The 57671-nt window shown below is 55.4% G+C and carries 40 protein-coding genes (2 of these 40 cut by a window edge); 30 read left to right on the top strand and 10 right to left on the bottom strand.

Annotated elements, in window-relative coordinates:
* From spoVAD to BN348_RS09245, 3 genes are all read left to right on the top strand, one after another.
* Positions 1-342 carry the final stretch of a stage V sporulation protein AD gene (gene spoVAD, locus BN348_RS09265; RefSeq protein WP_040197625.1) on the top strand. Its footprint begins 675 nt before the window's first position, so 342 of the gene's 1017 nt are visible here — the last part of the coding sequence; the start codon falls outside the window, past its left edge; its stop codon occupies positions 340-342.
* Between the two features lie 186 nt (positions 343-528).
* Complete coding sequence (spoVAE, locus tag BN348_RS09260) at positions 529-885, top strand: stage V sporulation protein AE (protein ID WP_040197665.1); 357 nt, start codon at positions 529-531, stop codon at positions 883-885.
* A gap of 1787 nt (positions 886-2672) precedes the next feature.
* On the top strand, positions 2673-2942 hold the full coding sequence (locus BN348_RS09245) for a helix-turn-helix domain-containing protein (protein WP_040197621.1): 270 nt from the start codon (positions 2673-2675) through the stop codon (positions 2940-2942).
* Positions 2943-4060: 1118 nt separating this feature from the next.
* On the opposite strand, the gene BN348_RS09240 is transcribed toward BN348_RS09245, so the two are convergent.
* From BN348_RS09240 to BN348_RS09230, 4 genes are read right to left on the bottom strand one after another with little or no spacing between them, the layout of a single operon-like run.
* Positions 4061-4507, bottom strand: coding sequence for a GNAT family N-acetyltransferase (locus tag BN348_RS09240; protein ID WP_052446854.1), 447 nt, complete (start codon positions 4505-4507; stop codon positions 4061-4063).
* Positions 4507-4671: a hypothetical protein gene (locus tag BN348_RS13935; RefSeq protein WP_156136479.1), complete on the bottom strand. Its 165-nt coding sequence runs from the start codon at positions 4669-4671 to the stop codon at positions 4507-4509. The genes BN348_RS09240 and BN348_RS13935 overlap by 1 nt, the downstream gene beginning before the upstream one ends.
* Positions 4672-4700: 29 nt before the next feature.
* Positions 4701-6095, bottom strand: a complete 1395-nt coding sequence (gltA, locus tag BN348_RS09235; protein ID WP_040197619.1) for an NADPH-dependent glutamate synthase — start codon at positions 6093-6095, stop codon at positions 4701-4703.
* On the bottom strand, positions 6088-6930 hold the full coding sequence (locus BN348_RS09230; protein WP_040197618.1) for a sulfide/dihydroorotate dehydrogenase-like FAD/NAD-binding protein: 843 nt from the start codon (positions 6928-6930) through the stop codon (positions 6088-6090). Before BN348_RS09230 ends, gltA begins: the two co-directional genes overlap by 8 nt.
* A gap of 605 nt (positions 6931-7535) precedes the next feature.
* Between BN348_RS09230 and BN348_RS09225 the strand changes: the two genes are divergently transcribed.
* Positions 7536-11546 (top strand): discoidin domain-containing protein, encoded by a 4011-nt coding sequence (locus BN348_RS09225; protein ID WP_052446853.1) that lies wholly within the window; start codon positions 7536-7538, stop codon positions 11544-11546.
* 538 nt (positions 11547-12084) lie between these two features.
* On the opposite strand, the gene BN348_RS09220 is transcribed toward BN348_RS09225, so the two are convergent.
* Together BN348_RS09220 and BN348_RS09215 are read right to left on the bottom strand one after the other, a co-directional pair.
* A complete protein-coding gene (locus tag BN348_RS09220; protein WP_082020901.1) occupies positions 12085-13404 on the bottom strand; it encodes a 2-hydroxyacyl-CoA dehydratase in 1320 nt (439 codons plus the stop codon).
* Positions 13405-13527: 123 nt separating this feature from the next.
* Positions 13528-16488: an acyl-CoA dehydratase activase gene (locus tag BN348_RS09215; protein ID WP_052446852.1), complete on the bottom strand. Its 2961-nt coding sequence runs from the start codon at positions 16486-16488 to the stop codon at positions 13528-13530.
* 553 nt (positions 16489-17041) lie between these two features.
* Here BN348_RS09215 and BN348_RS09210 point away from each other — a divergent pair.
* On the top strand, positions 17042-22207 hold the full coding sequence (locus tag BN348_RS09210; RefSeq protein WP_197068327.1) for a glycoside hydrolase family 2 TIM barrel-domain containing protein: 5166 nt from the start codon (positions 17042-17044) through the stop codon (positions 22205-22207).
* 358 nt (positions 22208-22565) lie between these two features.
* Here the strand turns inward: BN348_RS09210 and rpmB are convergent, their stop codons facing one another.
* Positions 22566-22754: a 50S ribosomal protein L28 gene (gene rpmB / locus BN348_RS13630; RefSeq protein ID WP_082020899.1), complete on the bottom strand. Its 189-nt coding sequence runs from the start codon at positions 22752-22754 to the stop codon at positions 22566-22568.
* A 298-nt stretch (positions 22755-23052) separates the two neighbouring features.
* On the opposite strand from rpmB, the gene BN348_RS09205 reads away from it, so the two are divergent.
* From BN348_RS09205 to BN348_RS09110, 19 genes are all read left to right on the top strand, one after another.
* Complete coding sequence (locus BN348_RS09205; protein ID WP_040197614.1) at positions 23053-23724, top strand: site-2 protease family protein; 672 nt, start codon at positions 23053-23055, stop codon at positions 23722-23724.
* A gap of 6 nt (positions 23725-23730) precedes the next feature.
* Entirely contained in the window at positions 23731-24477 is a 747-nt protein-coding gene (locus BN348_RS09200; RefSeq protein WP_040197613.1) for a segregation and condensation protein A, read from the top strand.
* Between the two features lie 16 nt (positions 24478-24493).
* A complete protein-coding gene (gene scpB, locus BN348_RS09195; protein WP_242844335.1) occupies positions 24494-25138 on the top strand; it encodes an SMC-Scp complex subunit ScpB in 645 nt (214 codons plus the stop codon).
* 264 nt (positions 25139-25402) lie between these two features.
* A complete protein-coding gene (locus tag BN348_RS09190; protein ID WP_040197611.1) occupies positions 25403-26032 on the top strand; it encodes a DUF2953 domain-containing protein in 630 nt (209 codons plus the stop codon).
* Positions 26029-26487 (top strand): GerW family sporulation protein, encoded by a 459-nt coding sequence (ytfJ, locus tag BN348_RS09185; RefSeq protein ID WP_040197609.1) that lies wholly within the window; start codon positions 26029-26031, stop codon positions 26485-26487. The genes BN348_RS09190 and ytfJ overlap by 4 nt, the downstream gene beginning before the upstream one ends.
* A 173-nt stretch (positions 26488-26660) precedes the next feature.
* Entirely contained in the window at positions 26661-27818 is a 1158-nt protein-coding gene (locus BN348_RS09180) for a D-alanyl-D-alanine carboxypeptidase family protein (protein ID WP_040197607.1), read from the top strand.
* Positions 27819-27943: 125 nt separating this feature from the next.
* A complete protein-coding gene (locus tag BN348_RS09175; protein ID WP_082020898.1) occupies positions 27944-28894 on the top strand; it encodes a pseudouridine synthase in 951 nt (316 codons plus the stop codon).
* A 3-nt stretch (positions 28895-28897) separates the two neighbouring features.
* Positions 28898-29278, top strand: coding sequence for a hypothetical protein (locus BN348_RS09170; RefSeq protein WP_040197605.1), 381 nt, complete (start codon positions 28898-28900; stop codon positions 29276-29278).
* A gap of 124 nt (positions 29279-29402) precedes the next feature.
* Positions 29403-30809: a carboxyl transferase domain-containing protein gene (locus BN348_RS09165; protein ID WP_082020897.1), complete on the top strand. Its 1407-nt coding sequence runs from the start codon at positions 29403-29405 to the stop codon at positions 30807-30809.
* A gap of 56 nt (positions 30810-30865) precedes the next feature.
* The gene (locus BN348_RS09160; RefSeq protein WP_040197603.1) at positions 30866-31228 is read left to right on the top strand and encodes a biotin/lipoyl-containing protein; all 363 of its coding nucleotides are present in this window, start codon (positions 30866-30868) and stop codon (positions 31226-31228) included.
* Positions 31229-31253: 25 nt separating this feature from the next.
* Positions 31254-32654 carry an oxaloacetate decarboxylase subunit alpha gene (locus tag BN348_RS09155; protein WP_040197601.1) on the top strand — a complete coding sequence of 467 codons (1401 nt, stop codon included), beginning with the start codon at positions 31254-31256 and terminating at the stop codon, positions 32652-32654.
* Positions 32655-33064: 410 nt separating this feature from the next.
* Entirely contained in the window at positions 33065-36397 is a 3333-nt protein-coding gene (locus BN348_RS09150) for a PD-(D/E)XK nuclease family protein (protein WP_040197599.1), read from the top strand.
* Positions 36397-39921 carry a helicase-exonuclease AddAB subunit AddA gene (gene addA, locus BN348_RS09145; protein ID WP_040197597.1) on the top strand — a complete coding sequence of 1175 codons (3525 nt, stop codon included), beginning with the start codon at positions 36397-36399 and terminating at the stop codon, positions 39919-39921. Before BN348_RS09150 ends, addA begins: the two co-directional genes overlap by 1 nt.
* Positions 39922-40330: 409 nt before the next feature.
* Positions 40331-41524, top strand: coding sequence for an amidohydrolase (locus BN348_RS09135; RefSeq protein WP_040197595.1), 1194 nt, complete (start codon positions 40331-40333; stop codon positions 41522-41524).
* Positions 41511-42353, top strand: a complete 843-nt coding sequence (locus BN348_RS09130; RefSeq protein ID WP_040197593.1) for a fumarate hydratase — start codon at positions 41511-41513, stop codon at positions 42351-42353. The genes BN348_RS09135 and BN348_RS09130 overlap by 14 nt, the downstream gene beginning before the upstream one ends.
* Positions 42354-42533: 180 nt before the next feature.
* On the top strand, positions 42534-42710 hold the full coding sequence (locus BN348_RS09125; protein WP_197068326.1) for an HTH domain-containing protein: 177 nt from the start codon (positions 42534-42536) through the stop codon (positions 42708-42710).
* Entirely contained in the window at positions 42701-43687 is a 987-nt protein-coding gene (locus tag BN348_RS09120; protein ID WP_040197590.1) for a biotin--[acetyl-CoA-carboxylase] ligase, read from the top strand. The genes BN348_RS09125 and BN348_RS09120 overlap by 10 nt, the downstream gene beginning before the upstream one ends.
* Before the next feature lie 12 nt (positions 43688-43699).
* Positions 43700-43921, top strand: coding sequence for a YdbC family protein (locus BN348_RS09115; RefSeq protein ID WP_040197589.1), 222 nt, complete (start codon positions 43700-43702; stop codon positions 43919-43921).
* 186 nt (positions 43922-44107) lie between these two features.
* Entirely contained in the window at positions 44108-45025 is a 918-nt protein-coding gene (locus BN348_RS09110) for a class I SAM-dependent methyltransferase (protein ID WP_040197588.1), read from the top strand.
* 770 nt (positions 45026-45795) lie between these two features.
* Here BN348_RS09110 and BN348_RS09105 read toward each other — a convergent pair.
* The 3 genes from BN348_RS09105 to BN348_RS09095 are packed head-to-tail and all read right to left on the bottom strand — an operon-like array spanning position 45796 to position 50269.
* Positions 45796-47988 (bottom strand): ABC transporter ATP-binding protein, encoded by a 2193-nt coding sequence (locus BN348_RS09105; protein WP_242844334.1) that lies wholly within the window; start codon positions 47986-47988, stop codon positions 45796-45798.
* On the bottom strand, positions 47985-49715 hold the full coding sequence (locus tag BN348_RS09100) for an ABC transporter ATP-binding protein (RefSeq protein WP_040197585.1): 1731 nt from the start codon (positions 49713-49715) through the stop codon (positions 47985-47987). The genes BN348_RS09105 and BN348_RS09100 overlap by 4 nt, the downstream gene beginning before the upstream one ends.
* Positions 49716-49768: 53 nt before the next feature.
* Positions 49769-50269, bottom strand: coding sequence for a MarR family winged helix-turn-helix transcriptional regulator (locus tag BN348_RS09095; protein WP_156136478.1), 501 nt, complete (start codon positions 50267-50269; stop codon positions 49769-49771).
* A 385-nt stretch (positions 50270-50654) separates the two neighbouring features.
* Here BN348_RS09095 and BN348_RS09090 point away from each other — a divergent pair, with 385 nt between their 5' ends.
* The 6 genes from BN348_RS09090 to BN348_RS09065 all read left to right on the top strand — a co-directional run.
* Positions 50655-52001, top strand: coding sequence for a hypothetical protein (locus BN348_RS09090; protein ID WP_040197582.1), 1347 nt, complete (start codon positions 50655-50657; stop codon positions 51999-52001).
* A 370-nt stretch (positions 52002-52371) separates the two neighbouring features.
* A complete protein-coding gene (locus BN348_RS13930; protein ID WP_156136477.1) occupies positions 52372-52662 on the top strand; it encodes a hypothetical protein in 291 nt (96 codons plus the stop codon).
* Positions 52663-53158: 496 nt separating this feature from the next.
* On the top strand, positions 53159-53743 hold the full coding sequence (locus BN348_RS09085; protein ID WP_040197581.1) for a helix-turn-helix domain-containing protein: 585 nt from the start codon (positions 53159-53161) through the stop codon (positions 53741-53743).
* Between the two features lie 2 nt (positions 53744-53745).
* A complete protein-coding gene (locus BN348_RS09080) occupies positions 53746-55404 on the top strand; it encodes an AMP-binding protein (RefSeq protein ID WP_040197579.1) in 1659 nt (552 codons plus the stop codon).
* A 367-nt stretch (positions 55405-55771) separates the two neighbouring features.
* Positions 55772-56281: a GNAT family N-acetyltransferase gene (locus BN348_RS09070; RefSeq protein ID WP_040197575.1), complete on the top strand. Its 510-nt coding sequence runs from the start codon at positions 55772-55774 to the stop codon at positions 56279-56281.
* Positions 56282-56521: 240 nt separating this feature from the next.
* On the top strand, positions 56522-57671 hold the 5' portion of the coding sequence (locus BN348_RS09065) for a polysaccharide biosynthesis protein (protein WP_040197574.1). It continues 725 nt past the right edge of the window; 1150 of the gene's 1875 nt are visible here — the first part of the coding sequence; it begins with the start codon at positions 56522-56524; its stop codon lies beyond the right edge, outside the window.

The following is a 57671-nucleotide window of genomic DNA, read 5'->3' as shown; positions in this document are numbered from 1 at the left end:
GAGGACTTCGATATGATCCTGACCGGGGATCTCGGCCTGGTCGGCTCGGAGCTTCTGGTCAAGCTGCTTCTGAAGGATGACATCGACATCTCGAAGAAGCATCAGGACTGCGGGCTGCTGATCTATGATCTGGAGAAGCAGGATGTCCACGCGGGCGGATCGGGCTGCGGATGCAGCGGATCGGTGCTGTGTTCCTACATCCTGAACAACATGCAGAACGGCGCAATCAACGATGTGCTGTTCGTCGCAACCGGCGCGCTGATGAGTACAACCAGCGTGCAGCAGGGGGAGAGCATCCCGGGCATTGCGCATCTGGTCTATCTGTCGAACCAGAGCTTATAACGGCGCGGTAACGGACGGCATCCGTCCGGCGGTTCTCCGCGCCGAAATGCAGAACGGCGTGCAACAGTCCGTCTGCCGGGTTGACTGGACTAAGGGCCTGTGCGGCTGATTCCGCCGGACCGGACGCGTCCCGCAGAAGGATAAAAGTAATCGATATATAAGGAGTAACATCAGATGGATATGTTCATGGAATATTTAAAGGCATTTCTGATCGGCGGCGCGCTCTGTGCCATCGGCCAGGTGCTGATTGACTTCACCAAGCTGACGCCGGCCAGAATTCTGGTTACCTTTGTCGTATCCGGCGTCGTCCTGACCGCGGTCGGGTTATATGAACCGCTTGTGGAATTTGCGGGCGCCGGCGCGACCGTGCCGCTGACCGGCTTCGGCTACGCGCTGGCGGAAGGCGTGCGCAAGGCCGTGATGCAGTACGGCCTGCTGGGGGCGATGACCGGCGGCATCACAGCGACATCAGCCGGGATTACGGCGGCGATCTTCTTTGGACTGCTCATTGCGCTGATCTTCAAGCCGAAGTCCAAAAGCTGATCCCATTGCTTCCAAGAGGTAAAACTGATGTCACACAGGTAAAGAGGGTATGCGGATGCATACCCTCTTTACAGTTTCAGAACCCTTGGAGAGAAAATCTAAAACCTTCTTTGCAGTTGTCTGACCGCTTTGCAGATATCCGGCAGTCTCACGCCTTTTAAGCACTCAGATCCATCGCAGCAGACGACAGCCGGGATTGTTCATAACACCGCAGAATTACCGCTTTGCCGTCAACGATGCCGCCACCGGTTCGGTCAGTCCTGGAACAGGGAAAAGCAGCAGTACTGCAGGACAGTGCTCCGTTGAAACGCCTTCTGGCCGCATGATGCCGAAGCGGCGAGAGAATGCGTGAAAAATTTGTCGAATAGGGTTTGAAAAAAAGGATAGTTTTTATGCATCGTCCTTTTCATGACGATGTGTTCGATGCCGATGATAAAGTGAAGGGGTGATTTCACTTTGGACCATCTCCGCAGCTGCGATATTTCTCTGTCCGGTATGCATCAGAAAAACCGCTTTTATACGGTCGGCAGGACACCTGTTCTGCAAGCCTGATACATGGGGACAGCATGCCAAACAGAATATCCAGTTTCATTGGCGTTTGTTTGATAAAAATTGGTACATCGATGTCGGGCACATTTCAGATTGTTTTGCGGCGGTTCTGATGCTGTTCCAGCGGGATAACACATCCGCAGAAGCTACACCGTCTTCAGCAAGGGCGCCGGACGGCAGGTTCTGCGGTGGATTCTGACGGGTTGATGCGGCCGCAACGGCTGTAACATCCTGTGTGGTTTTGGCATAACCCGCCCAAATATCAGCCTGGTTACCGGTACGCATGTCCTGCAGCTTGCGGCGGTTTCTTTGCCCATGGCAAAAAAGTTTCCGCAGTTGGGACAGATGACACCGGGCAGACGCAGAATGTTGCCCAAAAACAGGACGGATGCCATATAAGCTGTTCTCAGCGCTAGTTCCAACGCGTTCTGCTGAAAGACAGAGAGAAAGCTCGCATGATCGGCAAAGAACCACCCTGTCCGAGCCAGGGAAAGCTCGTCAATCAGCTGGACAACGGCGGCGGATGTCCGATACGCAAGCCGTGACAGATGAACGACGGCCGGAATGACTGCAATTCCCATCAGAACAAGCGGGATGCTGAAAAAAAATCTGCGGCAGCTGTTCGAATAAGGGACCCTTTTTTCGTCTGCAAGGGGCTTTGCAGTACGGAATTTTGTGCTGTGGATTTTTCCTTCCTGTTTTCGTCGCAGGCCGTCAGGGCACACGGAACGTTTTGTTACAAACCTGTGCTTTGGCAATTAACGCTGAGTCTGCTGCCAAACATCATACGAAGGCTTGAAGACGAAATTTGTGGCTGCGAATACAGAGCAGGACGCTTTTTATGACGGCGGATGTTGTCAAAGGTACAAATACGCGCAGATACCCAAAAGAAGGATGAGCGCAGCCAGCATCCATCCAAGAATGGTTCGGATAAGATACAGGTACCGTGATTTCGGTGCAATCCATGGGCCTGCACAGGGGTCATCCGGCGGGGCGCGATGAAATTCCTCTGTATGCAGCTGATGAATACATTCTGTCTGATGCGCAGCTCTGCCGTTTTCATGATCTTTTATCGGGATACGCAACGCTCATACCTCCCTTACATCTGACTTGTATTGATCATATGTGCCGATGGGTCCTTGAAACTAGAAATATTATAACACATAAGTGTTCAAGTGTCAACATATGTATTCGTAACTGGGTTGCAAATAACATATGATAAAGTAGAGGTGATGAGCATGTTTCAGGCGCATCTGGATTCTGTCATAGTTGGCGAGGTGATCGCCGGTTTCAGGAAGAGAAAAGGTGTTTCCCAGGAGATACTCAGTGGGTTTGCGGATATCGGAAGAACCCACTTGAGCGCCATTGAGCGCGGCGAACGGAAGCCGACACTGGAGACGCTTTACCGCATCTGTTCTGCATTGGATGTGAAGATGAGCGAAGTGGTCAGGGAGATAGAGGACAGAATTGAAGAGGAACAGCCCCACAAATCCGAATCGGAGGTGTGAGGCTGTTCCTTGAATTTCATCAGCGGAGGTATGCCGCAGAAAGGCATGAAAGCATTGGGGAAATTCTTTTCCCCAATGCTTTCATGCTTTTCAAAAATTCGTTGTACGATCGATTCATGAGGGCTGTTTGGCCTCATTTTTCCTTGTAGTTTTTCTTTGAGGTTATTGCTTCACTGCGGTGCAGCGGCTTTCTTATGTTTACCAAGTAACACTTGGTAATGTGGTCGTTACTTCTTTGTTCGGGCCAAAGAAGTAACCAAGAAAGGCCGCCAAAGGGGGAATGCCGCTTCGGTACAGTTAGTATGGACGTCATTCCCCCTTTGGAAACCCCCTCAGCCCGTCCGAATCTTTTTTGGGGCAAGGAAGCACAGCGTTCGCTGGGTTCGAACGTCCGTTATTCTGGCGGTTATGTCTGTATATCCGTTCGCCCCGTATTCCGAATCCATCAGCATAGTGATCTATTCTATGCTGTATGGTAAAGGTTTTGTTTTGTGCTCTAAATAAACAGGGTGGTTGCCCGACGAGCCTGTCTAAGAGAGTTGAATCCCTGTAGAATTATCTGTAAGATGCTTGATCGAAGAATTGTGATATATCCATGATCGATGCAAATCCACAAGAATCAGTGTCAGTCCACGAACCAGCCAAGGTATTGGGGTACCATGAGAGAAGCCAATAACCGGGAAAGCATCCGCTGCTAGCTATGCCCAACCCCCCTGACAAAAGCAAAACGCCGCCCGCAGGCGGCCGAAGCGGAAAGCGGGATATCAGAGGGGATTTTCAAGGGGGCCATCTGGCCCTAAGCGGCACTCTGTATGGCCCCCTTGAACGGCCTTTCTTGGTTACTTCTTTGGCCGCGCAAAGAAGTAACTACCACATTGCCAAGTGTCACTTGGTAAACATAAGAAGGCCGCTGCGCAACAGCGGAGTAACGACCAGATTGCCAAGGTGCCTTGGCAAACAAAGTGATACCGCTGCGCCGCAGCGAAGCAACGACCACGCGGCCAAGTGGAACTTGGCAAACAGCGAAAGACCGCTGCGTCACAGCGGAACAGTACCAATTCTGCCCAGGTATCCTGGCAAAAGAAGAGCTGTGGGAAATCCTTTTCCCACAGCTCTTCTTATAACGATTTTTCCATCATGATGTGCTCGATCCCCGCATCCAAAAAGATGGTGGGATCGGTGGTGACAAATCCGCATTTGGTATAAAACCCTTCGGCATATTTCTGTGCGCCGATTGTCACATGACGGTAGCGAAGCGCCTTTGCGAGCCGGTCCAGCCCGCAAAGGAGTTCGGCGCCGAGATGTTTGCCGCGGAACTCCTGCAGAATGGCGATGCGCTGATACTTGACATGCTCATCGCCCAGCCGCTTCAGCCGCGCGGTACCGGCAGGCTGTCCGTCATACAGCAGCAGGATGTGCGTATGCGGGAGCAGATGATCCAGCTCATCGAATTCCTCAGCGGGATCGGTGTGCTGTTCCTCCACAAAGACCTTCTGCCGGATGCCAAGACAGCTTTTCAGCTCCGATTCGTTTTCAATAAAGCGCACCTGAATCTGATCACGCATCATTTAAACTTCTTGCTGACCGGGATGTTCTTGTTGTAGAACGCGCCCGACATGGTCTCTTTCTTGTGCTTGCGGTATTTGATGATGCCGGAGATAACGCCGCCGATGACCAGCGCCGCGCCGATGACCAGCATGGAAATTGCCATAATCTGTTCACTTGACATATCTTTCGCTCCTTTATTTTTACACGCAGCTACGCGTTGTGTTTCTGTTTCACATATTCGTCAATTGAATCCGCCGCGGTCTTGCCGGCTCCCATGGCCAGGATAACAGTCGCCGCGCCGGTGACCGCATCGCCGCCGGCATAGACGCCTTCCTTGGTGGTCTGCATGTCGTCCTTTACGACAAGGCAGCCCTTGCGGTTCGCTTCCAGCCCATCGGTGGTGGTTCGAATCAGCGGGTTCGGCGAGGTGCCGATCGCCATGATTACACTGTCCACATCCAGTACAAAGTTAGAACCCTCAACCGGTTCGGGACGCCGCCGGCCGGATTCATCCGGTTCGCCCAGCTGCATCTTGACACATTCCATACCGTTTACCAGTCCGTTTTCGTCGCCAAGGATGCGGACTGGGTTGGTCAGCAGCTTGAAGATGATGCCTTCTTCCTTTGCGTGCTCGATCTCCTCGCCGCGCGCCGGGATCTCCGCTTCGGAGCGGCGGTAGACGATGTAGACCTTCTCGGCGCCCAGACGCTTTGCGCACCGCGCGGCGTCCATCGCAACGTTGCCGCCGCCGATGACCGCGACCGATTTGGAACGGTGGATCGGCGTGTCGTAGCCCTCTTCATAGGCCTTCATCAGGTTGATGCGGGTCAGGAACTCGTTGGCCGAGTAGACGCCGACCAGGCCTTCGCCCTCCATGCCGAGAAAGCTCGGCAGACCTGCGCCGGAGCCGATAAAAACGGCCTCGTATCCCATCTCGAAGATCTCGTCGACCGAAAGGATCTTTCCGATGACCATATCGGTTTTGATCTCGACGCCAAGCTCCTCGAGCGCATGGATTTCTTTCTTGACAATCTCCTTCGGCAGCCGGAACTGCGGGATGCCGTAGACCAGCACGCCGCCCGGCAGATGGAAGGACTCAAAGATGGTGACTTCATATCCCTTGCGCGCAAGGTCTCCCGCACAGGTCAGCCCCGCCGGGCCCGCGCCGATGACCGCGATTTTGTGTCCGTTTGGCGCTGGCTTCTCAGCCTTCTGCGCGCCGTGCTGCATATGCCAGTCCGCGACAAAGCGTTCCAGGCGGCCGATGCCGACCGGCTCGTGCTTGATGCCGCGCACACAGAGCTGCTCACACTGCTTCTCCTGTGGACAGACCCGTCCGCAGACCGCCGGCAGGGAATTGGTGCCGGTGATGATCTCATAGGCCTTTTCGTAATCGCCCGCCACAACCTGCTGGATAAAATCCGGGATGTTCACGTTGACCGGACATCCGTTTACACAGGGCCGGTGCTTGCAGTTGAGACAGCGGGCGGCTTCCTCTTTGGCCATCTCCTCGGTATAGCCGAGCGCCACCTCTTCAAAGTTCGCGTTGCGGATCTGCGCGTCCTGATGCGGCATCTCCACCTTTTTCGGCGACATATTAGGCATTGACATCCCCTCCTAACCGGCATATGTGATTGGTATCGTTGAGTTCTTCGCTTCTGTAAAAATTATTGCGCTTCATCAGCTCGTCGAAATCCACCTGATGTCCGTCGAAATCCGGGCCGTCGACACAGGCAAACTTGATCTCGCCGCCGACCGATACGCGGCAGCCGCCGCACATGCCGGTGCCGTCGATCATAATCGGGTTCAGACTGACGATCGTGCGGATGCCGTAAGGCTCGGTGAGACGGGAGACGAACTTCATCATGATGACCGGGCCGATGGCAATCACGCAGTCGTAGTCGTTGCCGGCTTCGATCAATGCCTTGAGCTTGTCGGTTACAAAGCCCTGTTCCCCGTAGGAGCCGTCGTCGGTGGTGATGTACAGATTGTCGCTGACCGCCCTCATCTCATCCTCAAGAATCACGATATCCTTGCTGCGGAAGCCCGCAATCATATCCACCTTCGCGCCCATCCTGTGCAGCGCCTTTGCGGACGGGTATGCGATCGCGCAGCCCACGCCGCCGCCGATGACAGCGGCCTTTTTGATGCCGTCCAGATGCGTCGGCATGCCGAGCGGTCCGACGACATCCTGAATGGAATCCCCGGCCTCAAGCAGCGCCAGTTTTTTGGTGGAGCGGCCAACCGCCTGGAAGATGATCGTGATGGTGCCTTTCTCAGCGTCGAAATCCGCGATCGTCAGCGGCACGCGTTCGCCGACCTCATCCACCCGGAAGATGATGAACTGTCCGGCCCTTGCCTTGCGGGCAATCAGCGGCGCTTCGACCTCCATCAGTGTAACCACATCATTCAGCTGTCTCTTTGCAACAATTTTAAACAATGGTTTTCCTCCTATCGTAAAAACTCTCTTTGCAACCTATAAAAGAAAAACTTGCAAAATGGTTTTCCAATTCTGTCCGTTTGTAGTTTGTTTAACAATGTCCGATTTTGTGGAAACTGCGGCTGAAAAACCGCGCTTTCCTCATTTCGGAATGATGGGATGCCGCCCGCAATTCCCCGCAGCGCCCCGGTTTGTAACCGCATAGCGCTTGATTTGGACGGACTGTTTCCTGTCAAAAGGGAGTGGAATCGTTGTTTCTACATATTATACACTAAAATGAATTTGTTTTCAAGTTGCATTGCAGAAAAACAGTTGAATAGAGCGTAAATGAATCGAAGTATTCTATAAAGGGAAAATCAGGCGTCTTTTTTAAGGACTGGAAGCTGAAGCGGGAATGAGTCTGTCGACATTTAATTAAATTTGTTAATTAAATATAATTATTAAAAATAGTATGTTTTAAATAAAAATGATATATGGATCCATGTTGTTTTTATATATAAAAATTCGTCATTTTAAAAGATTTTGTTGCTTTTTATATCATATGTGTTATATTGAAGTTGTCCCTTGAAAAACCAACATTATAAAATGAAAAGAGGAATGCACAAATGAAAAGACGACGGCTGAACAGAGTCATATCTGTACTGCTGAGCGCGGCAATCATGCTCGGCGGCGCTGCTTTTGTCCCGAAGGGGCAGATTGCGGCGGCACAGGATTCGGAATCCAGAACGATTCTGAATTTCAACAACAACTGGGGCTATTACATGGGCGACCTTGACGGCGCCGAGGCCGTGGATTTTGACGACAGCGAATTTGCAAACGTCACGGTTCCGCACACCATGCGCCTGGAAAAGAAGCACGCGGGAAACGCAAACAGCGTCTATCAGGGCATTGGATGGTATAGAAGATATTTTGTGGTCGACGCGTCCTATGAGGGCAAACAGATCAACATCGACTTTGAAGGCGTCATGACCGACAGCGACATCTATCTGAACGGGGAGAAGCTTTACACCCGCAACGGCGGCTATATCGGATTTTCGGTCGACATCACCGACAGGGTCAAATTCGGTGAGACCAATGTGCTGGCGGTGCGGGTTTCGAGCCTTGACAACCGCGACACCCCGCCGGGAAAACCGCTTTCCGGGCTGGATTTCCACTACTATGGCGGCATCTATCGGGATGTGGAGCTGCGCATCACCGACAACCTGCACATCACCGACGCGCTGCAGGCTGATGAGACGGCAAGCGGCGGCGTCTTTGTAACCTATCCCGAGGTTGGAAAGGAACAGGCGGTCGTCAACGTCAAGACCCATGTCGCCAATGAGAACGAAGCGGCGGCGGAAGCTGTGGTCAGGACGAGCCTGGTCGACGCCGAAGGCAACACCGTGGCGGCGGCTGAGGACGCTTCGCGCAGCATCGAGGCGGGCGGCGCGCATCAGTTCGAGCAGCAGCTCACGGTGCTGAATCCGAAGCTGTGGCATCCGGATACGCCGAACCTGTATACGGTCGTATCCGAAGTCTACAACGGCGCAAACAAGGTCGATGAGGCCGAGACCCGCATGGGCATCCGCCGCATCGAGATGAAGCCGGACGGCTGTTACCTGAACGGCGAAAAGATCTACATCCGCGGCGCGAACCGTCACCAGTCCTATGCCTATGTCGGAGACGCGGCCTCCGATTCGATGCAGGTGCGCGACGCCATCCAGATGAAGGAGAACGGCTTCAACGGCGTGCGCGCGACCCATTACCCGCAGTCCCCGGCGTTTTTGGACGCCTGCGACGAGATCGGGCTGCTGGTCGTGGAATGCCAGCCGGGCTGGCAGAACTTCACGAATACCGATACCTTCTACAATTTGACCCTGCGCGACACCCGCGAGATGATCCGGCGAGACCGCAACCATGCGAGCGTCTTGATGTGGGAGACGTCGCTCAACGAGACCGGCTACAGCGCGCAGTGGGCAGAAGATGCGACGAGAATTGCGCACGAGGAATTTCCGGGCGACCAGATGTTCACGGCGGCCGACTATGGACTCAAGGGCGAGTACTACGACGTCAACTACAAGATCGTGGACGGCGGCGTGGATCACAATCCAAACAAGACGATCTTCACCAGGGAATGGGGAGACTGGGCCGGCATGGACCAGGTCATGCGCAAGGATGGGGAAGCCGCGATGCTCAAGCAGGTCAATACGCATGAGCGGTTCTTAAACGGCGACGGCTATCCCGACTGGGGCGGCCTGGACGCCTGCGACCGCATGGCAGGCTATTTCATGTGGAGCTGGAACGACTATGCACGCGGTTCCCAGAAGAACACGCTGCCCAGCGGCAACGTCGAGGTGGACCGCAGCGAGAAATATCTGACCTATTGGCTGATGTCGATGCAGCCGGCGCGCAGCCCGGCCTATGGACCGATGGTCTACATCGCAAGCGATTATTCGGCGTCCTCCAGCAGGACCATCAACGTCTACAGCAACTGCGACAGCGTAAGACTCTACCAGAACGGCAGCCTGGTCGACGAGCTGACCCGCGAAGAGCTGGCGTCGACGGCTCCTAATATCGTTAAAAAGGGCGGCAGCCCGATCTTCAAATTCGAGCTTCCATCGTTTGTCGCCGGAGAGCTGACCGCCGAAGCGATCCTTGACGGAGAGGTTGCGGCGACCCATGCGGTCAAAACGCCGGGAACGGCAAAGAGTGTTTCCATCGAAGTCGGAGACCGCGGCATCGCGCCGGTGGCCGACGGCTCGGACCTGATCCCGGTTTACCTGAAAGTGGTCGATGAGAACGGCACGGTCATCCCGGACTACAAGGGCAATATCCGGATCGCGGTGCTCGGCGAAGGCGAGCTTGTCGGCAAGGATATGCCGCGTGTCGGCGTGGAGGACCAGACGCCGGAAGCGGGCGTCGGCTATGCGTTCATCCGCACAACCGGCAATGCCGGAACCATCAGGATTGTCGCGACGGCGGAGGGCGTCGGTTCGGCTTCCAAAGAGATTGAAACCGTACCGTATACCGGAATCTTTGTCGAGGATGGGGAACATCCGGCATGGACCGGCGGCGTTGAGAAGTTTGAAAAGCCGGAGCTCAACTATAAGAATCTGGCGCAGGGCAAAGATGCGACAGCCTCCTCGACGCAGGAGGACCGCGGCAACTATCCCGCCAATGCCGTAGACAACGACGAGGGCACCAAGTGGTGCGCATCCGGCGGCGAGCTGCCGCAGTGGCTGAAGATCGACCTCGGCAAGGTTGAGGAGATCGCGGGCTTCAATATGATCTGGGAGAACGGCGGCCTTGTCTACAAATACAACATCGAGGTATCTGAAAACGGCACGGACTGGGAAAAGGTCGTCGATATGGACGAAAACGACAAGGTAAACGGCAATGAAACGAAGCTGGTGAACACCAGGGGACGCTATATTCGTTTAAACATCTCCTATGCGGGCGGACTCTGGGCCTGCCTATGGGAATTCAAGGTGTATGCGCCGCTCGGCGACGAGGAAGAGCAGCTGCCGGGCAAGCTGCTGGACAACGCGATGATCGAGTCGGCGTTCGCGTCCTGCGAGAGCGAGCCGGACCGCGGACCGGACAAGCTGTTCGACGGCGAAACCCTGATCGGAACCGGCTGGCTGGCGGCGACGACCGAATTCCCGCAGTCGGTGACCGTGGCGTTCAAAGAAGCGCAGAACCTGACCGGCTCCCGCATCTACTGGGAGAAGGACAGCAGCTGGTACACCTATGACCTCGAGGTTTCCACCAACGGAAAGGCCTGGGTCAAAGCGCTTGACAACATGCTGGTCGGCGGACAGGCGCTCAAGCCGGAGGCCTTCTCGAAGGTCTATGAGGATGTCAACTATGTGCGCGTCACCATCAGGGATGTGCTGTCCTCCAGCGGCCAGCCACGTATCGGCATGTCTGAGCTGATGTTCTACACCTTTGTTCCGCCCGAAGAGCCACAGCCGGAATTTGTTTACCTCAGCGATCTTGACTGGGTCAGCGCACACAGCGACTACGCATCGGTCAAGAAGGATGAACCCGCGTATAATGCCGGAAGCGGTATGTCGCTCAATTCCGAAAACGGCGTACTGACCTTTGAGAAGGGCCTGGGCGCGGACACCAATTCCGAAATCGTCTACGACATCGCGGGCAAGGGCTACACAAGGCTGCAGACCTACATCGGCATCAACCGCGGCGCCAGTAAAAACGGGGGAGAGGCGGTCTACAAATTCTACATCGACGGCAAGGAAGTTTACACAAGCCCGGTGCTGATGCGGGATGACAACTGCGCCTTTGTGGACCTTGAGATTCCAGCGGATGCCGCGACGCTTCGGCTGACCGCCCAGTGGAGCGGCAACACCGAGAATCCGGAGGCGCGCTACAACACGCATGTGCTCTGGGCGGATGCGAAGCTGTTCACCGCCGAGAAAAAGCCGGTTCCGGGCGACTTTGACAAGGACGGCAAGCTCGGCATTGCGGATCTGCTTCTTTACAAGGAAAAGATCCTGATGGGTTACAACCTGACGCCTGAGACGATGGAGATCATCGATGTCAATAAAGACGGCCGCATCAATATCTTTGACATGCTGCTTGTCAAGCTGGATATCCTGAATGGAACATATGCATAAGAGATAAAAAGCAGGAGGACTGTTTCATCATGAAACAGTCCTCCTGCTGATTTAGAATAACGGTGCGTGGTTTCTTGTTGTAAGTGAAGTTATATGTCAATATTATTGTGACGCGGCGGTATCACTTTGTCTGCCAAGATACCTTGGCAAGGTGGTGGTTACTTCTTTGCCGGCCAAAGAAGTAACCAAGAAAGGCCGTTCAAGGGGGCCAGCTGCGCTGGTGCACGCGCTACGCGACACTGAAATAAAAAAAGAGCCTATGACAAACACACCACAACAACGCAGCAAAAAAAGCGGCGTAGCCGAGCGCCCCACCGCAGGTGGTGGCCCCCTTGAAAATCCCCTCTGGTATCCCTCTTTCTGCTTCGGCCGCCTGCGGGCGGCGTTTTGTTTTTGGCAGGGTGGTTGGGCATAGCTAGCAGCGGACGATTCCCCGGTTACAGGCTGTGCTCATGGTACCCCGATACTTTGGCTGGTGCGTTAATTTATGGTGGATAGATGAAGAAGGCCGTTCCATCATGGAACGGCCTTCATGAATTTATTGTGCTGCGCGGATTTCGTCCGTGTCTCCGCTGAAATAGGGTTCTACATATTCAAAGCGGAGTGCTGAATCCGCCTTTTCCTTGGCCATCGAGAGCATCAGCTTGATGCGGTTTTCCTGATTGATCTTGGTGGCACCCGGGTCGTAATCGATTGCGACGATGTTGGACTGCGGATGCTGTTCGCGGATTTTGCGGATCATCCCTTTGCCGACGATGTGGTTCGGCAGGCAGCCGAACGGCTGTGTGCAGACGATGTTCTCAACGCCGGAATGGATCAGTTCGAGCATTTCGGCTGTGAGCAGCCAGCCCTCGCCCATTTTGTTGCCGGAGCTGACATAACCGCCCGCATAGGATTTGATCTCGTCAAACGGCGCCGGGCAGCGGAACTGCGGGAACTGTTTGAGAACGCTGATCATCTGGTTCTGCAGATGGGTGAACAGCTTCTTCATCAGCTTGGATGCAAAGCCCTTCATCAATCGGATGTGATAGAATTTCACGTCGTCGATGTGATGGTCGCACATGAAGATGACGAAGTCGAGCAGCCCCGGCACGACCGTCTCGCAGTCCTCCTTCCGGAGGAAATCCTCGAGATTGTTGTTGCCAAGCGGCGCGTATTTGATGAAGATTTCACCGACCACGCCGACCTTGACCTTGTCAACCTTCTTGATGCGGATCTTGCTGAAGCTTTCCGCGATTTTATAAAGGTTCTTTTTAAGCCGAAGCGCGTTCATGCTTTCGTGCGTGAGCTTTTCGACCCACTCCTCGATCAATGCGTCGGATTCACCCTTATGGATTTCATAGGGACGGGTTTGGTTCGACAGCAGCATCAACAGATCGCCGTAGATGACGGCCGAGGCCATCTCCGAGATGAGTCCCAGCGACATCTTGAAGCCGGGATTCTTCTCCATGCCGGCGATGTTGAACGAGATGACCGGCACAAAGTCCAGATTGTTCTTTTTGAGCGCCTTGCGCAGCAGATGGATGTAGTTCGACGCGCGGCATCCGCCGCCGGTCTGGGTGATCATCAGCGCGGTTTTGTGCAGGTCGTATTTGCCGCTGTTCAGCGCGTCCATGAACTGGCCGATGACCAGCAGCGCCGGATAGCAGGTGTCGTTGTGAACGTTCTGCAGCCCGTAGTTGACGATCTGCGGATGGGTTGTCTTGAGCAGTTCGGCCTTGAGGCCGTGATTCCGAAGAATCTTTTCCAGCAATGTGAAATGGATCGGCAGCATCATCGGGAAGAGCACCGTGTACTCCTCCTTCATCTCCTTGGTGAAGAGCAGTCTGCCGGATTCATCGTATTCGAGTTTTGCCATTCTTTTACCACCTTTTCAAATCATCCTGTCCTATCTCTATTCGCGGATTCCCAAAATAGACCTGATGTCAGGACCGATCGCGGCGGCTTAGCCGTGTCAGTTGCGGATGACGGGGTTTTCTATCTATTGGACCGAGACACGGTCCTTTTGTTCCTGTGTCGTATGGATCGCCTCAACCAGGCTGCGCAGACGGATTTTCGTCGCGCCAAGGTTGTTGATCTCATCAATCTTGATCTGGGTGTAGAACCTGGAACCGGATTCCAGAATGTTCTTGACCTCGTCGGTCGTGATCGCATCCAGGCCGCAGCCGAACGAGACGAGCTGCACGAGATGGATGTGCTCATGCTGGGTCACATATTCCGCCGCGTTGTAGAGCCTTGAATGATAGGTCCACTGGTTCAGCACATCGACCTTCTTGCGGTGCCCCGCAAAGTCGATGCAGTCTTCCGAGATGACCACCAGCCCGAGCGAGGTGATCAGCTTGTCGATGCCGTGGTTGATCTCCGGGTCGACATGGTAGGGCCTGCCGGCCAGGATGATGACCTCTTTGCCGTGCTCCTTCGCGTACTGAAGCGCCTGATCGCCGAAGCGGAAGATATCCTCCTTGTAGGCGACGAAGGCGTCGTAGGCGTTGTCGACGGCCGCGCGGGTTTCCTTGACCGGGATGCCGAACTGTTCGAGCAGATACTGGCCGATCTTTTTGGTGAACGCCTTGCGCGCATGCGGCGCAAAGTACGGGTTTAAGAACCTCACGTCCTTGAGCGCGGTAATGTTGGCGCTCAGCAGCTCCGGATAGTAGGCGACGACCGGGCAGTTGTAGTGGTTGTCGCCGGTCTCTTCGTTGAAGTTGTACGGCATACAGGGATAGAAGATCGTCTGAATGCCCTTTTCCAGCAGCTCCTCGATGTGCCCGTGCAGCATCTTGGCCGGATAGCAGACCGTATCGGACGGGATGGTGTGCTGTCCCTTGACATACATATTCCGTGAGGAGATGCCGGAGGTCTCCACCTCGAAGCCGAGGGTGGTGAACAGTGTGTACCAGAACGGCAGGTTCTCGTACATGTTGAGTCCCAGCGGCAGGCCGATGCGGCCGCGCTTTCCCTTGACAGGCTGGTAGGAGAGAAGCTTTTCCAGCTTGTATGTATAAGCGTTCGGAAGCTGTTCCTTGCCGGCCTTGCCGGTCGGCCGCTCGCAGCGGTTTCCGGTGATGAATTTATGTTTCCCGTTAAAGGTGTTGATGGTCAGCTTGCAGTGGTTGGTGCAGAGCCCGCACTCCGCCATCTTGGAGGTGTGCGTGAAGCGTTCAAGCTCTTCGGCAGAAATCAGCGCGGACCGCTCGAGTCCCGCTTCCCTGGCGTAGAGCGCCGCGCCGTATGCGCCCATAAGTCCCGCGATGGTCGGGCGGGTGACGTCCTTGCCGATCTCCAGTTCGAACGCGCGCAGGATGGCGTCGTTTAAGAAGGTGCCGCCCTGTACGACGATGTGCTCGCCGAGCTCCTCGATGCTCCTTGCGCGGATGACCTTGTAAACCGCGTTCTTGATGACGCTGATGGCAAGGCCGGCCGAGATGTCGTCGACGCCGGCGCCGTCCTTCTGCGCCTGCTTGACCGAAGAATTCATGAAGACGGTGCAGCGGGAGCCGAGGTTGACCGGGTTCTTCGCGAACAGTCCAAGCTTCGCGAAGTCCGCAATGCCGTAGCCGAGCGCGACCGCGAAGGTCTCGATAAACGATCCGCAGCCCGAGGAGCAGGCCTCGTTGAGCATAATCGAATCGACGATGCCGTTCTTGAGCTTGAAGCATTTCATATCCTGGCCGCCGATGTCGAGGATAAAGTCGACGTCCGGATTGAAGTGCCGCGCGGCGTAGTAGTGCGCCGTGGTCTCCACAATGCCGATGTCGATATGATAGGCGTTTTTGAGCAGCTCCTCGCCGTAGCCGGTCACGGCGCTGCCCTTGATCGTGATGCGTTCCCCGCACAGCGCCAGCAGCTTTCCAAGCTGCTCCTTGACGACCTCGAGCGGCTGGCCGAAGTTGGAGGCGTAATAGCTGAACAGCAGCTCGCCTTCCTCGGTGATCAGCGCGATCTTGGTCGTGGTAGAGCCGGCGTCGATGCCGAGATACGCGCCGCCGGAATAGGCGGAGATATCCACCGTCTCCACATGGTTTTCATGGTGGCGGGCGGTAAAGTCGTCGTAGTCCTGCTGTGTTTCAAACAGCGGCGGAAGTGTCGAGATCGAACCGCTGTGGCTTTCGGCGTGCAGCAGCCTGCCGATCAGGTCTTCATAGGTGGTTGCTTCATCACGCATGCTGTCAAGCGCCGCGCCGATTGCGACAAAAAACTGCGCGTTTTCCGGGAAGACGGCATGCTTCTCATCGAGGCGCAGCACTTCGACAAAGCGCTGCCGAAGCCCGTACAAAAAGGTAAGCGGACCGCCCAGAAACGCGACCTTTCCCTTGATCTCACGTCCCTGTGCCAGCCCGGCTATGGTTTGGTTGACAATCGCCTGATAGATGCTCGCGGCAATATCCGCCTTGTTCGCACCCTGGTTCAGCAGCGGCTGGATGTCCGACTTTGCGAACACGCCACAGCGCGATGCGATGTTGTAAATCTGTTTGTGTGAGAAGCTCAGGTTGTCAAGCTCCTCGACGGTCATCGAGAGCAGCGACGCCATCTGGTCGATGAACGCGCCGGTTCCGCCCGCGCAGCTTCCGTTCATGCGCTCCTCGTTGCCACCGGTCAGGAACAGGATTTTCGCATCCTCTCCGCCGAGTTCCACCACGACGTCGATGTCCCGAAGCAGCCGGTCGCAGGCGATTTTCGTCGCAAAGACCTCCTGTACGAACTGAATCTTTGCGCTCTGTGAAACGCCGAGTCCGGCGGAGCCGGAGATCGAGACACGAAACGGCCGGTTTTTAAGCAGCTCTTCGGTCTGACGCAGGATTTCCAGCGTCTTTTCGCGCACCTTGGAGTGGTGGCGTTCATATTGTTTAAATAACAGATGTTTGTTTTCATCCAGCACGACAACCTTGACGGTTGTGGAACCGATATCGATTCCAACCAGATAACTGCCAGTGTGGTTCATGTGTATTTCCTTCCCGTTTCCTATGAGATTTTTGCGGCGTCACCTGCGAAATAAGGGGACGCCTGTGGTCGTATCTATGTAAAAGAATTTATTCTGAATGGTCTTTTGACCGGTCCCGCATCCGCCGGGACTTTTTACCCTATTGTAATGTTTTGTAAACGTTTTTGCAATAGACAAATTATTAATTCCCCTCTATATAATAAGGAAAAACACCCCTGAAAAGAACGGAATGGACCAAAAAGAATGCAATTTTTTTACAGATGCTTTGATGCGAAGATGAGCATAGGAGGGTGGAATGCCTGCAGTATGTAACGGTATGATCAATGATGGTTAATATATTTTTCATAAAATATGCAATTTGATTGCGTGTAAACGTTTCCCATTTTAAACTTTTATTGATTTAAAAAATTTCTATTTACAGGAAAATAGAATGGTGCTATAATTTGTTTGAACGAAAAGTTCATAGATTAGCCAAATCAACAACCTTGTACCCTTGAAAAGAAAAAAAGAGAAATGAAAGCGAGGAAAACAAAGTATGAAGGCGAAAAGGCTATTGGCAACACTTGTAACCAGCGCCATGCTGCTTACAAGCCTGTCTCTGACATCCTTTGCGGATGTCGAATGGACAGGAAATGAGTGGAATTCAAGCGCGTCGGAATTTTCGAAGGTCGAAAGCTTAAAAATCGGCCGTGAAGATGCGCGCAGCCCGATCTATCCGTTCACGGACGAGGCGGCCGCACTCGGTTACCAGCAACTGGGGCTGAACAAGGATCTGTCCCAGGCGTATTATCAGTCCCTGAATACCGACGCGGGGCAGGACTGGAAGTTCTACTATGTTTCCAATCCGGCGGAAAGATCCGGAAGGCCGGACAACGAGCACATCTTTGATACAAACTATGACGACAGCGTATGGGACGACATCACGGTCCCGAAGAGCTGGGAGGCCACCTACAACGAGGACAGGACCTTCCGCTACAATGCGCCGCATTACACCAACGTCACCTATCCGTGGAACAACCAGACGAACAGGCCCTCCAAGCCGCATGCGCCGCAGACCTTCAACCCGGTCGGCGTTTACCGCACCAAGCTGGATGTGGATGAGAAGCTGCAGGGCAGAAATATCTTCCTGAACTTTGAAGGCGTTGAGTCCTCCTTCTACCTCTATGTCAACGGGCATAAGGTCGGATACAGCCAGGACAGCTTCACCGGCAAGGAGTTCAAGATCGATGAATATCTGAACTACGACGGCACCGACACCATCGCGCTCGAGGTCTTCAAGTGGTCGAGCGGCAGCTGGATGGAGGATCAGGACTTCATCCGTCTGGCGGGCATCTTCCGCAGCGTATACCTGACTGCGAAGGACGATGTGGAGCTTCGCGACATCACGATCGTCCCGAGCAAGACCGGCGGCGACTATTCGGCGGACTCCTATAAGAATATGAACCTCGACATCTATGCGAGCATCCGCGATCTGGGCGCGGCCGCCGAGGACCTGGACGGCCTTTCAGTCAGCGCGAAGCTGTTTGATCTGGACGGCAATGAGATTCCGGCCCAGCAGCTCGAGAACGCGGATCTGAGCAAGGTCATGAACGAGGCGGGCTTCGACCAGCAGGATTCCTTCGGCCGCGATATGGGAACCGTCAAGCTCTCCGCGACGGTGCTCAACCCCGCGCTGTGGTCGGCGGAATATCCGAACCTGTACAAAGCGCTGGTCACCTTGAAGGACAAGGATGGCGAGATCATTGAAACCACAGCATACCGCTTCGGCTTCCGGGTCGTCGAAATTCGCGATCAGGGCACCCGACAGGCGCAGATGCTGGTCAACGGACAGCCGTTCCTGTTCAAAGGCGTCAACGTCCACGAGAACAACTTCGAAACCGGACGCTATATGACCAACGAGCTGATCATCAAGGACCTGGATCTGATGAAGCAGCTGAACTTCAACGCGATCAGGATGAGCCACTATCCGCATGACCTGCGGTACTACGAGCTGGCCGACGAGTATGGCTTATACATCATCGACGAGACCAACATCGAAACACACGGAGACCAGAGCATTCCGAAGAGCGATCCGAACTATACGAACGCCTGCATGGACCGCGTCTCTTCCATGTTCTACCGCACCAAGAATTTCCCGTCGGTTGTCATCCACTCCCTGGGCAACGAGGCCGGCAATGGAAATAACTTCACGCTGATGAACAAATGGCTTAAGGGCGAATACACCGGAACCCCGGATTTCTATGTGGATGATATGCTGAAGGGCGATCTTCAGCGCCGCCCGGTACACTATGAGGGCTACAACAACACGTCTGCGACCGATATACAGTCCCATATGTACCCGTCCGCCTCCAGCGTCAAGAGTTCGTCGTTCACCCGTCCATATATCCTGTGCGAATATGCGCACGCACACGGCAACTCGAACGGAAACTATCAGGAATACTGGGATGCGTTTGAATCTCAGGCCAACATCCAGGGCGGATTCATCTGGGACTGGGTTGACCAGACGGTCAAGACCGGATTGCAGCCGACCTATGACATCACCTCACAGGATCAGAACCAGATCGTTTGCTCGCTGACCAAAAATGTCGGCGGCGCAGGCGTGAGCGGTGAAGCGGGCGACAAATCGCTTGACGGCGTCGCGGTTGCGAAGGGCTCCCCGGAGGCTGTGAACATCAACGGCGAATTGACACTGGAAGCCTGGGTCAATCCGGCGGACGGCGGAACGGGCTACCGCAACATCCTGTCCAAGGGAGATAACCAGTTCCAGCTGAAGACCTCCGGCGGCAACATCGAATTCAACACCTATTACAACGGCAATTGGAATTCCTTAAACTATAAATACGATGCAGGTACTTGGGTTGGACAGTGGCATCATATCGCGGTCACCTACAATCCGGCCAACAAGACCGCGACGCTCTATCTCGACGACATGAGCACGCCGGTCAAGACCGCGGTCATGAGCAATGCGGCTGCAAACGGCACCTTCTCCAAATCTGGCAACGACTTTGCAGTGGGACGCGATACCCAGAGCGGCAGTGGACGCGACTGGTTCGGACTCATCGACAACGCGCGGGTTTACAACCGTGTGCTGAGCGCCGAGGAGCTGTCCAATGAAAACAGGACCGCTTCGGATGAGGGCGTCGTCTACTGGAACGACTTCAACCAGGAGACCACCGAAATTCCGCCGGTTACCGATTGGTATTTCGGCTTCGGCGGCGACTGGGGAGACAGCCCGAACGACAACAACTTCTGTACAAACGGCGTTGTGAGCACCGACCGCATTCCACATCCAAGCGCCGTTCAGCTCAAGAGGGTTCATCAGGACTACGTCATGACGCTCGGCGAATATGCAGAGGATTATGCGACGGTCAACATCCGCAGCAGAAATCTGTTTGCGCCGTCCAGCGACTACGACTTCATCTGGGAGCTCAAAGAGGACGACACCACGCTGCAGACTGGCACGATCGATACAGCAATTGCGCCGCTCGACAATCAGGACATCACAATCAGCTTTGACCCGGTTGCCCCGAAGGATGGCAAGGAATATTTCCTGACCATGCGTTTCGTCCTGAAAGAGGATAAGGCATGGGCTGAAAAGGGATGGGAGATTTCCGGCGAGCAGGTACAGCTGGACCTTTCGAATCCGAAGCAGCCGGCGATGGACATCAGCGGCATGGACGATCTTCGCTACACCGAGGATGACAACGCCTACAAGGTGGAGGGCACCGGCTTCGAGCTGACCATCGATAAGACACAAGGCACCATCAGCTCCTTCGTTTATCAGGGAACCGAGCTGTTTGCACAGGACGACGTCTATGGACCGGCTCCGCACTACTTCAGAGCACCGACCGACAATGACAGAGGCAACAGCGTCAAGAATTCCATCGCGGTCTGGAAGGACGCGGGCAAGAAGCGCAGCGGCATCGTGACCAGCGTCGAGCCGATCGGAACCAAGGCGCTGAAATTCAGCGTTTCGGGTAGACTGGCCCCGACCAAGGGCAGAGCGGACTATTCGATGAACTTCACCGTCTACGGAAACGGCGACGTGGTCGTCGACCATGTCATGAATCCATCCGGCTTCAGCGGAAGCGATATCCTTCCGTTGATGGGCACCATCATGCAGCTTCCGAGTCAGTTTGAGAACATCACCTGGTACGGACGCGGAAGCGATGTGCCGGGCGTCAAATCCGAATCCTACATTGACCGTTATACAAAATCCTTTGTGGATGTCTACTCCGGAACGGTGACGGATCAGTTCACGCCGTATTCGGAGGTACAGGAGACCGGAAATAAGGTGGGCACCCGTTGGGTAGCGCTGACCGATGACAACGGCACCGGCCTGCTCGCAAGCAGCACCGACGATCTTCTGGAGATTGGCGCGCTGCACTATACGCCGGATGCGCTGTACAGCACCGGCAGCACGCACCTGCATGAGCGGACTGGAACCGACAATGTCGTGCTGCAGCTCAACTATAAGCAGACCGGTATGGGCGGCGACAACTCTTGGGGCGCAATGCCGGTTTCCAATTATATCCTGCGTCCGAACCAGACCTATTCCTACAGCTACAAGCTTACCCCGGTCAAGAATTTCGACGTGCAGTCCGCGATGGACAAGAGCGACGAGGTTCTGAACCTGAACCCGATTTCGGACCTGAAGGTCAACGGCGAATCCATTGGCGACTTCAAGGCCGACAAGGACGCCTACAGCTATTCGATGCTCAGCGGCGCGCTGAAGAAGGTGCCGCAGGTCGATGCGGTGCTGAATAAAGGAGCGAGCATCATCGACATCCAGCAGGCGGAGGACTTCAATGGAACGGCGACCGTGACCGCAGTGTCCGCGGCTGGGGTTGAGAAGACCTACACCATTCAGTTCATGGCAAATGATGTGAATTATCTCTCCGATATCAAATGGACCTTTGAGGAAACCGCATGGGATACCATCCGCCGCGACACGAACCTGAGCGGAAATAAGATTTCCCTGAAGGTGGACGGCCAGAACAGAACGTTTGACAAGGGCATCCTTGCACATGCGACCTCCAAGGTGGAAATCAGCAACGTCGGAACCGGATACGGTTACTTCGAAGCATATGTCGGCGTCGACAACTCGCAGGGCAGCAATGGCCAGGTGCAGTTCTTCATCTACGGCGATGGCGAGGAGCTCTGGCACAGCAATGTGATCAGAGGCGGACAGAACGCGGAGCATGTCAGGATTCCGGTCGGCGGTTATGAGACATTGACCTTCGTCGCCGATGAGGTGAACGGCAACGGCAATGACCATTCCGCTTGGGCGGATGCGAAATTCTCCGCCGATGAAATTGCTGTCAGCCCGGATTCCGGTTTCGAGCAGAAGGGCGAAGTCATCGCGGCGAAATCCGGCACCGTCGGCGAACTGAAGGCGGCGCTTTCGAGCGAAAACCCGGTGGAGATCGTCGACAAGGACGGCAACGTGTTGTCCGATGACACGGCGCTTTACACCGGTATCCGCATCAGATTCACCGGCTCTGACGAGTACAGCATGTATCAGGAAGTGGCTGTATACGGCGATGCGGACGGCAACGGCAGCATCGGCGTGAGCGACCTGCTTCAGATGAAAGCTGCCATCCTCGGCAGAGCAGACTTCAGCGACGCACAGTTCGTTGCAACCGATGTCAATGAGGACGGCATTCTGAACATCTTCGATCTGGTCATGCTGAAGATGGAGATTCTCAGAGGAAACTAAATCAATCGTACAGTGTGGCATTTGTACAATAAGAACGGGCGGCTTTCCACCGGAGAGCCGCCCGTTTTATGTCGTTCTGTTTTAATAATGGCACGCGACGGCCTATTATCCCAATAAACGGGACGCTGATATACTGTGCTGCCTTTCTCGAATACATCAGATTCAGTGTGACCGAAGCGATATTTCGATATCCCGGTCCAAAGCGTTTTCTGATGCAGACAAAGCGGGCCGCCGTGCCGGAGCCGCCAGGATACAAAGCGCCGCGAAACCATGGTTTCGCGGCGCTTTGTATCCTGGCAAAAAAATAATACCGGCAGAGCTGTGCTCACCGGCATTAGATTTTGAAACATCGGTTCACTTAGACCGCGCGCTGCACCTTGTTGGAGCGCAAGCAGCGGGTACAAGCGTAGATATGACAAGGAGTTCCGTTTACAACTGCCTTAACACGCTTTACGTTTGGTTTCCAGGTTCTGTTAGACCTTCTGTGTGAATGAGAAACCTTTATACCGAAAGTGACGCCTTTGCCACAGATATCGCATTTTGCCATGTGTCCGCACCTCCCTTAACATCCATAACAGGAAATCAACAGTAATATACTATCAGATAAACGGAAAAAAATCAAGTGCCTGGAGCAAAAAAGATTCAAAAGCCGAAGAATTTTCAAGAATTATGAGAAAATTCACACCCGCCGGCCGGATTGTGCTTGTAATTTTACACAATAGATATTATAATGTAACTTTAAGAGATGGCCCCGCGGCGCGGATGCTTCTGTGCCGGGAGCCGTGGTCATACTGTGAATATGACGCTGTTGATACCGATTTTGATTTGAAACAGGAGATGGTGACTTGGGCTTTTTTCATTTTGACCTTTTCAGTATATTTGTCAGGGCGCTCGCATTGTTCCTGATCCTGCCGGTGCATGAATGCGCGCACGCCTATGCCGCGCATAAAATGGGGGACGACACCGCCAAATGGCAGGGGCGGATGACGCTCAACCCGGTCAAGCATCTGGACATCTTCGGCAGCCTGATGCTGCTGCTGACCGGTTTCGGCTTCGCGAAACCGGTGCCGATCAATCCCAACAACTTCCGCAATCCTAAAAAGGGCATGGCGCTCTCCGCGGCGGCCGGCCCGATTTCGAATATTCTGCTTGCATTGGTGCTGCTGATCGTATACCGCATTCTGGGATGGTTCAGCGGCATGGCGATTGCAAGCGTCGGCCTCTATCAGATTATTATGCAGATTCTGCTGCTGATTATCCAGATCAGCATCTCGCTGGGCATCTTCAACCTGCTGCCGGTGCCGCCGCTGGATGGTTCCAGGCTGTTCCTGTCGTTCCTGCCGTCCAGCACCTATTTCAAGATCATGCAGTATGAGCGCTATATCATGATCGCGCTGTTCCTGCTGCTGTTCACCGGTGCGCTGTCCATCCCGCTGTCGTGGCTTTCCGGATGGGTTTTGGATCTGCTGGAGCTCATCACGCGGCCGATTTCGATGCTCGGACAGCTGATCTTTTAGCCGGACATGGAAAAATTATCGTTCAAGCTCGAGCAGTTTGAGGGCCCGCTGGACCTTCTGCTGCATCTGATCGCAAAGCACAAGCTGGACATCTACGACATTGAGATCGCGAAGCTGCTGGAGCAGTACCTGCTGTATCTCGATGGGATACAGCTACAGGATATCGAGATTGCCAGCGAGTTTATAGAGATGGCGGCGCGGCTGGTCTATATCAAGACCGTTTCGCTGTTGCCGAAGCACGAGGAGGAAGAGCGGCTCAGGCAGGAATTGACCGGCCAGCTGCTCGAATACCAGGTCTGCAAGCAGGTCGCCGCGGAGCTTGCGGCGCGCAACGTCGGCTACGACATCTTCACCAAGGAGCCGGACGAGCTCGAGGTGGACACCATTTATCAGCTGCGGCACAATCCAAACGAAATATTTTCGGCATATCTGAATACACTGGGCAAACATCGGCAAAAATTACCGGTGTCCCCCAAAGTGTTCAGTCCGCTGGTCAGCAGGCGGGTCATTTCGGTGCGCTCACGGATCATCTACATCCTGCGCAGGCTGTACGGCAATGAATTTCTCACCTATCACGGCCTGTTCGAGCAGAGCCAGGAACGGTCCGAACTGGTGGCGACCTTTTTAGCCGTGCTGGAGCTCATCAAATCCGGCAGGATTCTGATGAGCGGTGAAACCGACGCGATTCGTTTGAACATGAAGGAACCGAGGCCGCTGGACGGTCTCGATGAAATCGATGAGATGGATGCATAACAGAAGGGGAACGGCGGTGGAAGAACAGTTGGAAATCAACAGGATGCGCGCGGAGATGGAGGCGATTCTCTTCGCAAGCGGGGAACCGGTCCAGATAAAGCGCATCAGTGAGATACTTTTGACCGACGACGCAACGGTATTCAAGCTCGCGGACATCCTGAACGACCGGTATGAGGAAATGCAGAGCGCTTTGCAGGTGCTTCGGCTTGGCGACAGACTGCAGATCTGCACCAGAAGCGAGTATGCAGGCGCCATCAAGCAGGCGCTGGACATCCGCAGGAACGTCCCGCTGTCACCGGCGGCGATGGAGGTGCTCGCGATCATCGCGTACAACCAGCCGGTGTCCAAATCGTTTGTGGAACAGGTTCGCGGCGTGGACAGCTCCCGCATCGTCAACAACCTGATTGAAAAGGGCCTGATCGAGGAGGCCGGACGCCTGGAATTGCCCGGCAAGCCGCTTTCCTACCGTACGACGGCCAATTTCCTGCGGTGCTTCGGCCTGTCCGGACTGGATGACCTTCCCAAGCTTCCGGAGGATTCAGAAGAGGAAACGCCGTCCGAAGACGAATCGGAGACACAGACCCAAGCGGCTGAGGAACCGGTCAAAGAACAGGAAGCCGGGACGGATGAACCGGGGAATCCGGAGAGCCTGACCGATTAAAACGGCGGACCGATGCAGGCCAAACCGGGAAAAGGCCGTTCAGCATAAGGGAACCGCTCAGGCGGCGCGCCGGTGCATGGATGGATTCCACAGCGGCCCTGGCTGCTGTGCGGATATAAGCGCGTGAACGCACTTTCATCCTAACTGGGTCTGATCCGGCTGATCTGGTCTAATCCGGCTGACGCCTTTTTCTCCAAAGAACCGCTGTGCGGCAGATGGAACTCTGAAGCGATGGACTGACAAACGTGAGAGGTGGGTTTGCATATGTGGTTTCTTTATGTGCTGGCTGCCATATTGCTGCTGCTGTGCATGCCGGTCTGGATCAGCTTTGAATATGACGGTGCGTTTAAGGTGTCGGTGCGGTATTTCATCCGCTTTGTGGCGGTGGATACTTCGAAGCCCAAGAAGGCGAAAAAGGAAGCGAAGAAGGAGATCAAGCAGGCAGGCGGAAAGAAGACGGCGCCAAAGGAATCCCCAAAAGGGGATGCCAAGGATCGGCTGCGCTTTCTGTGGGAATTTTTAAAATCCTCCCGGCATGGCGTCCGGATGATTTTAAAGCATCTCAAGGTGTCGCGGCTGAACCTGCATATCGTGGTTGCCAGCGGGGACGCGGCCCAGACGGCGGTCAACTATGGAAAATGGTGCGCCGGCGTCTATTCCGCCGTCACGCTGCTCAAAAACTGGGTTTCATTCGGCAAAATTGAAATAGACATCCTTCCCGATTTTGATCGGGAAGAGAACGAATACCGCATGCTGGCAACCATTCGGCTGATTCCGTTTGCTGTGCTGACAGCGGGCGGCAGGGTGCTGTTCGGTCTGCTGACGGGCTTGGTAGGCAAACAGAAAACAAAACAGAATGAACAAGATTATGTAAAGGGCGGTGCATTACAATGAGTGAACATCCAATACAGGGGCTTATGGACACGGCGATGCAGAAGCTGCGTCAGCTGGTGGACGCCAACACCATCGTCGGCCAGCCGATTGAGGCGGGGGACACGATCATCATCCCGGTCTCCAAGGTTTCGTTCGGATTTGCGTCCGGCGGTTCGGACCTGCCGACCTCCAAGCCGAAGGAGCTGTTCGGCGGCGGAAGCGGCGGCGGCGTTTCGATCAACCCGATCGCCTTCATCGCGATCACGAACGGCAATGTCAAGCTGCTGCAGATCGACGCGTCGGGCGGCAGCACCGCAGACCGTCTTGTCGACGCCGTGCCGGAGCTGATCGACAAGGTCAGCGGCATCATCAAGACCGAAAAGGCCAAGAAGTCCGCCGAAAAAGCGGACGCGCAGGACAAAGCCGGCGGCAAGATCAATGTGGACAAGCCGAAACACAAAGAACCAACCGAATAACCGTATTTTTGAAGCCCACGCTGCATAAACTGTATCGCAGGACAGAATCCTGCCGGTGAATGGGCTGTCAATCAAACAGGATGAAAAAAGGGCAAACGGGTTTGCCCTTTTCTTCGGTTATGAAGAACCCCTGCGCATTCGCCGAGATACCATGAAAATTGGGGGAACGGTGTATGCTCAAAAAGATTACAGGAATACTGCTGGCCCTTTCGCTGCTGCTCGGTGTTGCACTGCCGGTGTCGGCCTTCGAATGCGCGACAAGCGCGAAGGCTTCGATCCTGATCGATGCGGATTCCGGCCGCGTGCTGTCCGCGCAGAATGAAAAGGCAAAGCTGCCGATGGCCAGCACCACCAAAATTATGACCACGCTGATTGCGCTGGAACAGCCGGATCTGACCTCCTACTTCACAGTGGACCCGGAGGCCATCAAGGTGGAGGGCTCCTCGATGGGGTTGACCGAGGGGGACCGTGTCAACCTGCTGACCCTCTGCTACGGCATGATTCTGCCATCCGGCAACGACGCGGCCAACGTCGTCGCGATGCGCATCGGCGGCAGCGCGGAAAAATTCGCGGATATGATGAATGCGAAGGCGGCCGAGCTGGGGCTCAAAGACACCCATTTTGTCACGCCGTCGGGACTGGATGCAGACGGGCATTACACAACCGCCTATGACCTCGCACAGCTCGCAAGGATCGCGATGCAGAACCCGCTGTTCAAGAGCATCTGCAAGGAATCCGCCGCGCAGGTCGAGTTCGGCAATCCGCCGTTTAAACGCTGGCTCAAGAATCACAACAAGCTCATCGAAATGTATGACGGCTGCATCGGCGTCAAGACCGGCTTCACGGATGCGGCAAAGCGCTGCCTGGTGTCCGCCGCCGAACGGGACGGCGTCACGCTGATCTGCGTGACACTTAACGACCCGAACGACTGGGCGGACCATGCGAAGTATTACGACGCGGGCTTTGCCACGCTGAAGATGCGGACAATGGAAGCCGCCGAAAGCTATCCGGTCAAGGTCACCGGCGGAACCGCCCCGACCGTGCAGGCGAAGGTCTCCGGTCCGGTGCAGATTCTGCTGACCGACGAGGAAGCGCAGAAGGTCCAGCCGGTTGTGACGACAGAACCATTTCTATACGCGCCGGTGAAGGCAGGCGATGTCATCGGGCAGCTGCAGTACCGCGTGGATGGGGAATTGATGGCGTCGGTGCCGCTGATTGCCGCATCGGATGTCGGCGCGGCGTTTACATATAAAAAAGAAGAAAGCCTTTCCGACAAAGCGGGCGGCTTCTTTTCCGGCATCATAGACTGGTTCAAGGGGCTGTTTGGATGACCGGAAGAATGCCGGGAACTCTATCAGGAGAGCGGTTCGTCAGATTGGAACGTCAAAAAGCGTTCCGCAGGAATTGTAAAAAAGGCCGGCCCAAAGTTCGGCTTTGAGGTAAAAGGGAGTACAAAATGGATAATAATAACGTGCGTATACAAAAAGTAATATCGGAACTCGGCGTGATGTCCAGGAGGAAGGCCGAAGAGGCGATACTGAACCGGCGGGTCACCGTCAACGGACGGCCCGCTGCAATCGGCATGAAGGTGAATCCCCGCAAGGACATCATTGCGGTTGACGGGGAGAACATCTCAAAGGGGAAAAAGATCACCAAGTACTATCTGGCCCTGCACAAGCCGCGCGGCTATGTGACGACCCTCAGCGACGAGATGGACCGGCGGTGTGTGGCCGAGCTGGTGGAGAACGCGCCCGCGAAGGTCTACCCGATCGGCAGGCTGGACCGCAATACCGAAGGCCTTTTGATCTTTACGAACGACGGGGAGTTCGCGAACATGATGATGCATCCGCGCTACCATGTCCCGAAGACCTACCGTGTCACGGTGCGTCCGGATGTGAATGACGAGCAGCTTCTCAAGCTCGCGCAGGGCGTGGAGATCGACGGCGTCATGACGCTGCCGGCTGAGATCAAGGTGCTGACCAAGGAGCCGGACCGCGCGGTCATGCAGATGTCCATCACCGAGGGCCGCAACCGGCAGATCCGCAAGATGTGCGAGGCGGTCGGGCTGGAGGTTGCAAGGCTGCGGCGCACCGCCGTGGGCAGCGTCAAGCTCGGCATGCTGAAGCCCGGCGAATGGCGGTTCCTCACAAACGAAGAGGTCAAGGCGCTCAGGCAGATGGCGGTGACGGCCTCGCGCAGGCAGTCCGGCAAGCCGTCGGGCGCCGCCGAAAAGCGGGAAGGAAAGGTCATCTACGAAGAAAGGCCGCGCTCCTTGAAAAAGGATGCCCCGAAACCGCCGAAGGCCAAGGAACCGCGCTTTCCGGCCAAACGCCACACCGGCGGCTTCGAGTGGGACGATTCCCGCGTGAGCAAAAAGCCGGGCAAGCGCCCGCCGAGAGGAAGATAGGACATGCTTGAGATCATCGATTCGGCAAGTAGGGATGACATACGCAGGGACTGCGGGCTTCTCGGCATTCCCTATGAGGATGGACGCCGCGCGTTTCATGCGGTGGACGGACAGGACACGGTTGGGTTCTGCGTGTACGGATTTGAGGCGGACAGGCTGGTTATCAAAGGCGTGCGCTGTGAGCCGGAATATGGGACAAGCCTGTATGACGGATTGCTGCGGGCCGTGCTGAACCTTGCGCTTTCCCGCGGCGTTGGGGAAGCTGTCCTGGACGACGCGATTCCTGAGGAGGTTTGTCAAATCCTGCTCCCGTTACATTTTACAAAAAACATCGTGTTTTCGATTGAGGATTTTTTCAAAACCTTCAGAAATTGCAGAAAGTAAAAAAAATCCTTGTTATTTTAATAACAAAATTGTATAATAGAATCAGAATCAACTTTTTTCAGATAGAGGATTTCCATTTGGGGAATTTCAAATTTGTTTGGTTAGGAAATGGAGGATAATTCACATGAGTGCAGAAAGCGGTATGAATCTTCTTAACGCTGCCCGTTCGGATTTCATGAAGCCCACACCGGCGCGTGAGAGGCTCGGTATCCTGTTCGATGAAGGCAGCTTTGTGGAACTGGATGCTTTTGCAAAGGTGGACGGAAAGCCGGCCGGCGTCGTCACCGGCTACGGCACGGTGTTCGGCACCCCCTGCTATGCGTTTGCACAGGACCCGAAGGTCTTCGGCGGCGCGGTGGGCAGAGTCCATGCGGCGAAAATCAAAAAGGTCTATGATCTGGCCATCAAGACCGGCGCGCCGGTTGTCGGCATCTACGATTCCAACGGCGCCAGACTGGCCGAAGGCAACGACGCGCTGGCAGCCTATGGCGAAATGCTTTCGTATGTCAACAACCTTTCCGGCGTTGTGCCGCAGGTTTCCGTTGTGGTCGGCACCTGTGCCGGCACCGCGGCAATGATCGCCTGCAGCGCTGATTTCGTCGTGATGAGCGAGGATGCGCAGTTCTTCATGACCGCGCCGTTTGTCGCCAAGGCAAAGGGTGAAAAGGTCGAAGGCGCGGGAACCGCTAAAAACGCGGCGCTGTCCGGCGTTGCGCAGATCGTGGAAAAAACAAAGGAAGACGCTGTTAAGAGCGCGAGAAACCTCGTGGCCATGCTGCCGATGAACAACCTCGCGGCCTCCCCGGTCTGTGAATTTGCAGGCGCCGATGCGGTGCAGGTTGTGGAAGGCGATATCGCCGCAACGCTCAGAACCGTAGCTGATCAGGACAGCCTGATGGAGCTTTATAAAGAATTTGGCACAAACGTCTACGCCGCGCTTGCGACGATGGGCGGATATACCTGCGCGATGCTTGCGACGAAGAATTCCGCGAAGCTCACATCCGACGACTGCTCGAAGATTGCGCGGATCGTCTCGTTCTGCGATGCGTTCCAGCTTCCGGTCATCACCTTTGTGGACACCGAAGGCTTTGTCGCGTCGAGCGAGGCGGAGCTTGCCGGAAGCATCCGGGAAGCGGCCAAGCTGGCGCATGTCTATGCGGAAGCCACCTGCCCAAAGGTATCGGTCGTGACCGGCAAGGCCTATGGAAGCGCGTTCATCGCGCTGGCCGGCAAAAACGCCGGCGCAGACCTGACTGTTGCGTGGCCGGACGCCGTGATCTCGGCGCTTGAGCCGCAGACGGCGGTTGCCATCCTGATGGGCGACAAGATCACCGCGAAAAAGGGCAGAGCGGCTGTCGAGCAGGAATACATGGAGACCTCCGCAAACGCATTCGCGGCCGCGGCCGACGGAAGCATCGAGGATGTCATCGACCCGGCGGACACCCGCAAGGTCATCCTGAGCGCGCTTGAGATGCTCGAATCCAAGAGGGTCGCCAAGCTGCCGAAGAAGCACAGCATCATCCCGTTCTAAGGGATGCTCCTATAAAAATGAATGACCGTGTATTGAGATAGAAAGGATTTGTTCATATGAAAAGATTTAATGTAACCGTAAACGGCAAAGCATATGACGTCAGCGTAGAAGAGATGGGCGCTTGTGCACCGGCCGCTCCAGTGGCTCCGGCCCCGGCAGCACCGGCACCTGCCGCAGCTCCGGCTGCACCGAAGGCATCCGCAGGCGCGGTACAGGTGAAAGCGCCGATGCCGGGCACCATCCTGGATATCAAGGTGTCCGCAGGCCAGCAGGTCAAAAAGGGCGATGTTCTGGTAATCCTCGAGGCAATGAAGATGGAGAACGAAATCATGGCGCCGCAGGACGGCACCGTCGACGCCGTTCATGTCCAGAAGGGCGCATCGGTCAACTCCGACGATGTGGTTGTCTCTTTGAAATAATTTTTAGGGAAAAGGTGGTAGAATAATGAGTCAGGTAAAGATAACGGAAACCGTATTGCGTGATGCTCACCAATCCCTGATTGCAACCCGTATGACATTGGACGACATGCTGCCGATGCTCAAAGCAATCGACGATGTGGGATTCTATTCCGCAGAGGTCTGGGGCGGCGCAACGTTCGATGCCTGCCTGCGTTTCCTCGATGAGGACCCGTGGGAAAGACTGCGCATCATCCGCAAGCATATGCCGAACACCAAGCTGCAGATGCTGTTCAGGGGCCAGAATATGCTGGGCTATCGTCACTATGCCGACGATGTGGTCGAGTACTTTGTTCAGAAATCGGTCTCCAACGGCATCGATATCCTGCGTATCTTCGATGCGCTCAATGATATCCGCAATTTGGAAACGGCGATCAAGGCGACCAAAAAAGAAGGCGCGCACCTGCAGGCGGTTCTGTCCTACACGACCAGCCCGGTGCACGACATCAAATATTTTGTCAATTATGCAAAACAGCTTGAGAACACCGGTGCGGATTCCATTTGTGTCAAGGATATGGCCGGACTCATCACGCCGTATGTGGCGTATGAGCTGGTCAAGGAACTCAAGAAAACCGTCAAGATTCCGATCCAGCTGCACACCCATTACACCTCCGGACTCGCTTCGATGGCTGAGCTGAAGGCGATTGAAGCCGGCGTCGACATCATCGACACCGCGATGTCCCCGCTTGCGCTGGGAACCTCCCATCCGGCCACTGAGTCGATGGTCGCCGCGCTGCAGGGAACCGAGTACGACACCGGTCTCGATCTCAAGAAGCTCAACATTGTCCGTGAACACTGTGTCAAGCTGCGTGAGAAATATCTTGAAAGCGGCCTGCTGAATCCGAAGCTGCTGGGCGTCGACGCGAACACCCTCTTGTATCAGGTTCCGGGCGGCATGCTGTCCAACCTGGTTTCCCAGCTCAAACAGGCCGGCAAGGAAGACAAGCTCGACGAAGTGCTGCGCGAGGTGCCGAATGTCCGCAAGGATGCCGGTTATCCGCCGCTGGTCACGCCGTCCTCCCAGATCGTCGGCACCCAGGCGGTGTTCAACGTCATCATGGGTGAGCGCTACAAGATGGTCACGAAGGAGTTCAAGGGACTGGTCAAGGGCGAATACGGAAAAACTCCGGTCAAGATCGATCCGGAATTCCAGAAACGCATTCTGGGCGGCGAAAAGCCGATCACCTGCCGTCCGGCAGACCAGCTGAAGCCGGAGCTTGGTAAGCTGCGTTCCGAGATTCCGCCGGAACTCATCGAGCAGGAAGAGGACGTCCTCTCCTATGCACAGTTCGGCCAGGTCGCCATCAAGTTCTTCGAAAACCGCCGCAACAAGAAGTACGGCGTGGACGGCGAGCATGTCGACATGGAAAACAAGGTGCATCCCCTCTAAGCGGTATCCGCTTGCAAACCGGGCCAATATGGTTTAAAATAAAAGGGCATTGCAGTATGAAGCTGCAACGCCCTTTTTTGTTTGTATGGAGGGATGGAACAAGGAATTTATACGACAGCAGTTCTGCAATTGGAGCATCCGTGCTGTTGTTACTATAGATATACTTGCATGAAAGAACAAAGCTTACAATCGGTGCGTTATAGAAAAGAGCGGTTCAAGCAGGCGTAGACCGGTCGGTTCCTGCTTGAATACCAAGTCTGTAAGCAGATGACTGAAGAGCTTGCGGTACGCGGCGGCTTTGCTGCCAGTAGATGCGGGTACAATAGGATTGCCGCTTTGTTCTGGCGCTTCTATACCAACAAATTTATATGAAATAGAAACAGACTTTACCATAGAAAGGCGGGGAAACGATGCTGCAGCTTTTATTGGGCACGGCCGGTTCGGGAAAGAGCCGGTATATCCTGCACGCAATCCAAAAGGATGTGCGCGCGGGGAAGAAGGTCATCCTGCTGATCCCCGAACAGTTTTCGTTTACGGCGGAGAAACAGCTGTACGAGCTGTTGGGCGCGGATGGGATGATGCAGGTCGAGGTGCTCAGCTTTACGCGGCTTGCCGACCGCATCTTCCGGGAATACGGCCATCTTGCCGGAAATTTTATCGACGACAGCGTGCGCACCATCCTGATGGACCTCAGTATGCACGAGCTGTCCGACCGGCTGCAGGTGTTCGGCAAGCAGGCATTTCATCTGGAGTTCCAGCAGTCGGTCATCGAGCTGACGAGACAGTTCAAGCTGAACAGCATGGATCCCATGCGGCTTGAGAAGGTGGCAGAGGAGCTTCCGGACGGCGCGCTGCGCGAAAAGATGCGGGAGCTGTCGCTCATCTACAGCGTGTACGACGGATACATCCAGCTGCGCTACCGGGACAGCGACGACGATCTGGCGAAGGCGGAAGAGCTGCTGCGCGAGCATCACTTCTTCCGGGAATATCAGGTGTACATCGACAGCTTCAGCGACTTCTCCGCCGCGGAGTTTGATCTGATCCGTCACATGATCTGCGATTCCCCGGCGGTGTATGCCGCGTTTACCTGCGACGGCCTGCAGGATCGCGAGAACGGCATCGGGCTGTTTTCCAATGTGAAAAAGACCGTGCGCCGTTTCCTTGCCGCCGCGCGGGAGTGCGGCGTGACGGTGGGAAAGCCGCTGCTCTCCCAAAATGGGCGCAGGTTTCAGCAGGAAGCATTGAAGGCCATGGAACAAAACCTGTTCCGTTCGGAGCATCAGCGGTATGAACAGCTCAGCGGCGGCATCACGCTGCAGTGCGCGGCCGGTCCGTCCGAAGAGGTTGAACAGGCGGCCGCGCAGATCTGCCGGCTGATCCGTGAAGAGGGGTGCCGCTTTCGGGATATCGCGGTGATTGTGCGCAGCCTGGAGGACTATGCCGACCTCATCGAAACGGTGTTTGATAAATATGAGCTGTCCTACTTTTTCGATAAGCGCGAGGATTTATCCGCGAAGCCGCTCATCCGGATGGTGCTCGCGGCGCTGCAGTGCGTCGGAAGCCGGTTTCAGCCGGACGATCTGTTCCGGCTGCTGAAATCCGATTTGTACGGCATGTCGGTCGAGGAGATCGCCGCGCTCGAAAACTACTGCTACATCTGGGATGTCAAGGGACGTATGTGGCTGGAGGAATTCAAGTCCAGCCCGCAAGGCTTCGGACAGGGCGCGCCGGATGAATCGGACAGGGAAGAGCTTGTCCGGTTAAATGAACTGCGCCTGCGCGCCGTCACGCCGCTCTTACATCTGAAAGAGCGGACTGCAGACTGCGACGGCCAGGCGTTTGCCGAAGCGGTATTTGCCTTTTTGGAGGAGATCGGTGCGCGCACGCGTATCGAAGCGCAGATCGGCGCGTCCATCGAACAGGGGAATCCACGGGAAGCCGAAGAACATACGGCGGTCTGGGAGTTATTGATGTCGCTGCTGGACTGGTTTGCGGACAGCCTGAAAGGAACACGGCTGCCCTGCAAGCGGTTTGCGCAGCTGTTCGAGATCCTTGTCCTGAACACCGATTACGGCAGGATTCCGCAGACCGCCGATCAGATCCTCATCGGCGCGGCGGACAAGGTGCGCATGGACGACAAACGCGCCGTATTCCTGCTGGGCGCGAATGAGGAGGTCTTTCCGCTTTCCCAGAAGCGCACCGGCATCTTTTCGGAGCGCGACTGCAGGACGCTGATCGAAAACGGCGTGCAGTTCTTCGATTCGAGGGAGCAGGCGCTGTCCGCGGAGCTGTTCTACGCCTACCACGCGATGACCCGCGCGAGAGAAAGGCTTTATGTCAGCTTTTCGCGGGCGGATGCGCAGGGCCGCGCGCTCTATCCATCGGTCATTGTACGGGAGCTTCGCGGCATCTTTCCCGCGCTGCAGATAGAGAATGCGGATACCGGCACGCTGGATGCTGTGGTGAACCAAAGGACGGCTTTCCAGTGGTATGCCGCGCACATCCGGCAGGATACGCCGGAAACGGTGTCGATGTATTGTTACCTGAAAAAGCAGCCCCAGCTTTCCGCAAGGGCCGACAAGCTGATGGAGAACCTGACGAAGCGGCCGTTTCGGATCGAGGACCGGGCGCTTTCCCGTGAACTGTTCGGCAGGCGGATGTTTGTGTCGCCGTCCAGGGTCGAGAAATACCACAGCTGCCGGTTTGCATACTTCTGCCAGAACGGCATGAAGGCCAGACCGCGCCGAAAAGCCGATTTTTCACCGATTGAAGCGGGTTCGCTGATCCATTACGCACTGCAGGTCATCCTGTCCAAGCACGGCGCGAAGGGACTGCTGGAGGTGGACCGGGCGGCCCTCAAGAAGGAGATCGCCGCAGTGCTGCAGGAATACCTCGACGATGTGCTGGACAGTGCGCAGCAGAGAAGCGCGCGGCTCAAATACCTGTTTACAAGGCTGCAGACGACGGTTGAGAAGCTGCTTGTGCATCTGGCGAAGGAGTTTGCGCAGAGTGAATTCGAGCCGGTCGCGTTCGAGCTGCCGATCAGCCTGCGATCCAAGGTCAAATCGATGGAGCTGCTCACGCCGGACGGCGGCAGCATCGCGGTCGAGGGCATTGTGGACCGGGTGGATGTCATGAAGCGCGGCGGCAAAAAATATGTGCGGGTGGTTGACTACAAATCCGGCGGCAAGAGCTTCGATTTGTACGACGTGTACTATGGGCTCAACCTGCAGATGCTGATCTACCTGTTCTCGATCTGGGAGAGCGTCCCGGACAGCGTCCCGGCGGGCGTGCTCTACATGCCCGCCAGGAATCCGCTGGTCAGCGCCGAGCGGACCGCCGACGCGAAGGAGGTGCGGCTTGAGCAGCAGAAGCAGCTCAAGATGAACGGCCTGCTGCTCAGCGACGCGGACGTCCTGACCGGCATGGAGCGGGAGGTCGCCGGCGTGTTCATCCCGGCAAAGCTCAAGAACGACGGCACGCTGGACGCCTATTCAAGCGTGGCGACGCTGGCTGAAATGGGAAAACTCAAAAGCTATGTGGAAAAGCTCATAATCGATATGGCATCGGAACTGCAGAACGGCGGCATCCAGGCCAGTCCTGCCCGCAAGGGAAGCTGGACGGCCTGCGACTACTGTGATTATAAGACCGTCTGCCGGCACGGCGAGGAGGACGCGTTCCGTGAAATCTGCAAAATGGACCGCGAGACGCTGTATCAGATGCTGGAAAAGGAGGAATCGTGATGCCGAACTGGACAAAGGAACAGCGGGACGCGTTTACCGCTTCGGGCGGCAGCATTCTGGTATCGGCGGCGGCGGGCAGCGGCAAGACCGCGGTGCTGGTCCAGCGGATCATCCGGATGCTGACCGGCGGGCAAAGCCCGGTCGACGCGGACCGGCTGCTGGTCGCAACCTTCTCGAATGCCGCGGCCAGCGAGATGAAGGAGCGCGTGGCGCGCAGGCTCGACGAACTGATCCGGGAAAATCCGCAGGACGCGGCACTCCGGCGGCAGAAGATGATGCTGTCCGGCATGCAGATCGGAACCATCCATTCCTTCTGCCTGAACACCATCAAAAACCACTTTCACCTGCTGGACATTTCGCCGGACTTTAAGATTGCCGACGAAAGCCAGCTCAAGGTGCTTCGCGAGGAGGCGGCCGAAGAGAGCATCGAGCGGTTTTACGCCGAAGACCAGAGCGGCGATTTCAGCGACCTTGTGGAGCTGCTCTCGAGCGGACGGGATGACAAGAAGGTCGCGGCGGCGATGGTTTCGCTGTACGACTTCATCCGTTCCCATCCGTTCTACGAGGACTGGCTGGATGAGAAGGCGGCGCTTTACGATCCAGCGCAGAGGGCGGCGGAAAGCGTCTGGGGCGGTATTGTGCTGTCCTACACAAAGGACGCGCTGGCTTACGCGCAGCGGCTGACCGCGCACAGCCTGGAGCTGATCCTCGACGACGAGATGATGCGGAAGGCCTATGAAAGCGCGTATGTGTCCGACCTTGCCGGCATCGAGCGGCTCGCCGCGCTGGCGGAGGAGGGCGATTGGGATGCGCTGTACGAATTGCTGCACCGCTTCCAGTTCGAGCGGCTCGGAAGCCTGCGCAAATATGAGGATGTGCAGCGCAAGACGGCGGTCGGTAATCTGCGCAAGGAGGTCAAGTCGATCATCGCGGGGCTGGCGGAAAAGCAGTTCTGCTGCACCGAAGCGGAGTTTGCCGAGGACATCCTCGACCTGCGCCCCAAGGTGGACACGCTGTTCCGGTTGACCAAGGATTTCGCGGACAGGCTGGAGAGTAAAAAGCGGGAGAAGAAATGGCTCGACTTTTCCGACCTTGAGCAGTATACCCTGCGGCTGCTTGTCGGAAAGGATGCGGACGGCTGCCGGCCGACCGCGCTTGCAAAGCAGCTTTCACAGGAATATGAGGAAATCCTCGTCGATGAATGCCAGGACACCAACGAGGTGCAGGATCTCATCTTCCGCGCGCTGTCGCGGGATGAAAAAAACCTTTTCATGGTCGGGGATGTCAAGCAGAGCATCTACCGGTTCCGGCAGGCCATGCCCGAGCTGTTCCTGGCGCGGAAAAACAGCTTTCATCCCTATGATGGAAGCCGCTTCCCGGCCAAGATCAATTTAAACCGCAACTTCCGCAGCAAGCGGCAGGTGACCGACGGCATCAACTTCATCTTTGAGCAGATCATGAGCGAAGCGCTCGGGGAGCTTGACTACAACGATGAGGAGAAGCTCATCTGCGGCGCAGATTATCAGGAGAGCGAAGACGACCGAGATATGCAGCTTCTGATCGCCGACGCGGGGGAATCCGAAGCGGATAAAACCGTGCTGGAAGCGCGGCTGGTTGCGGAGCAGATCGCGCGGATGGCCGAGGACGGATACATGGTCCGGGACGGAAACGATTACCGCCGCATGGGCTATGGCGACGTCTGTATCCTGCTGCGCTCCCCGAAGAACAAGGCCAAAATCTATGCCGACGCGCTCAAGGAGCACGGCATCCCGGTCAAAACCGATACCGGGGAGGCGTTTTTATACAGGAATGATATCAGCATCGTGATTTCGATGCTCAAGGTGATCGACAATCCCCTTCAGGATGTGGCGATGCTGGCCGTTCTGCTGTCGCCGATGTTCGGCTTCACACCGGACGATCTGACGCGCGTCCGGCTGAGCGCGCGCACCGGTTCACTCTACACGGCGATGACCGGATATCGGGAGGAAGATGAGACGGCAGTTAAGATTGCCGGTTTCCTCGACACCCTCTCGATGCTGCGCCGGGAGTCGAGCCTTCTGCCGGTCGGGGAGCTGGTCCAGCGGATCTATGATGCGACCGACTTTGAAGCGGTCAGCCAGGTCATGGACCCGACCGGAGCCGCGCCGGCGCATCTGCGTCTGCTGCGCGATTACGCGAAGAACTACACCGGGTTCGGACGCGGGGACCTCGGCTCCTTCATCCGGTTTGTCAACCGCATGCTGGAGCTGAACGCGGATTTCTCTTCGCCCGGCTCTGCCGACGGCGCGGGGGAGGCCGTGCGGATTATGAGCATCCACCATTCCAAGGGTCTCGAATTCCCGGTCTGCTTTGTGTCGGATACGGCCAAACGGTTCAACCGGGAGGACCTGCGCGGCAGCACGCTGATCCATTCGCGTCTCGGCTTCGCGCTGGTGCGCCGGGACCTTGAACTGATGAAGCAGTTCACGACGCTGCCGAAGGAGGCCGTGCGGCTCGAGCTGGAAAAGGACATGCTTTCGGAGGAGCTGCGCGTTTTGTATGTCGCGCTCACACGGTCGAAGCAGCGGCTGATCATCACGGCGGCGCTCAACAGGCCGCAGAAGAAACTGGGAGAGCTGGCCGCCGCGCTGGAGGATGGGACGAAGATATCCCCCTATGTGATCCGCAAGATGTCCAGCTATCTGGACTGGGTCCTGCTGGCGGCGCTGCGGCATCCCGACGCGAAGGCGCTGCGCACGCTGGCCGGTATGCCGGAAGCCTGCGTGCTTGAAGCGTCCGGCCGTTGGACGATGAGCATTGAAAAACCACAGGAGACGGCGCAGGAAAACGAACAGATCTCCTTTCGGTATGAAAGCCGGCCGGACGAAGCCATCCTTGCGCGGATTCAGCGGCAGACCGCGTTCCGGTACCCATATGAATCCGATACGCTGGTGCCGACCAAGCTGTCGGTGTCCCAGCTTCTGGAATCATCCGCCGCCGGGCGGCACAGGCTTTGCAGCCGCCCGCAGTTTGCCATGAAATCGGCCTTCACGCCCGCCGAGCGCGGCACCATCCTGCACCGTTTTATGCAGTTCTGCAGCTATGAAGATGCCAGAACGGACGTCCGCGCCGAGCTTGCCAGGATGATCTCCCGGCAGTACCTGACCGAACGGGAGGGACAGGAGGTGGACGTGGCTGCCCTGCGGAAATTCTTCGAAAGCCCCCTTGCGGAAAGGATCTTTGCAAGCCCGCGCGTACACCGTGAGCTGCGGTTCTATGAGATGATTGACAGCGGAGAGATTGCGGCCGAAGCCGGCTGTCCCATCCTGGTACAGGGCGTCGCCGACTGTGTGTTTGAAGAAGGAGATGGGTTTGTCATCGTCGACTACAAAACCGATCAGGTGTCCGACGCGGCGAAGCTGACCGAACGGTATGCCCGCCAGCTTGTGCTTTACCGCAGGGCACTGGAAAAGGCGCTGAAAAAGCCCTGTATCGGCGGCGTATTGTATGCGTTCGCGCTGGGCGAGGAGGTCAGGGTGTTTTGACTGGGTATCGGCAGGAAAAATCGAGAGGTGTACAGCGGAGCAGGTTGATCTCCAGAGAAATTCAGATGAAACAGACCTTGCGGTCTGACCCGCAGGCTGTCGTCGGCGATACCTGTGATGCCGGCACAGGTTTCCAAAGAAAAAGGCCCGGCGTGCAGATGTGGTGTTCTTACTGAAAGAAGAGCCATGCATCTGAACGCCGGGCAAAAAAAGAATGCTGAGAAAAAAACTCTCAGCATCAAAGAATTGGGGAAGTGAAAGGGTTTAGGGGAGTTGCTATAATGATAATACCATAATTGTAATTAATTGTCAATAGGTATTTTCAAAAAAAGGAACATAAAATAGTTGGCTTTTTACCCCTTTTTGCGCTATAATGGTTGATAAGTGAAATATAGAAGGAGAACACAGCATGCTTTTCATTCACGCAAACATTCTGACCATGGAGGAACTCGATATCCCGGACGGATATATTTTCATCAGAGACGGCAAAATCGCGCAGATCGGCGAGATGGAGGCCGTGCCGGATACCGATGAAGAAATCCTTGATCTTGAAGGAAGAACCGTTGTGCCGGGCTTTGTCGACGCGCACTGCCATCTCGGCATGTGGGAGGATGCGCTCGGCTTTGAAGGGGAGGACGGCAACGAGGACACCGACCCGTCCACGCCGCATCTGCGGGCAATCGACGCGGTGAACCCGCTGGACCGCTGCTTTTCCGATGCGCTGGACGCGGGCGTCACGGCGGTGCTGACCGGGCCGGGAAGCGCAAATCCGGTAGCCGGCGAGATCGTCGCCATGAAGACCTGCGGAAGATGCGTCGACGATATGATCCTGAAAGCGCCGGCCGCGATCAAATTTGCATTGGGGGAAAACCCGAAATCGACCTACAGCCACAAAAACATGCCTCCGGTGACCCGGATGGCCACGGCGGCCATCATCCGGGAGCAGCTCTATAAAGCGGAAAAATACCTCGATTTTACGCTGCGGGCGCAGGCCGACGAGGATGAGGACCCACCGGAATACGATATCAAGTGCGAAGCGCTGATCCCGCTGCTCAACGGGGAGATCAAGGCGCATTTTCACGCGCATCGGGCGGACGACATCTGCACGGCCATTCGGCTCGCCAAGGAATTTGAAATCGGATATGTCATCATACACGGCACCGAGGGGCATCTGATCCCGGACATCTTAAAGCGCGAGCAGGCGGATGTGGTTGTCGGACCGATTTTGACCGACCGTTCCAAGCCGGAGCTGAAAAACCAGACGACGGCGAATGCCGCAAGGCTGACGGAAGCCGGTGTGCGCACGGCGATCTGCACCGACCATCCGGAAGTGCCGATCCACTACCTGCCGCTTTCGGCGATGGTCGCCGCCAGGGAAGGAATGAGCGGGGAGGAGGCGCTGCGCGCGCTGACAATCCTGCCGGCGCAGATCTGCGGCATCGACGGCCGTGTCGGTTCGATCGCACCGGGCAAGGATGCGGACCTGCTGGTCTTTGAGAATGCGGTGTTCGGCATCGACGCAAAGCCCTGGATGGTGCTGGTGGATGGCAAAATTGTGCGCGGCCGGATCGATGGAAAGGATGAGGGCAATGAGAGAACTTGATGTGAGGCGGATTGCCGAGACAATCCGGGAGCTGTGTATCAAAGCGAACAAACAGCTTCCTGACGATATTGAAGAAAAGATGTGCGCGTGCTGCGAGCTGGAACAAAACGCGCTGGGAAAATCGGTCATGGAGGACCTGGTTGAGAATTTCAGGGTGGCGAAGGAATTGGACATCCCGGTCTGCCAGGACACCGGCATGGCCGTCGTGTTTATCGAGCTTGGGCAGGACGTGCATCTGACCGGCGGCCTGCTGGAGGACGCAGTCAACGAAGGGGTGCGCCGCGGCTATCTGGACGGGCTGCTGCGCTGTTCGATCGTATCCGATCCGCTTGAACGGGTCAACACCGGCGACAACACGCCGGCGGTGCTGCATCTGCGGATGGTGGAGGGCGACCAGGTACGCATCATGGTGGCGCCGAAGGGCTTCGGCAGCGAAAATATGAGCAGGCTTAAGATGTTTACACCGGCTGCGGGCAGGGAGGATGTCATAGATTTCGTGCTGGAAACGGTGAAGCTCGCTTCGAGCAATCCCTGTCCGCCTATGGTGGTCGGCGTCGGCATCGGCGGCGACTTCGAATGGTGCGCTTATCTTGCCAAGAAGGCACTGTGCCGCAGCTGCGACACGAAGAACGACAACGCGTTCTATGCCCGGATGGAGGACGAGCTGCTCGAACGGGTCAATCAGCTCGGCATCGGCCCGCAGGGCTTCGGCGGGGACATCACGGCGCTGAAGGTGAATATCGAGACCTATGCGACCCACATCGCGGGCCTGCCGGTCAGCGTCAACATCGGCTGCCATGTCACGCGCCACTGCAGTGCGGTGCTTTGATGCGGAAGGCGATGATATGGTATTAAAACAGGATGTTTTGCAGGTATTGAATTGATATTGGAGAGGGCGTCTCACACGCGCGGATTGCCGATTCACTGGATATCGCACGAAGCTGGTGCAGAAGGCGGAAAGAAATCTTCGGCGTCAACGATGCTGTTATACAGAAGTCCAGATGATGGTATGGCGCTGAAACGGGATGTCCAGCGCCTGCTGGAGGAGCGACGCGGCAAAGGCGTCTCCGATGTGCAGATGGCCGATATGCTGGACGTCACGCGCAGTGCGGTATGGAAGGCGGTCAAGGCACTGCAGGGTGAGGACTGCTGCTATATGAAAGGTCAGGTGATGGTATGGCATTGAAACAGGACATCCTGCGCATGCTGGAGGAGCGACGCGGCGAAAGCGTCTCCGGCGCGCAGATGGCCGATACGCTGGACGTCACGCGCAGCGCGGTGTGGAAGGCGGTCAAGGCCCTGCAGGATGAAGGCCATCAGATCGAGGCGGGCACCAACCGCGGTTACTGCCTGAAAACGTCCAGCGATGTGCTGTCGGTGCCATCCATTCAAAAAGGGCTGAAAACCCAGAGGATGGGAAGGAGCATATTCCTGTACAAGACGCTTGACTCGACCAACATCGAGGCGAAACGGCTGGCGCAGGAGGGCGCGGAACACGGGACGGTGGTGCTGGCCGAAGAGCAGACCGCCGGGCGGGGCAGGATGGGCCATTCCTTTTACTCCCCCAAGCAGGCCGGCATCTATATGAGCGTGATCCTGCGGCCCAAATTAAAGCCGGAGGAATACCTGCTGTTCACCTGCGCGGCGGCGGTTGCGGCCGCGCGCGCGGTTGCCTCGCTGTATGGCATCGAATGCAGCATCAAGTGGATCAACGATCTGTTTGTCGGGAAGAAAAAGGTCGGCGGCATCATGACCGAAGCGTCGATGAACTTTGAGGACGGCCGGTTCGACTATGTGGTGATCGGCATTGGGCTGAATGTGAGCACGAGCGGCGGGCAGTTCGGCCGGGAGCTTCGGTGTACGGCGACATCCCTGCAGGCGGCGTCCGGCAGGAAGGACATCTTTCGCACCGAGCTGATTGCGGAAATCCTCAACCAGCTCGAAATGATTGAAGCCGCCTTTGAGGAAAAGACGTTTTTTGCGGAATACAAAAGACGGCTGTTCCTGCTCGGGCAGCGGGTCGACGTTCAGGACGACTGGGGTGTTGAGACGGTCACGGCGCTGGACATCGACGAGCATGCGCGGCTGATTGTACAATGCCCTGACGGCGGCATCAAGAAGCTGCAGGCCTCACAGGTTCATGTGCGGCTGCATCAGGAATAAAGGAGGAGCAATATGGCGGAACTGACATTTGAGATTGTGAAGGAGATCGGTGTGCTGGGAACCTCGGCGCGCGGCTGGTCGAAGGAGCTGAACCTGGTCAGCTGGAACGGACGGGAAGCAAAATATGACCTGCGCGAGTGGTCGCCGGACCATGCGCGGATGGGGAAGGGCATCACCCTTTCCGACGAAGAGCTTGCCAATTTGAAAGATATACTGGATAAAACGAATATTTAAACAAAAAGAGGGCCGTTCCATAGCTGGACGGCCCTCTTTTTGACACAAGAAAAGACGCACCGCGAATTGTGACGCATCTGTAAATTCTATCGAACCTCTTTCTTCTATTATACCACAAAATCGGAAAAAAATCAAGTCTTGTAAGGTTAGCGCGGATATGGTATGAAGGATACAGGAGGTGTTTCTATGCAGCAGAATAGCAGCATAACCGCGCTGGTCAGCGCATTCGCAAGGGCCTATCATTCCATACACCACACTGTAAAAATATACGATGATCCGCTTGCCAGGGATATTTTAGGAGAATCGTATGAGCGGATCGCCCAAAACATGACGGACGGTATCCCGTACTTCTGTCCCGGATTTGAAGGAACAAAGGAGGATGCGCTGCGGTGGATTGTGGACAGCCAGCTGTCCCCGTCGCCGCTGGGCCGCGCGGCTTATGCCGGGCAGTGCCTGCAGAACGCCGTTTCCATCGGTGCAGAGCAGTATCTGATCTTTGCGGCCGGTTATGACACAACCGCCTACCGGCAGCCGGATTTTATGGAATCGCTGCGGATTGTCGAGATCGACCATCCTGCCACACAGCGCGATAAGCTGCGGCGGGCGCGGGCTTGTCTTGAAATCCCGCGGAACCTGCGGTATGCGGCGGTGGATTTTGCAGATGGGGATTGGCCGGAGCAGCTCAGGAAGCAGCGGGCCTTTGAACCGGATGCCGTCAGCTTCTGCAGCCTGCAGGGCATCAGCTACTATCTGTCCCCGGAACAGTTCGATGCAATGATCGCCGGCATTGCGGGGCTGGTCGGATTCGGCAGCAGCCTGGTGCTGGATTATCCGGACCGTGCCAGCGGGACCGATGCGGCGGGGGAGCGCGCGAAGAAGCAGCAGGCGCTTGCCGGCGAAGCGGGGGAACAGATGCTTGCCGGTTACAGCTACCGGGAGATGGAAGCCCTGCTGGCAAAGCACGGATTCTATATCTATGAGCATCTCACCCCTGCGGAAATCACGGAACGCTTTTTTGAACTGCACAATCAAGCCGATCCCGCGCATCCGATGACGGCGCAGGACAACACAAATTACTGCCTTGCCGTGAAGCGGAATACCTGATCGACAAATCAGAATACCGGACAGGATTTTCAGTGCGATTGCTATGCTGACTTGTGTTAAGCCAATCCAATACTGCGCAAAGGAAGAACGCCGCTCCATCCATTATGGATGGAGCGGCGTTCAGACTGTCGAAAGACCAGTGAAAAACGATCGCCGTGCCTTTCTGCGATTGGGGGGGAACCACCTGCGGTGGGACAATCGTCGACGGCTTTTTTAGCCGAAGAATCATTTACGCAGTGACTACAAGAATTGGGGTACTGGCAAAGACTGTTGTAGAGAGCATAAGTGTCCGCTACTAGCTATGCCCAACCACCCAGCCCAAAACAAAATGCCGCCCGCAGGCGGCCAAAGAAGGCAATGGAATATCAGAGGGGATTTTCAAGGGGGCCATCTGGCTTGGGGTGGCACCGTGCATGGCCCCCTTGAACGGCCTTTCTTGGTTACTTCTTTGGCCGCGCAAAGAAGTAACTGCCACTTTGCCAAGGGTTGGCAGTCCAGTAAAGCCGCTGTACCACAGTGGTGATAATTTCCGGATTACTAAGTGCCACTTGGTAAGTACAGTAAGGCTGTCGCGTTACAGCAGTACAACGACCACGCCGCCGAGTATCACTTGGCAAACATCGTAAGGCCGCTGTGTCACAGTGATACATATTGACACCTGACAGACAAAAACAAACCTTTTCGTTTTCTCGATACACAGAACGCCGCCCCATCCGGAATGAATAGGGCGGCGTTCCAATTTATATAGAATCACAAAGAATGGAGTGGCTTTAGGATGCGGCGGCCGATTCGAACTGGCTGTTGTAAAGGTTAGCGTAGAAGCCGTTTTTAGCAATCAGTTCGTCGTGATTGCCCTGCTCGATGATGTCGCCGTCCTTCATGACCAGAATCAGGTCCGCGTCGCGGATGGTCGACAGCCGGTGCGCGATGATGAAGCTGGTGCGGTTCTGCGTCAGCTTATCCATTGCCTTCTGGATCAGGACCTCGGTTCTCGTATCGACCGAGCTGGTCGCCTCATCGAGGATCAGAATCGGATTGTCAGCCAGGATGGCACGCGCGATCGTCAGGAGCTGCTTCTGGCCCTGCGAAATGTTCGAGGCCTCTTCATTGAGTTCCATCTGATAGCCGTTCGGCAGCGTCTTGACAAACTTGTGCACATAGGCGGCTTTGGCTGCGGCGACGACCTCTTCATCGGTCGCGTCCAGCCGGCCGTAACGGATATTTTCCATGATGGTTCCGCTGAACAGCCAGGTATCCTGCAGCACCATGCCGAACAGCTCTCGCAGGTCATGCCGGGTCATATCCCGGATATCCACGCCGTCTACCTTAATCGCGCCGCTGTTGACGTCGTAGAAGCGCATCAGCAGCTTGATCATCGTCGTCTTGCCGGCGCCGGTCGGGCCGACGATTGCAATCTTCTGGCCCGGCTTGATGTCGGCGCTGAAGTCGTTGATGATGATCTTATTCGGATTGTAGCCGAAATGGACGTCCTCGAACTGCACGCTGCCGTTCGATTCTTTGAGCGTGACCGGATGCTCTGCCTCGGTCAGTTCCTCTTCCTCCTCAAGGAACTCAAACACACGCTCCGCGCTTGCCGCGGTGGACTGCAGCACGTTCGCGATGTTGGCCGTCTGTGAGATCGGCTGTGTGAACTGGCGTACATACTGGATAAACGCCTGGATGTCGCCGATCTGGATCTGTCCTTGAATCGCGAGCCATCCGCCCAGGATACAGACGCCGACATAGCCGAGGTTGCCGATGAACATCATGATCGGCTGCATGAGTCCCGACAGGAACTGGGATTTCCAGGCGGAGGAATAAAGCTCATTGTTGTAGCCCTTGAACTCCTCGACCGATTTCTCCTCGCCGTTGAACGCCTTCATGACGGTGTGGCCGCCATACATCTCCTCGATGTGTCCGTTGACGTGGCCGAGGTATTCCTGCTGCTGCTGGAAGTATTTCTGCGAGCGTTTGACCACGATCATGATCAGGATGAACGACAGTGGGACGATGATCAGCGCGACCAGCGTCATCGGGACGCTGATGGAGATCATCATGACCAGGATGCCGATGAGCGTCGTGATGGCTGTGATCATCTGGGTCAGGCTCTGGTTCAGCGTCGTGTTGACCGTATCGATGTCGTTTGTAACCCGGCTGAGCACCTCCCCGTGCGTCTTGCGGTCGAAGTATTTCAGCGGCATTTTATTGATCTTTTCCGCGATGTCCTTGCGCAGGTTGTAGGTGATGTTCGTCGACACGCCGGCCATGATGAATCCCTGCAGATAGGAAAAGGCGGCGCTGACGATGTAGATGAACAGCAGGAACAGCGCAATCTGGCCGATGGCGCCGAAATCGATGCCGGGACGCTCAAACAGGCTGACATTCTTGGCCTGTTCGGAGATTTCGGTCGCGTTGTTGCTGTGCTGCGCGTCGGAACCGGCGTTCATCTCGCTGACCTTGTCGAGGCCTTCCTTGATCTGTTCGATCCCCTTTGCCGCGTCCGGCGACATCGCGGTCACCTGGCCCGCGATGTCGGGATTGTCGATCAGGTCCCGCAGAATCAGGGTATCCGGAATCTGCGCGGATGCCGGGGAGTCCCCGAGCAGCTTTTTGACCGGCAGGTTCTCGATATTTTCCTGAAGCGTTCCAAGCGTGGTGTCCTTCGGCAGAACATCCAGAAGCTCCTCGGGCAGCTTGTCGTGTACGTTGTCATAGACGGTCATATTGATGTAGCCTTCGGCCACCTTGTTGGTCGCTTCACCGAGGACTTTCGGGCCGACAATCGCGAAGACCGTGCTGATGATCGCGAAGATGAAAACCACGATGATCGCGATGCGGTAGGGTTTCATATATCGTAAAAGCTTGCGGATGGTGCCGCTGAAGTCCTTGGCCTTTTCGCCGCCGTGCATGCTGTGCATCGGGCCGCCGCCCGGACCTCTCATCGGACGTCTGTTCTCACTCATGCCAATTCCTCCTTCGACAGCTGCGACAGCGCGATCTCACGGTAAACCTCGCAGTTTTTCATCAGCTCCTGATGGGTGCCGATGCCGACGATCCGGCCTTCGTCCAGCACGATGATCTGCTCGGCGTGCATGATGCTGCTGATGCGCTGGCCGACCAGCAGGACGGTCGCGTTGTCGGTTTCCTGCTGCAGCGCTTTGCGCAGCGCGGCGTCGGTCTTGAAGTCGAGCGCGGAGAAGCTGTCGTCAAAGATGTAGATCGGCGGCCGTTTGACCAGTGCGCGCGCGATCGAAAGGCGCTGCTTCTGGCCGCCGGAAACGTTCGATCCGCCCTGTGAGATCGGGGAATCGTACCGGTCGGGCTTCTGGTCGATGAACTCGGTTGCCTGCGCGATGGAGGCGGCCTTCTGCAGCTCTTCATCGGTCGCGTCCTCCTTGGCGTAACGCAGATTGGAGCCGATGGTGCCGGAGAAGAGCGTGCCCTTCTGCGGGACATAGCCGATGACGTCGTGCAGGTCATGCTGGGAAACCTGACGCACGTCGGTGCCGTTTACAAGGACCTCGCCCTCGGTGACGTCGTAAAAACGCGGGATCAGATTGATCAGGGTGGTTTTGCCGGAGCCTGTCGAGCCGATAAAGGCCGTCGTCTGTCCCGGCTTTGCCGTAAAGCTGATGTCGTGCAGCGCGTCCTCCTCCGCGTTTGGATAACGGAAGCTGACGTTTTTGAATTCAACGTAGCCTCTGCGGTCGCCTTTGAAATCGTCGGCCTTTTCCGGGTCGTTGATCGACGGCTTGGTGGAAAGCACCTCGCTGATACGCAGCGCGGATACCGATGCGCGCGGCATCAGGACAAAGACCATCGAGACCATCAGGAACGCCATGATGATCTGCATCGTATACTGCATAAAGGCCATCATGTTGCCTATTTCAATGGCGCCCTCGCCGACCATATGCGCGCCGACCCAGATGACCAGCAGCGAGATGCCGTTCATGATCAGCATCATAACCGGCATCAGCAGCGACATCGTGCGGTTGACGAAGCGGTTGGTTTTGGTGAGGTCCAGATTGGCCTTGTCGAATTTCTCCTCCTCGACCTTCTGGGTGTTGAACGCGCGGATGACCATCATGCCGGTCAGGCTTTCACGGGTGACGAGGTTTAATTTATCGATCAGCTTCTGTACCAGCTTGAACTTCGGCATGACGATCGAGAAGGTCAGCAGGATGACCGAGAGCAGAACGATGACCGCAACGGCGATGATCCAGGACATCGAGGTGCTTTTTCCAAGCGCCTTGATGATGCCGCCGATGCCGGTGATCGGCGCATAGAACACGATGCGCAGCATCATGACGATAAACATCTGAATCTGCTGGATGTCGTTGGTGGTGCGGGTGATCAGGGAAGCGGTCGAGAACTTGTCAAACTCGGCGTTTGAGAAGCCCTCCACCTTGGTGAAGAGATCCGCGCGCACATTGCGCGAGAATCCGGCCGCGATTCTGGCCGCGAAGAAGCCGACCGCGATCGAGCTTGCCGCGCTGATGAGCGCGAACAGCAGCATGACGGAGCCCTTGGCCAGGATATAGCCGGTGTCGCCGTTTACGATGCCGTTGTTGACGATGTCCGACATGTAGTCCGGCAGTGACAGGTCTGTCATTGCCTGGACGAACAAAAGGCCGAAGATCAGCAGGATGAAGCCAATATAGGGCTTTAAGTAACGAGCCAGTTTTCTCATAAAAATGATCCTTTCTGTCTGTGAATGAAGTCACGAGTTTTGAAAATCAATGATCAGCGGTTCTGCGTAGATTTCTCTGTGGAGCCAGGATGCCTGTCGGTTTCATCTCCGTCGTAACGGGACAGGATTTCAAGAGATTCCTGAATAAGGTCCAAAAACTGTTCGGTTTTCTCGGTTCCAAGCTGTTGGAACAGGTACTGCAGCCGTTTTCCCATGAGCTCCAGCTTGGTTTCGGCGAACGCCCGGCCCTTTTCGGTCAATAAGACCTGCTGCCGGCGTCGGTCGTGGCGGCTCATCCTCCGGATGATGTATTCCTTGCGTTCAAGGGAGTTGAGCAGCGTGGTGGTGGCGGGCCTTGAAAACCCGATCATCTTGCTGAGGGACGACGGGGTGGTGTCTTCTTCGCCGTGGAAGTAGATGTTGTGATACAGCCACATCAAAATCCCGGCCTCCCCTTTGAACAGGCCGGACACTTCGTCGCTGCGGTCCCTCAGATGCGGGAACTGTTTGACCTTATCCATCAATAGGTTTACAAACTCCTGTGCGTTTTCCACATGATTCACTCCAGAAATAATTTAGAATACTAAATAGTTCAAAATGCGAACTATTTGTGTTGCTAATCATACAACTTTGAAACCGCTTTGTCAAGCGGCGTTTGATGAATTTTGCGGGGGATCAAATGTTTCGTTGTTTTCGTCATGATGAATAAAATAGATGCGTTGGTTTTGTGCAGTTTTACAACTATTTTGCGAAAAGGACTTCTGTCAAATTTCCGTCAAAAAAGAGAAAAAACCTTTTATTTTTTTGTAGAACATGTTATAATTAAAATATCAAAATATGCGGTGAGGGGACCGCATAGAACGGGGTTTATAAGAAACAGCAGGAAAACTTGGGGCGTTTTCCTGTTTTATGGGGCGTTTTTATCAGGGGGGTGAGGAGATGGCTCTGAAGAAGAGCATTGTCTGCGCCGTCGCAGGATGCCTGCTGCCATTTCTATGTACCTGCGGCGTGCAGGATTCGGTTCAGCAGGAGAATGTGTCAAAGGCGTCGAGGGAGAGTTCCGATGAAGCTGTTGTGACAGCCGAGCAGGTGAAGCAGGCAAGCGTGGATGCGGAAGGTCTGTATGCGCAGCAGGAGCTGCCGGTCGTCAAGCGGGACATCTATTATCAGGAAAGCGGCATCGTCAAGTACGATGGTATCTATCCGTATAAAACGGTGGTCAACGCAAGCGAAGCGTATCCGGAGATGAATGAAGAGAGCTACCGGGTGAGCAGCCGGCGCCTGACACAGTCCGAGGAACCGGAGATTGTCAAGGTGGACGACGAAAAGAATCTTTATCTCGGCTACGATCAGAAGATGACGGTTTACAATTTGGAAAAGGGATATGTTACCAAGGAATACCCGGTCGAACTGGAGCCGGTCCAGGATGCGGCGCGCATCCTGCAGACATCGGACAAATACTATTATTGGTGCGGTACGAAGGACAATATACCGGTTGTGGATGGAGATAATCTGCGCATCTGCGATATGGAGAGCGGGGAGGATACCGTCGTCTATACGCTGCCCAGCTTCAGCAGCGAGGAGGGGCTTTATTCGCTGATGGGACAGGACGGGACGCTTTATTTCAGCTTAACCTCCGATACGAATGAACAGCTGCTCAAGGACAGCTCAAAAAAGCTCTATCAGTATAATCCGGCTAAGAAGCAGCTGACCAAGCTTTCAGAGAACGGCGCCCGGCCGGTTGCGTATCAGGGTGTCTCTTATCTCGGATACAATGAAAAGTACAGCTGTCCGAACATCACATCACTCGATGGGCAGCAGAAATGCCTGCTGGATCTGGCGGAAGGCATGAGCTTTGAAATCAGCGCCAGTGAAAACCTGGTCGTCATGAAGGAAATGATCAAGGTATCCGATTACCTGGATGAAGCGGGCAGCAGGAACCAGTACGCCAATGAGAAGATGCTGTCGGTATCCTGCGGGCTCAAGTATTTTGACGGGGTGGAAACGGTGCCGATTGCGGGTGCGGATAAGTATGCGCAGATTTATGATGTTGCAAACGACGACCGTTTCGTGGTCTGGAACCAATCCGAACAGGCGCGTCCGAAGCTGTACGATAAGAAGCTGAATAAGATCGTGTCGCTGGACTCGGTTCCATCCGGGCAGAAGGTCTTCCTGACAGGCCGGTACCTGGTCTATGTCGACGATTTTGAGAAGATTTCCTGGTATGGTGACAGTGAATTCCGGTTCGACGTCCACTTGATCGATAAGGATTCCTTGAATCCCTGACCGATTTTCAGGTTGAATTCGAGCGTAATGAGATAAGCACAGCGTGTGGCTTCTGCCGTCCGCTGTGCTGTTTTTGTGTTGAGATCCGGCTATGCCGGTGGAGATACTCCCGTCAGCATTGGCTTCAGGCATTGAGCGGGACGTTTAACGATGAAAGATGCGGTTCTCAGAACGAAAAGCTGTTGCGGTGCTTCGCCGCGATAGCAGTTGCAGCGTGTGTGATTGCAGCATACGGATGATGCCGTGCCCCTTAATAGGCAAGTCGATATCATGTCCTTCTGAGATTACTAAAACGCGGAATACAAAGAGCCGATATGGTAAAAAAACGCTGTAAATTACAGGATAGATAGCAAGGTGGATTTTGCATGGTTTGTATCGACAAAAACAGATACATAGGAGCGGTGGATCCGGCCTTTCAATGGACAGAAAGCGGGTTTTTAGATGGGAATTGAAAAAACTGGCCCGGAATATAGAGAGCGATATGGCAGAAGCCGGCGGTAAGTTTACAGGATGGAAAGCAGATAGGGGTTTGCATGGTTTATGTCGGCAAAAACAGGTGCTCAGGAGGATGCGTCCGCCGTTTCAATGGGAAGAAAGCGGTTTGAAAAACAGGCCCTGGGATCTGCTGTTTTATACATCATCGGAAAAATTATCAAAATAAGCCTTGACAAAGCGGAATCTATCCAGTAAACTAAAAACCAATAGATGCAAAGCAATGACGGAGAAGGCGAAACGGTCTGTCTTTCAGAGAGCCGGCGGTTGGTGTAAGCCGGCAGACAAGCGGTTTCAAGTGCCCATCCCTCCTGAGCCGGAGCTTGAAAGCGGGTTTGCCGCAAGTAAATTCCTCCCGTAGGACTGCGTTAAGGTCGGGGATTTGTTGGAATCTCGCTTACGATACACAGCCTGTTCTCCGCTCTCGGGGAAGCTGGCTTTCTGTTGCAGGTATTCGCTCATCCTCATCCACGAGGATGGGCTTTTTTATTTGTTTAAGATGGATATGAAGGCATGGTCAAGTTGGCATCAGTTCTGTTGTGGATTTCCTTTCCGCAGGCGGAGAGGAAATCCACAAAAACTGAAAGCTTATGAAACAAGCTCTGTTCAGAACTTTTTCGTATGTTCATTTGACAGTGCCGATATGAATCAAAGGAGGAGCAGTTATGGATTACAAGATCAAAGAAGTGGCCCAGCGAATTAAGGGGCTGCGCGAAATTCTGGATATTTCGCAGGACGAGATGGCCGAGGTGACAGGGGTCAGCGCCGCACAGTACGAGCGGTACGAGGCCGGTGAATGCGATTTCTCCTTTACCTTCCTGTACAAATGTGCGGAACGGTTCGGCGTGGATATCATTGAAATTTTGACCGGCGACAAGCCGAAACTGCATTTTTACAACATCGTCCGCAAGGGACAGGGCCTTCCGATCAACCGTCGCGCGGGATTCAGCTACCAGCATCTGGCGCATCTGTTCCAGAATAAGCTTGCGGAACCGTTTCTGGTCACCGTGCCGTACTGTGAAGAGGAACAGAACAAGCCGATCGAGCTGTCCTACCACGACGGACAGGAATTCGATTACATCATCAGCGGCAGCCTGAAGGTTCAGATGGAAAGCCATGAGGAGATCCTGCATGCGGGGGATTCGGTCTATTATGACTCCTCCCATGGACACGGCATGATTGCGGCGGGCGGCGAGCCCTGCGTATTCTTAGCCATCATCCTGAAAAAACAAAGTGAATCGGAGGAATAATCATGAAGGACCTGCAAAACTTTTATCAGAATTTCTGCAAAGTAGAATTTGATGAAAACGGCGTGCTGAGCTTTTTTGAGCCGGTCTTTGACGACCATTACAACTTCGGCTACGACGTCATCGATAAAATCGCCGAGCTGGACCCGGACCGTCCGGCCATGCTCTGGTGCAACGAACAGGGCGAGGAGAAGACCTTCACCTACGCAGACATGAGCCGCTACAGCAATATGGCTGCCAACATGTTTTTAAAAAACGGCATCCAGCGCGGCGACCGGGTTATGCTGATCCTGAAAAGGCACTATGAGTTCTGGTTCAGCATTCTGGCACTGCACAAGATCGGCGCAATCGCCATCCCGGCAACCAACCTGCTGACCAAGAAGGATATCCTGTATCGTTTTAAGGCAGCGGACGTCAAGAGCATCCTGTGCACCAGGGACGGGGAGGTCTCCGAACATGTTGAGCAGGCCTGTGCCGAGTACGATGGGCTGGTGTGTAAATTTATGGTGCATGGCGGCGACGAGGGCTGGATCGATTTCGGCGCGGCGCTTGAAAGCTACTCCGACCGGCTTGACCGTCAGGAAACCGACGTGACCGACGGCATGCTGCTTTACTTCACCTCCGGCACCACCGGACAGCCGAAGATGGTGCTGCACGACCACACCTATGCGATCGCGCACATCATCACCGCGAAGTTCTGGCAGAACATCCCGCAGGACGGCCTGCATCTGACCCTGTCCGAAACCGGCTGGGGCAAGGCGGCTTGGGGCAAGCTGTACGGTCAGTGGACCGCGGGTGCCTGCATCTTCGTCTATGACTTCGATAAATTCCAGCCGGCGGACCTGCTGCGGATCATCGAGCAGCACGGCATCACCTCATTCTGCGCGCCGCCGACCATCTTCCGGTTCTTCATCAAGGAAGGCATGGCGGATTATGACCTGTCCACGCTGAAATACACCACCATCGCCGGCGAGGCGCTGAACCCCGAGGTCTACAACCGCTTCAAGGAATTCACCGGCCTGCAGCTTATGGAGGGCTTCGGACAGACCGAAACCACGCTGCTGCTTGCAAACCTGGTCGGCAGCACGCCGAAGCCCGGCTCGATGGGCAAGCCTTCCCCGCTTTACAACGTTGTGCTGGTCGATGAGGACGGCAATGAGGTGAATCCCGGAGAGGTCGGCGAGATCTGTGTGCGGACTGAGCCCGGCAAAAAGCAGGTCGGCCTGTTCATGGGCTATTACCGCGATCAGGAAAAGACGAACGAAGCCTGGCACGACAACCTGTACCACACCGGCGACACCGCCTGGAAGGATGAGGACGGCTACTTCTGGTATGTCGGCAGGACCGACGACGTCATCAAGTCCTCCGGCTACCGCATCGGCCCGTTCGAGATCGAAAGCGTGCTGATGGAGCACCCGTCGGTGCTGGAATGCGCGATCACCGCGGTTCCGGACCCGATCCGCGGCCAGGTGGTCAAGGCAACCATCGTGCTGACCAGCGGTTACACGGCGTCCGAGGAGCTTAAAAAGGAGCTCCAAAACTATGTCAAGAAGCAGACCGCGCCGTACAAATATCCGCGCGTCGTCGAATTTGTCGCCGAGCTGCCCAAGACCATCAGCGGAAAGATCCGCCGCGTGCAGATCCGCGACCAGGACAGCCAGTAAAAGGATCGTCCGGGAGCAGAGAACAATGTGCTCCTTTAGGGTGGCATGAAGGGAAAACAACCCTTCTAGATGGCATCATGGGAAAACGAATCGTCCTTCGAGATGTCGTCGAGGGAAGACGGATCGTTCCTTCAGGATGGTATCAGAAAAGAACGTCAAAACGGTTCAAACACCATGCAATTTAAGATCAGTCAGGGTGAATGCTTTCTCCCTGACTGTCTTTGTATCATGGCGGATTCCTGCTGTGAACCGGGATATGAAGTGCCGCTCAGTGAGAAAGCGGGCCTCTATAAGACGGTGGAGAAGGAATCCGCTGGACTGTTTCACGATAGGAGACATGAAAAAAAACGGGAGGAGAAGACATTCTATGGATTTTATTCTGAGAAGATGGAAGGAAGAGGACATTGAGAGCGTCGCGCGTTTTGCGAACAATCCCAGAATTGCGGAAAACCTGCGCGATGCGTTCCCTTATCCCTATACCATACAGGACGCGCGGATGTATGTGCGGTCCTGTGTCGAAGAGGACGAGACACGGCAGTGCTGTCGCGCAATTGAAGCGGACGGGAAGGCGGTCGGCAGCATCGGGATATTTTTAAAGGAGGATGTGTACCGCAGGTCGGCGGAGCTGGGATACTGGCTGGCAGAACCGTACTGGAACAAAGGGATCATGTCGGCGGCGGTGAAGCAGCTCTGTGACGAAGCGTTCCGGAAGTATGACATCGTGCGCATCTTTGCCGAGCCGTATGCGCACAACGCCGGATCGAGGAAGGTACTCGAGCATGCCGGATTTATATTGGAAGGCATACTCAAAAACAGCGTCTGCAAATATGGGAAGATGTTCGATTCCTGCATCTACGCGCTGTGCAAAACGGAATAACTGTAGCAATTATTGGAAAAGATATGGTTGTGCCGCCGCATATCAGGTGGAAGCTTCGATAAATTTCGAGCCGCTGCGTCAAGAATTTCTTGGTTTAGATTGACATCCAAAATACAGATGTGTATAATGAACACTGTATGAGTATTTGAAATGATCGGAATCAAAATTTCAAGGATTTGGAATGTTTCGGCGTTTCAATCATTTTGGGCAGGGATGTATGGGTACTAAGGAGTGTGTTTTTTGAGTAATAAAAAAAGAGTAGCGCAGAATTTTGTGCTGGTTATTTGGGATTTTATGGCAGTGGCGATCTCCATCATGGCCGGTTTCAAAATGCGCTTTGGGTTTGTCCGCGAGGTTCCGGCTTTTTATATCACGAATATGGCGACGTACATCGTTTTAATCTTTGCGTTGGTGCTGCTGTTCAATGTGCTTTGCAAGAATTACAACAACATTCTCAGGCACATCGGTTTCACCGAGGTTGTGCGGCAGGCGGAAGCCGTCTTTCTGGTCATGGTCGCGATGTTTGTGCTCGACAGGGTCTTCACCATCGGCATGCCGTTTGAGGTCATGATTCTGACCGCCATCTTCCTGATGATCTTTACTATGCTCGGTAGGCTGTCGGTCAAGATTGTCCTGTATTTCAGAAACAAGTACACCAAATACACCAACGGGGAAAACATGAGCCGCGTGCTGATCTACGGTGCCGGCGAGCTGGGCGTTTATCTACAGCACAAGCTGGCCACCCATCCGCAGGACGGGCTGCTGCCGGTGCTGTTTGTGGATGACGACCGTTCCCTCTGGAATAAAAAAATCAATGGCATCAAGGTTGTTGCGCCGGGCAAGCAGCTTGAAAAGCTGCTCGACGAATACGACATCGACGAGGTACTGCTTGCGGTGTCGAACATCGACAAGGAGAAGCTCAAGAGCATCTTAAAGCAATGCAAGCATGCGAAGTGCCCGATCCGGCGGTTCGGCACGCTGGATGATTTCAGCCAGAACAACCTGGACAAGATCCGCATCAAACAGATCAACCTGGAAGACCTGCTCAGGCGCAACCGCGTGGACCTCAACATGGATGTCGTCAAGAACTTTGTCAAGGACAAGACCGTTCTGGTCACCGGCGGCGTCGGTTCGATCGGTTCGGAGATCTGCCGGCAGGTGCTGCAGTTCGGCGCGAAGAAGCTGGTCATCTTCGACATCAATGAGAACGGCTTGTTCTATTTCGACAACGAGCTCAAGGAGGATTACGATACCGACCGCTACGAGCTGCGTCTCGGTTCGATCCGCGACCGCAAGCGCATGGAGGAGATCTTCACCGAGTTTTCCCCGGAGATTGTCGTGCATGCCGCGGCGCACAAGCATGTCCCGATGATGGAGATCAATCCGCGGG

Source organism: Candidatus Soleaferrea massiliensis AP7 (assembly GCF_000820765.1).
GTDB classification, from domain to species: Bacteria; Bacillota; Clostridia; order Oscillospirales; family Ruminococcaceae; genus Soleaferrea; species Soleaferrea massiliensis.
This window is presented reverse-complemented; position numbering and strand designations above follow the sequence as displayed.

What these genes read in the sequence shown, in the direction of transcription:
- BN348_RS09225 (WP_052446853.1), top strand. Translation starts at nt 7,536, where the DNA reads ATGAAAAGACGACGGCTGAACAGAGTCATATCTGTACTGCTGAGCGCG.
- BN348_RS13935 (WP_156136479.1), bottom strand. Translation starts at nt 4,671, where the DNA reads ATGTCAAGTGAACAGATTATGGCAATTTCCATGCTGGTCATCGGCGCG.
- BN348_RS09175 (WP_082020898.1), top strand. Translation starts at nt 27,944, where the DNA reads ATGGATAATAATAACGTGCGTATACAAAAAGTAATATCGGAACTCGGC.
- BN348_RS09245 (WP_040197621.1), top strand. Translation starts at nt 2,673, where the DNA reads ATGTTTCAGGCGCATCTGGATTCTGTCATAGTTGGCGAGGTGATCGCC.
- BN348_RS09130 (WP_040197593.1), top strand. Translation starts at nt 41,511, where the DNA reads ATGAGAGAACTTGATGTGAGGCGGATTGCCGAGACAATCCGGGAGCTG.
- BN348_RS09070 (WP_040197575.1), top strand. Translation starts at nt 55,772, where the DNA reads ATGGATTTTATTCTGAGAAGATGGAAGGAAGAGGACATTGAGAGCGTC.
- BN348_RS09120 (WP_040197590.1), top strand. Translation starts at nt 42,701, where the DNA reads ATGGCATTGAAACAGGACATCCTGCGCATGCTGGAGGAGCGACGCGGC.
- ytfJ (WP_040197609.1), top strand. Translation starts at nt 26,029, where the DNA reads ATGAGTGAACATCCAATACAGGGGCTTATGGACACGGCGATGCAGAAG.
- BN348_RS09190 (WP_040197611.1), top strand. Translation starts at nt 25,403, where the DNA reads ATGTGGTTTCTTTATGTGCTGGCTGCCATATTGCTGCTGCTGTGCATG.
- BN348_RS09085 (WP_040197581.1), top strand. Translation starts at nt 53,159, where the DNA reads ATGGATTACAAGATCAAAGAAGTGGCCCAGCGAATTAAGGGGCTGCGC.
- BN348_RS09150 (WP_040197599.1), top strand. Translation starts at nt 33,065, where the DNA reads ATGCTGCAGCTTTTATTGGGCACGGCCGGTTCGGGAAAGAGCCGGTAT.
- BN348_RS09115 (WP_040197589.1), top strand. Translation starts at nt 43,700, where the DNA reads ATGGCGGAACTGACATTTGAGATTGTGAAGGAGATCGGTGTGCTGGGA.
- BN348_RS09215 (WP_052446852.1), bottom strand. Translation starts at nt 16,488, where the DNA reads ATGAACCACACTGGCAGTTATCTGGTTGGAATCGATATCGGTTCCACA.
- addA (WP_040197597.1), top strand. Translation starts at nt 36,397, where the DNA reads ATGCCGAACTGGACAAAGGAACAGCGGGACGCGTTTACCGCTTCGGGC.
- BN348_RS09165 (WP_082020897.1), top strand. Translation starts at nt 29,403, where the DNA reads ATGAGTGCAGAAAGCGGTATGAATCTTCTTAACGCTGCCCGTTCGGAT.
- BN348_RS09105 (WP_242844334.1), bottom strand. Translation starts at nt 47,988, where the DNA reads ATGAGTGAGAACAGACGTCCGATGAGAGGTCCGGGCGGCGGCCCGATG.
- rpmB (WP_082020899.1), bottom strand. Translation starts at nt 22,754, where the DNA reads ATGGCAAAATGCGATATCTGTGGCAAAGGCGTCACTTTCGGTATAAAG.
- BN348_RS09135 (WP_040197595.1), top strand. Translation starts at nt 40,331, where the DNA reads ATGCTTTTCATTCACGCAAACATTCTGACCATGGAGGAACTCGATATC.
- BN348_RS09090 (WP_040197582.1), top strand. Translation starts at nt 50,655, where the DNA reads ATGGCTCTGAAGAAGAGCATTGTCTGCGCCGTCGCAGGATGCCTGCTG.
- BN348_RS09170 (WP_040197605.1), top strand. Translation starts at nt 28,898, where the DNA reads ATGCTTGAGATCATCGATTCGGCAAGTAGGGATGACATACGCAGGGAC.
- BN348_RS09110 (WP_040197588.1), top strand. Translation starts at nt 44,108, where the DNA reads ATGCAGCAGAATAGCAGCATAACCGCGCTGGTCAGCGCATTCGCAAGG.
- BN348_RS09200 (WP_040197613.1), top strand. Translation starts at nt 23,731, where the DNA reads ATGGAAAAATTATCGTTCAAGCTCGAGCAGTTTGAGGGCCCGCTGGAC.
- BN348_RS09100 (WP_040197585.1), bottom strand. Translation starts at nt 49,715, where the DNA reads ATGAGAAAACTGGCTCGTTACTTAAAGCCCTATATTGGCTTCATCCTG.
- BN348_RS09240 (WP_052446854.1), bottom strand. Translation starts at nt 4,507, where the DNA reads ATGCGTGATCAGATTCAGGTGCGCTTTATTGAAAACGAATCGGAGCTG.
- spoVAE (WP_040197665.1), top strand. Translation starts at nt 529, where the DNA reads ATGGAATATTTAAAGGCATTTCTGATCGGCGGCGCGCTCTGTGCCATC.
- BN348_RS09220 (WP_082020901.1), bottom strand. Translation starts at nt 13,404, where the DNA reads ATGGCAAAACTCGAATACGATGAATCCGGCAGACTGCTCTTCACCAAG.
- BN348_RS09125 (WP_197068326.1), top strand. Translation starts at nt 42,534, where the DNA reads ATGGCGCTGAAACGGGATGTCCAGCGCCTGCTGGAGGAGCGACGCGGC.
- BN348_RS09155 (WP_040197601.1), top strand. Translation starts at nt 31,254, where the DNA reads ATGAGTCAGGTAAAGATAACGGAAACCGTATTGCGTGATGCTCACCAA.
- gltA (WP_040197619.1), bottom strand. Translation starts at nt 6,095, where the DNA reads ATGCCTAATATGTCGCCGAAAAAGGTGGAGATGCCGCATCAGGACGCG.
- BN348_RS09180 (WP_040197607.1), top strand. Translation starts at nt 26,661, where the DNA reads ATGCTCAAAAAGATTACAGGAATACTGCTGGCCCTTTCGCTGCTGCTC.
- BN348_RS09080 (WP_040197579.1), top strand. Translation starts at nt 53,746, where the DNA reads ATGAAGGACCTGCAAAACTTTTATCAGAATTTCTGCAAAGTAGAATTT.
- BN348_RS09160 (WP_040197603.1), top strand. Translation starts at nt 30,866, where the DNA reads ATGAAAAGATTTAATGTAACCGTAAACGGCAAAGCATATGACGTCAGC.